General features: G+C 61.2%; 53 protein-coding genes (1 of these 53 running past the window's edge). 21 read left to right on the top strand and 32 right to left on the bottom strand.

The window, feature by feature from the left end:
* Positions 1–221: 221 nt before the first annotated feature.
* From OIS50_RS07605 to OIS50_RS07570, 8 genes are all read right to left on the bottom strand, one after another.
* Positions 222–698 carry an Mpo1 family 2-hydroxy fatty acid dioxygenase gene (locus tag OIS50_RS07605; protein WP_264693712.1) on the bottom strand — a complete coding sequence of 159 codons (477 nt, stop codon included), beginning with the start codon at positions 696–698 and terminating at the stop codon, positions 222–224.
* Positions 699–828: 130 nt separating this feature from the next.
* The gene (locus tag OIS50_RS07600) at positions 829–1,695 is read right to left on the bottom strand and encodes a dienelactone hydrolase family protein (RefSeq protein WP_264693711.1); all 867 of its coding nucleotides are present in this window, start codon (positions 1,693–1,695) and stop codon (positions 829–831) included.
* A gap of 40 nt (positions 1,696–1,735) precedes the next feature.
* Positions 1,736–2,281, bottom strand: coding sequence for a hypothetical protein (locus OIS50_RS07595; RefSeq protein ID WP_264693710.1), 546 nt, complete (start codon positions 2,279–2,281; stop codon positions 1,736–1,738).
* Positions 2,282–2,348: 67 nt separating this feature from the next.
* A complete protein-coding gene (locus tag OIS50_RS07590; RefSeq protein ID WP_264693709.1) occupies positions 2,349–3,698 on the bottom strand; it encodes an ABC1 kinase family protein in 1,350 nt (449 codons plus the stop codon).
* The gene (locus tag OIS50_RS07585; RefSeq protein ID WP_264693708.1) at positions 3,698–4,336 is read right to left on the bottom strand and encodes a TetR/AcrR family transcriptional regulator; all 639 of its coding nucleotides are present in this window, start codon (positions 4,334–4,336) and stop codon (positions 3,698–3,700) included. Before OIS50_RS07585 ends, OIS50_RS07590 begins: the two co-directional genes overlap by 1 nt.
* Before the next feature lie 82 nt (positions 4,337–4,418).
* A complete protein-coding gene (locus OIS50_RS07580) occupies positions 4,419–5,012 on the bottom strand; it encodes a DUF6707 family protein (RefSeq protein ID WP_264693707.1) in 594 nt (197 codons plus the stop codon).
* A gap of 30 nt (positions 5,013–5,042) precedes the next feature.
* Positions 5,043–6,359: a cryptochrome/photolyase family protein gene (locus OIS50_RS07575; RefSeq protein WP_264693706.1), complete on the bottom strand. Its 1,317-nt coding sequence runs from the start codon at positions 6,357–6,359 to the stop codon at positions 5,043–5,045.
* 153 nt (positions 6,360–6,512) lie between these two features.
* Entirely contained in the window at positions 6,513–7,226 is a 714-nt protein-coding gene (locus OIS50_RS07570; protein WP_264693705.1) for an SDR family NAD(P)-dependent oxidoreductase, read from the bottom strand.
* Between the two features lie 323 nt (positions 7,227–7,549).
* On the opposite strand from OIS50_RS07570, the gene OIS50_RS07565 reads away from it, so the two are divergent.
* Positions 7,550–11,077, top strand: a complete 3,528-nt coding sequence (locus OIS50_RS07565; RefSeq protein ID WP_264693704.1) for a pyruvate carboxylase — start codon at positions 7,550–7,552, stop codon at positions 11,075–11,077.
* Positions 11,078–11,101: 24 nt separating this feature from the next.
* A complete protein-coding gene (locus OIS50_RS07560; protein WP_264693703.1) occupies positions 11,102–11,833 on the top strand; it encodes a hypothetical protein in 732 nt (243 codons plus the stop codon).
* Positions 11,834–11,916: 83 nt separating this feature from the next.
* On the opposite strand, the gene OIS50_RS07555 is transcribed toward OIS50_RS07560, so the two are convergent.
* Positions 11,917–12,732: a transporter gene (locus tag OIS50_RS07555; protein WP_264693702.1), complete on the bottom strand. Its 816-nt coding sequence runs from the start codon at positions 12,730–12,732 to the stop codon at positions 11,917–11,919.
* A gap of 306 nt (positions 12,733–13,038) precedes the next feature.
* Between OIS50_RS07555 and OIS50_RS07550 the strand changes: the two genes are divergently transcribed.
* Positions 13,039–13,848 carry a DUF3078 domain-containing protein gene (locus tag OIS50_RS07550; protein WP_319805329.1) on the top strand — a complete coding sequence of 270 codons (810 nt, stop codon included), beginning with the start codon at positions 13,039–13,041 and terminating at the stop codon, positions 13,846–13,848.
* Positions 13,849–13,905: 57 nt separating this feature from the next.
* Here OIS50_RS07550 and OIS50_RS07545 read toward each other — a convergent pair whose 3' ends face one another.
* The 4 genes from OIS50_RS07545 to OIS50_RS07530 all read right to left on the bottom strand — a co-directional run bounded on the left by OIS50_RS07545 (position 13,906) and on the right by OIS50_RS07530 (position 16,278).
* Positions 13,906–14,118 carry a hypothetical protein gene (locus tag OIS50_RS07545; RefSeq protein WP_264693701.1) on the bottom strand — a complete coding sequence of 71 codons (213 nt, stop codon included), beginning with the start codon at positions 14,116–14,118 and terminating at the stop codon, positions 13,906–13,908.
* Between the two features lie 231 nt (positions 14,119–14,349).
* Positions 14,350–15,261, bottom strand: a complete 912-nt coding sequence (locus OIS50_RS07540; RefSeq protein ID WP_264693700.1) for a hypothetical protein — start codon at positions 15,259–15,261, stop codon at positions 14,350–14,352.
* A gap of 84 nt (positions 15,262–15,345) precedes the next feature.
* Positions 15,346–15,618 (bottom strand): hypothetical protein, encoded by a 273-nt coding sequence (locus OIS50_RS07535; protein ID WP_264693699.1) that lies wholly within the window; start codon positions 15,616–15,618, stop codon positions 15,346–15,348.
* 318 nt (positions 15,619–15,936) lie between these two features.
* Positions 15,937–16,278, bottom strand: a complete 342-nt coding sequence (locus OIS50_RS07530) for a tetratricopeptide repeat protein (RefSeq protein ID WP_264693698.1) — start codon at positions 16,276–16,278, stop codon at positions 15,937–15,939.
* Positions 16,279–16,351: 73 nt separating this feature from the next.
* On the opposite strand from OIS50_RS07530, the gene OIS50_RS07525 reads away from it, so the two are divergent.
* The 4 genes from OIS50_RS07525 to OIS50_RS07510 all read left to right on the top strand — a co-directional run bounded on the left by OIS50_RS07525 (position 16,352) and on the right by OIS50_RS07510 (position 19,744).
* On the top strand, positions 16,352–17,089 hold the full coding sequence (locus OIS50_RS07525; RefSeq protein ID WP_264693697.1) for an electron transfer flavoprotein subunit beta/FixA family protein: 738 nt from the start codon (positions 16,352–16,354) through the stop codon (positions 17,087–17,089).
* A 130-nt stretch (positions 17,090–17,219) separates the two neighbouring features.
* Complete coding sequence (locus OIS50_RS07520; RefSeq protein ID WP_264693696.1) at positions 17,220–18,200, top strand: electron transfer flavoprotein subunit alpha/FixB family protein; 981 nt, start codon at positions 17,220–17,222, stop codon at positions 18,198–18,200.
* A 130-nt stretch (positions 18,201–18,330) separates the two neighbouring features.
* Positions 18,331–18,957 (top strand): bifunctional nuclease family protein, encoded by a 627-nt coding sequence (locus tag OIS50_RS07515; RefSeq protein ID WP_264693695.1) that lies wholly within the window; start codon positions 18,331–18,333, stop codon positions 18,955–18,957.
* 229 nt (positions 18,958–19,186) lie between these two features.
* Complete coding sequence (locus OIS50_RS07510; RefSeq protein ID WP_264693694.1) at positions 19,187–19,744, top strand: YfiT family bacillithiol transferase; 558 nt, start codon at positions 19,187–19,189, stop codon at positions 19,742–19,744.
* Positions 19,745–19,842: 98 nt separating this feature from the next.
* Here the strand turns inward: OIS50_RS07510 and OIS50_RS07505 are convergent, their stop codons facing one another.
* Together OIS50_RS07505 and OIS50_RS07500 are read right to left on the bottom strand one after the other, a co-directional pair.
* Positions 19,843–20,649 carry an ABC transporter ATP-binding protein gene (locus tag OIS50_RS07505; RefSeq protein ID WP_264693693.1) on the bottom strand — a complete coding sequence of 269 codons (807 nt, stop codon included), beginning with the start codon at positions 20,647–20,649 and terminating at the stop codon, positions 19,843–19,845.
* Between the two features lie 88 nt (positions 20,650–20,737).
* Positions 20,738–21,469 carry an MlaE family ABC transporter permease gene (locus OIS50_RS07500; protein WP_264693692.1) on the bottom strand — a complete coding sequence of 244 codons (732 nt, stop codon included), beginning with the start codon at positions 21,467–21,469 and terminating at the stop codon, positions 20,738–20,740.
* Positions 21,470–21,565: 96 nt separating this feature from the next.
* Between OIS50_RS07500 and OIS50_RS07495 the strand changes: the two genes are divergently transcribed.
* Positions 21,566–22,279 (top strand): SDR family oxidoreductase, encoded by a 714-nt coding sequence (locus OIS50_RS07495; RefSeq protein ID WP_264693691.1) that lies wholly within the window; start codon positions 21,566–21,568, stop codon positions 22,277–22,279.
* Between the two features lie 87 nt (positions 22,280–22,366).
* On the opposite strand, the gene OIS50_RS07490 is transcribed toward OIS50_RS07495, so the two are convergent.
* Complete coding sequence (locus OIS50_RS07490) at positions 22,367–23,068, bottom strand: GIN domain-containing protein (RefSeq protein WP_264693690.1); 702 nt, start codon at positions 23,066–23,068, stop codon at positions 22,367–22,369.
* Positions 23,069–23,176: 108 nt separating this feature from the next.
* On the opposite strand from OIS50_RS07490, the gene OIS50_RS07485 reads away from it, so the two are divergent.
* The 4 genes from OIS50_RS07485 to gldG all read left to right on the top strand — a co-directional run bounded on the left by OIS50_RS07485 (position 23,177) and on the right by gldG (position 27,725).
* The gene (locus tag OIS50_RS07485) at positions 23,177–23,875 is read left to right on the top strand and encodes an SDR family oxidoreductase (RefSeq protein WP_264693689.1); all 699 of its coding nucleotides are present in this window, start codon (positions 23,177–23,179) and stop codon (positions 23,873–23,875) included.
* A 260-nt stretch (positions 23,876–24,135) separates the two neighbouring features.
* Complete coding sequence (gene gldA / locus OIS50_RS07480; protein ID WP_264693688.1) at positions 24,136–25,062, top strand: gliding motility-associated ABC transporter ATP-binding subunit GldA; 927 nt, start codon at positions 24,136–24,138, stop codon at positions 25,060–25,062.
* A gap of 174 nt (positions 25,063–25,236) precedes the next feature.
* Positions 25,237–25,962 carry a gliding motility-associated ABC transporter permease subunit GldF gene (gene gldF, locus OIS50_RS07475; protein WP_059070980.1) on the top strand — a complete coding sequence of 242 codons (726 nt, stop codon included), beginning with the start codon at positions 25,237–25,239 and terminating at the stop codon, positions 25,960–25,962.
* A gap of 20 nt (positions 25,963–25,982) precedes the next feature.
* Positions 25,983–27,725, top strand: a complete 1,743-nt coding sequence (gldG, locus tag OIS50_RS07470) for a gliding motility-associated ABC transporter substrate-binding protein GldG (protein WP_264693687.1) — start codon at positions 25,983–25,985, stop codon at positions 27,723–27,725.
* Between the two features lie 25 nt (positions 27,726–27,750).
* On the opposite strand, the gene OIS50_RS07465 is transcribed toward gldG, so the two are convergent.
* On the bottom strand, positions 27,751–27,993 hold the full coding sequence (locus OIS50_RS07465; RefSeq protein ID WP_264693686.1) for a hypothetical protein: 243 nt from the start codon (positions 27,991–27,993) through the stop codon (positions 27,751–27,753).
* Between the two features lie 350 nt (positions 27,994–28,343).
* Here OIS50_RS07465 and OIS50_RS07460 point away from each other — a divergent pair, with 350 nt between their 5' ends.
* Together OIS50_RS07460 and OIS50_RS07455 are read left to right on the top strand one after the other, a co-directional pair.
* Entirely contained in the window at positions 28,344–28,727 is a 384-nt protein-coding gene (locus OIS50_RS07460) for a hypothetical protein (RefSeq protein WP_264693685.1), read from the top strand.
* Between the two features lie 29 nt (positions 28,728–28,756).
* Positions 28,757–29,713 carry a PAS domain-containing protein gene (locus OIS50_RS07455; protein WP_264693684.1) on the top strand — a complete coding sequence of 319 codons (957 nt, stop codon included), beginning with the start codon at positions 28,757–28,759 and terminating at the stop codon, positions 29,711–29,713.
* 81 nt (positions 29,714–29,794) lie between these two features.
* Here the strand turns inward: OIS50_RS07455 and OIS50_RS07450 are convergent, their stop codons facing one another.
* Positions 29,795–30,238, bottom strand: a complete 444-nt coding sequence (locus OIS50_RS07450) for a BLUF domain-containing protein (RefSeq protein WP_264693683.1) — start codon at positions 30,236–30,238, stop codon at positions 29,795–29,797.
* A gap of 361 nt (positions 30,239–30,599) precedes the next feature.
* Here OIS50_RS07450 and dnaN point away from each other — a divergent pair, with 361 nt between their 5' ends.
* Together dnaN and gldC are read left to right on the top strand one after the other, a co-directional pair.
* Entirely contained in the window at positions 30,600–31,724 is a 1,125-nt protein-coding gene (gene dnaN / locus OIS50_RS07445) for a DNA polymerase III subunit beta (protein WP_264693682.1), read from the top strand.
* Positions 31,725–31,901: 177 nt separating this feature from the next.
* Positions 31,902–32,240, top strand: a complete 339-nt coding sequence (gene gldC / locus OIS50_RS07440) for a gliding motility protein GldC (protein ID WP_119444300.1) — start codon at positions 31,902–31,904, stop codon at positions 32,238–32,240.
* 81 nt (positions 32,241–32,321) lie between these two features.
* On the opposite strand, the gene OIS50_RS07435 is transcribed toward gldC, so the two are convergent.
* The 6 genes from OIS50_RS07435 to dgt all read right to left on the bottom strand — a co-directional run bounded on the left by OIS50_RS07435 (position 32,322) and on the right by dgt (position 38,119).
* A complete protein-coding gene (locus tag OIS50_RS07435; RefSeq protein WP_264693681.1) occupies positions 32,322–32,816 on the bottom strand; it encodes a hypothetical protein in 495 nt (164 codons plus the stop codon).
* Between the two features lie 186 nt (positions 32,817–33,002).
* Positions 33,003–33,539: a dCTP deaminase gene (gene dcd / locus OIS50_RS07430; protein WP_119444298.1), complete on the bottom strand. Its 537-nt coding sequence runs from the start codon at positions 33,537–33,539 to the stop codon at positions 33,003–33,005.
* Positions 33,540–33,651: 112 nt separating this feature from the next.
* Positions 33,652–34,557 (bottom strand): hypothetical protein, encoded by a 906-nt coding sequence (locus tag OIS50_RS07425; RefSeq protein WP_264693680.1) that lies wholly within the window; start codon positions 34,555–34,557, stop codon positions 33,652–33,654.
* A 278-nt stretch (positions 34,558–34,835) separates the two neighbouring features.
* On the bottom strand, positions 34,836–36,149 hold the full coding sequence (gene hemL / locus OIS50_RS07420; protein ID WP_264693679.1) for a glutamate-1-semialdehyde 2,1-aminomutase: 1,314 nt from the start codon (positions 36,147–36,149) through the stop codon (positions 34,836–34,838).
* 217 nt (positions 36,150–36,366) lie between these two features.
* A complete protein-coding gene (locus OIS50_RS07415; protein WP_264693678.1) occupies positions 36,367–36,612 on the bottom strand; it encodes a GIY-YIG nuclease family protein in 246 nt (81 codons plus the stop codon).
* A gap of 103 nt (positions 36,613–36,715) precedes the next feature.
* Positions 36,716–38,119: a dGTP triphosphohydrolase gene (gene dgt / locus OIS50_RS07410; RefSeq protein WP_264693677.1), complete on the bottom strand. Its 1,404-nt coding sequence runs from the start codon at positions 38,117–38,119 to the stop codon at positions 36,716–36,718.
* A 138-nt stretch (positions 38,120–38,257) separates the two neighbouring features.
* Here dgt and OIS50_RS07405 point away from each other — a divergent pair, with 138 nt between their 5' ends.
* On the top strand, positions 38,258–38,698 hold the full coding sequence (locus OIS50_RS07405; RefSeq protein ID WP_264693676.1) for a hypothetical protein: 441 nt from the start codon (positions 38,258–38,260) through the stop codon (positions 38,696–38,698).
* Between the two features lie 90 nt (positions 38,699–38,788).
* On the opposite strand, the gene OIS50_RS07400 is transcribed toward OIS50_RS07405, so the two are convergent.
* The 6 genes from OIS50_RS07400 to OIS50_RS07375 form a co-directional block, all read right to left on the bottom strand.
* Positions 38,789–40,156 carry a TlpA disulfide reductase family protein gene (locus OIS50_RS07400; protein WP_264693675.1) on the bottom strand — a complete coding sequence of 456 codons (1,368 nt, stop codon included), beginning with the start codon at positions 40,154–40,156 and terminating at the stop codon, positions 38,789–38,791.
* Positions 40,157–40,583: 427 nt separating this feature from the next.
* Positions 40,584–42,083: a TolC family protein gene (locus OIS50_RS07395; protein WP_264693674.1), complete on the bottom strand. Its 1,500-nt coding sequence runs from the start codon at positions 42,081–42,083 to the stop codon at positions 40,584–40,586.
* On the bottom strand, positions 42,080–43,483 hold the full coding sequence (locus OIS50_RS07390; protein ID WP_264693673.1) for an HlyD family secretion protein: 1,404 nt from the start codon (positions 43,481–43,483) through the stop codon (positions 42,080–42,082). Before OIS50_RS07390 ends, OIS50_RS07395 begins: the two co-directional genes overlap by 4 nt.
* Before the next feature lie 108 nt (positions 43,484–43,591).
* A complete protein-coding gene (locus tag OIS50_RS07385) occupies positions 43,592–45,328 on the bottom strand; it encodes a peptidase domain-containing ABC transporter (RefSeq protein WP_264693672.1) in 1,737 nt (578 codons plus the stop codon).
* Positions 45,329–45,458: 130 nt separating this feature from the next.
* Positions 45,459–46,139 carry a TetR/AcrR family transcriptional regulator gene (locus tag OIS50_RS07380; protein ID WP_264693671.1) on the bottom strand — a complete coding sequence of 227 codons (681 nt, stop codon included), beginning with the start codon at positions 46,137–46,139 and terminating at the stop codon, positions 45,459–45,461.
* 206 nt (positions 46,140–46,345) lie between these two features.
* Positions 46,346–47,770: an NADP-dependent isocitrate dehydrogenase gene (locus OIS50_RS07375; RefSeq protein WP_413617043.1), complete on the bottom strand. Its 1,425-nt coding sequence runs from the start codon at positions 47,768–47,770 to the stop codon at positions 46,346–46,348.
* Positions 47,771–48,053: 283 nt separating this feature from the next.
* Here OIS50_RS07375 and OIS50_RS07370 point away from each other — a divergent pair, with 283 nt between their 5' ends.
* From OIS50_RS07370 to OIS50_RS07355, 4 genes are all read left to right on the top strand, one after another.
* The gene (locus OIS50_RS07370; protein ID WP_264693669.1) at positions 48,054–50,012 is read left to right on the top strand and encodes an ABC transporter substrate-binding protein; all 1,959 of its coding nucleotides are present in this window, start codon (positions 48,054–48,056) and stop codon (positions 50,010–50,012) included.
* A gap of 182 nt (positions 50,013–50,194) precedes the next feature.
* Positions 50,195–52,576 (top strand): TonB-dependent receptor, encoded by a 2,382-nt coding sequence (locus tag OIS50_RS07365; RefSeq protein ID WP_264693668.1) that lies wholly within the window; start codon positions 50,195–50,197, stop codon positions 52,574–52,576.
* 178 nt (positions 52,577–52,754) lie between these two features.
* Positions 52,755–53,864, top strand: coding sequence for a PepSY-associated TM helix domain-containing protein (locus OIS50_RS07360; RefSeq protein WP_264693667.1), 1,110 nt, complete (start codon positions 52,755–52,757; stop codon positions 53,862–53,864).
* Between the two features lie 40 nt (positions 53,865–53,904).
* Positions 53,905–54,237, top strand: a complete 333-nt coding sequence (locus OIS50_RS07355; RefSeq protein WP_264693666.1) for a DUF6686 family protein — start codon at positions 53,905–53,907, stop codon at positions 54,235–54,237.
* Here the strand turns inward: OIS50_RS07355 and OIS50_RS07350 are convergent.
* Both OIS50_RS07350 and OIS50_RS07345 read right to left on the bottom strand, forming a co-directional pair.
* Positions 54,234–54,938, bottom strand: a complete 705-nt coding sequence (locus OIS50_RS07350) for a type 1 glutamine amidotransferase (RefSeq protein WP_264693665.1) — start codon at positions 54,936–54,938, stop codon at positions 54,234–54,236. The genes OIS50_RS07355 and OIS50_RS07350 overlap by 4 nt on opposite strands.
* Before the next feature lie 3 nt (positions 54,939–54,941).
* Positions 54,942–55,475, bottom strand: the 3' portion of a protein-coding gene (locus tag OIS50_RS07345; protein ID WP_264693664.1) for a hypothetical protein. It continues 225 nt past the right edge of the window; only the last 534 of its 759 coding nucleotides appear in the window; the start codon falls outside the window, past its right edge; the stop codon is at positions 54,942–54,944.

The following is a 55,475-nucleotide window of genomic DNA, read 5'->3' as shown; positions in this document are numbered from 1 at the left end:
AGAGAACCTTGTGGTATCGGGGACTAAAAGGTACGGATACGGTTTTTTTAGTTTGGCCATTAAACAATAATTATTTGCATTTAGATGGGGCGAGCTTAGCTATGTGAAAACGTTCTGGCAATAGTATAAGCCCAACGCGCCCCGGCGCAGCTTCGGCCCCGAAGCTGCGCCGGGGCGCGTTGGGCGGCATGAGCCCGGTAATGGATTGCTGTATCAGCTCATCAGTAGGCCCAACCCAGGCGGCGGTACACAAAGTGCAGCAGCCACAGCGGGCCGATCAGCAGAAATTGCACATCCTTCAGGAAGCTCGGCTTTTTGCCTTCTACCTTGTGGCCCCAAAACTGCCCCACCCAGGCCAGCACGAAAATGATGAGGCACACGGCCCACAGCGGCAGCCCCGCTTGCGCTTCAACCAACCAAAGCAGCAGTGCTAAGCCTGTGCTTACCAGCACCATGCCCAAAGCCAAGGGCACCGAAAGGCGCACGTAGTACACCACGGTCAGCACCATCACCACGGTAGCCCAGTTCAGCCACGGGCTTATGCGCTGCACTGCCTCCGGCACCGGAATCGACCACAGCAGACCCAGGAGCGAAAACATAATCAGGGGCACGCAAACCCAGTGCACCAGCTTGTTGGTGGGGTTCTGGTGGCTTTCGCCGTATTCGTTCAGCAAGGAGGCAAGGGCAGCGGTGGGCATGGCGCGGGCGGGTTGGGGTGGCAACAATTGGCTTGCCGGAAGATAGCAGAACCGCCGGCCCATGCGCAACAAAAAGCCGCCGCAACCTAGGGCTGCGGCGGCGTGGCTCGGCGGGGGCGGCCCGGCTGGGCTAGCCCTTCAGCTTAAACTTCTTTTTGAGGTAGCCGAGCGCCAGCGCGTTGGCCTTGGTGGCGGCGGTAGCGTCGTACTTGGGGTTGCTGGGGTTGGCAAAGGCGTGCGCGGCCTCAAAGTTGTGCACCGTCAGCTGCTTGCCGGCCTTTTTCATATCACCCTGAAACTGCTTTACCACGGCTGGGCTGATGCTCTGATCCTGGGTAGCAAAAATGCCCAGCACATCGGTGTTCAGGGTTTTCAGCCGGGCCACGTCCTTTTCGGGCATGCCGTAGTAAACCACGCAGCCCGCGGCCTGCTTGCCGGCCAGCATAGCCGCCTGCAACGACCACCCGCCCCCGAAGCACCAACCCAGGGTGGCAACCTGGGCCTTGGGCCCGGCATGTTGCAGGGCTCCGCGGATAATGTTCTGGGCGCGGGTTTTATCCACGGTTTGCACCAGGCGGCTCGCCTCCGGCGCGGTGGTGGCCAGCTTGCCGTCGTACAAATCGATGGCCAGTACCGTAACGCCGGGCAGCGCGGCGGCCAGGCGGTCGGTTTCGCGCTTGATGTAGTCGTTCAGGCCCCACCACTCGTGTATCACGAACAGGTATTTGCCGTTGGGCTGCGCGGGTTTCACCTCGTAGCCGTAGGCGGTGCTGCTGTCGGGGGTGGTAAACGTGATGGTATGGCCGGTGGCCTGCGGGGTGTAGTCGAAGGGCAGGGGCGACTCGTGCCCGGTCATAAATGCCGGATCGGCGGCTAGTTGGGCAAAGGCTAGCATGGCATCGGGGGTGGGCTTAGCGCAGCACGGCGCCGGCTCTTGGGCCAGTACCGCAGTTGCGCCGCACAGCCAGGCTGCCACAAATGCGAACAGGTATTTCATGGGTTGTGGGTGAGTTTGGAAAGTGGGTTGGGGCGCTTAATCAGACCTCATACGGCGCTGTGGCCAAGCGTAGCCGCCGAAGTTTAGGCAGCTCTTTCTGGGCCCGGCTGCGGAGGGCTGCGCGGGCTTGGGGCAGCAGCGGTTCAAGAGCGTGCAGCAGCTCCTGAGCCAGGGCTGGGTGCTGCTCGCAGAGGCGGGTAGCGGCCGTAAGGGCAAAGGTTTGGGTGGCTACGGGCGTGGCTTGGTGGCTGAGGGCACGGAGGCATACGTCGAATGCCTGCGCCTGCAGCCCGGGCGGCACTGGGGCAAACTGCAGCGCGCGCATGGTGTTGCGCAGCACGGCATCGGGCAGGTTGGGCTGCTGGCAAAACTGCAGCAGCGCCCCTAGGTGCGGCATCAGCAACGCGGCCTCGGCTTCGGCGCAGTGGCCCAGCAGCCCGGCCGCCATTTGGGTAAGGCGCCTGGGGCCGGCAAACAGCAACCGCATCAGCTCGGCAAAACGGGTTTCGTCGGCTCCGATGTAGGCGGTAAGGAGTTGGTATTGCTGGCGCGAATGCTCGCGCAGAAGCTCGTCTTGCAGGTTCATGGGCCGCAAAGAAACGCCAAACAGGTCGCTAACCTCAGCTGCCTAGGTACGCTGGCGCCACCAGCACCTAGGCAGCCGGCATGGTGCGCACCAAAGCGCCCAGCTCGGTAAGCAGCGCGTAAAGGCCCACGTAAGTGCGGTTCAGGTAAATAAAGTGCTCGGAGCCGCGCGGCTCGCGCTCCTGCCGCAGCTCGGGGTTTTGCATCAGGTTGTCGCCGAGGGCGTAGAGCGACTCCAAGAAAGCCGGGTTGCCGAAGTCGAAGGTAGGTTGGCGGAACGGCTGGCCTACCAGCGCAAGCGAGTCGTGCAGGGTGCGCAGGTACAGCTCGCGCCGGGCAGCGGCGTCGGAGGGGCGCAGCACGCCGGCTTCTTCCAGCAAACCTAGGAGGCGGGCTTCGTCGTCGAGGGTTTCGGGGGCGAGCAGGGCCGTGAAGATGGCGTGCACCTCGGGGGGTATTTCCTTCACGCAGCCAAAATCGAGCACGCCCACGGTGCCGCCCGCATCGGCGCGAAGCAGGAAGTTGCCGGGGTGCGGATCGGCGTGCACCTGGCGCAGCTCGTTCAGCTGAAACATATAGAAATCCCACAAAGCCTGACCCAACTGGTTGCGCACCGCCTGACTGGGCTCGGTTTGCAGAAACTCGCGCAGATGCCGGCCCGGCAGCCAATCCATGGTCAGGATGCGGGCCGACGAAAGCTCGGGGTAGTACCTCGGAAACTCCAGGTGCGGCAGGTGGGCGCACTGCGCGGCAATTTGCTGGCCGCGGCGCAGCTCCAGGGCGTAGTCGGTTTCTTCGAGCAGGCGGGTTTCCACCTCCTCCAGGTAAGGGCGCACCTGGGCTTCGTCGAGGCCGAGGATGCGCAGGGCCACGGGCTTCACCAGCCCTAGGTCGGATTTGATGCTGGAAGCCACGCCGGGGTACTGCACCTTCACGGCCAGCTCCTTGGCACCCAGGCGCGCAAAGTGCACCTGCCCGATGCTGGCGGCCTGCCGGGCGGCGGGCTCAAACGCATCGAACAACTCGTAGGGCGACTTGCCGAACGCATCGCGAAAAGCCTTCACGACCAGCGGCCCCGAGAGCGGCGGCGTTTGGTACTGCGCCTGCGCAAACTGCTCGGCGTAGGCCGTGGGCAGAATGTTCTTCTCCATGGCCAGCATCTGCGCCACCTTCAGCACCGAGCCCTTCATTTGACTGAGCGCGCCGTAGAGCTCGGCCGCGTTGGCGGCGTGCAGGTCGTCCTGGCTTACCTCGGCGCCGGCGGCGCGCTTGGCGTAGTGCTTCACGTAGTTGGCGCCTACCTTCAGGCCGGTTTTGGCGAAGCGTGCGGCCCGCGCCACCTTGGTGGTGGGCAGCGACACCAAAGGCTGGCCACTGCCGGGCTCGGGCGCGGCGCCCTCGTTGGGGAGGTTGCTCATTAGCGGCGGCGCGATTGAAACAGGAAGCGGGCCAGGTCGAAAGCCGAATCCAGGGTGTTGGGGCCTACCAGGTCGAAGCTCAGGCGCACGGCTTTTTCCACGGCCGCATCGGTGCGCTCGAAGTTCAGCGAGTCATCCTTGGCGAAGAACCCGAGCACGAACAAGGCCTGCTGCCAAAACAAGCGCGGGTACCGCTGTTGCAACACGGGGCGGCGGGCTACCTCGTCGGTGCTTTGGCCGGCGTGCAAAATACCGCCCACAAAGGCCTGAAAGTCCTGCCGGAAATCGTCGAGTACGCGCGGCGTGAGGCCGGGCAGCTCGGGCATGTAGCGCCGGAGCGACTGCAGCGCGTAGCTGCGGTTTTGCTTCAGGATTTCGAGCAGCGTGAAGTAAAAGCCCAGCAGCTTCTCGCGGGCCGAGTACTCGGGCCACACGGCGTCTTTGCTGGCTTGCTCGCGGGCCTGCCGGCCAAAATCAGCCCAAATTTCGCGGTCGATGGCCTCGAAAGTGGGGTAGTAGCGGTAGAACTCGGCCTCCGGTATGCCGAGTTTTTTGGTAAGCTTGAAAACCGAGGCGGGCGGCGTGTTCTTGCGCAGTACGTAGTCGAAATACGCCTGCTTGATGCGGTCTTTCTCCATGCTGTTACAACCATTGAGCACGAAGGAAAGTTGAGCATTGATTTGGTGTAGCCCACGCCCCGAATTGCAGCTTAAATTTGCCTCAGGCTCTTAGCTTGTTCAAGGTCGAGCGTAGCTGCTGATCAACCTCCGCAACTGGCACGGCTTCCAATCCGCCAAGGGCACGAATTAACAGTAGCTCGCCCAACTGGCTCAAACGGAAGTTAGTTGCAGCCGTGGCATCTGCATAGAGTTCTGCCGTGCTAATCTCTTTTTCGCGCAACAATGAGCCATGTAGTCGACCTGCTAAGGTGCGACGACTAGCTGGAAAAGCTGCTTCATAAGGAGCTAAGATGGCTGTTGCGCAGTTTTGTGCTTGAGCCATATTTCCGACCTCAGAATGGAGTTGGCATTCCAGGGCTAGGGTCAGTTCAATCCAGGTCCAGCGGTTGAAGTCGTTTTCGAAAGGAATATCGTTCAGCAATTGACACACTTGTAGTGCCAGCACAGGCTGTTCGCTCACATATAGCCAATACGCCAAAAGCTGCGTTCGTCGGAGCGCGTCGGCAACAGTTGGTTTAAAGTTCTTAGCCAAACTGCTAGCTAAGCGGGCTAGTTGAGGGTGGTTGGACAGTTGACTAGCTACTTCGGCCAGTACCTTGCGCTTGGCTTCAATTTGCTCGGTTGCAGCTGCCATGTTCCAGCAAATGTATGGATGGCAACCATCTTACACTACAGCGTGATAAGCTGCACGGAACACCGCCACCGCCCGCTCGCGGGCAAACTTGTGGTCGACCATAGGGGCCGGATATGCCTTGGTGCCGTACTCGGGCACCCAGCGGCGTACGTACTCCAGCGTGGGGTCGAACTTTTGGAGCTGCGACTCGGGGCTGAACACCCGGAACCACGGCGCGGCCACCACGCCGGTGCCGGCCACCCACTGCCAGTTGCCCACGTTCAGGGCCAGGTCGTAATCGAGCAGCTTATCGGCAAAATACCGCTCGCCCAGGCGCCAATCAATGAGCAGGTGCTTGTTGAGGAAACCAGCCACGGCAATGCGGGCGCGGTTGTGCAGAAAGCCGGTTTGGTTTAGCTCGCGCATGCCGGCATCTACCAGCGGGTAGCCCGTTTGCCCATCGCACCAGCGCTGGTATTCTTCCTCGTTGTTGCGGTACTCCACGTGGCGCAACCTAGGGTTGTAGCTTTCGTGAGCCGTGTCGGGGAAGTGCCACATCAGCATCATGTAGTAGTCGCGCCACACCAGCTCGGCCAGCAGCTTGGGGTTGAACTCGTGGGCCTGGCGCATCAGCTCGCGCACGCTCAGGGTGCCAAAGCGTAGGTGCACCGAGCGGCGCGTGCTGCTGTTGGCCAGCCCCAGCCGGTCGCGGGTAAGGTGGTAGTCGCGCACGAAGTTTTCGGCCGGTATTTCGGCCGTGGGCACGTATTGCTCGAAGCGCTCAAACCCCATTTGCTCGAGGGTAGGGCGGGGTGGCGCGGGCAGGCACCCTAGGTGCTCGGCCCGGTACAGCTCGGCCGAGGGGTAGGGGCGCAGGTCTTCCTCGCGCAGCTTGGCCTCCCAGGCGTCGCGGTACATGCCAAAGGCCTTGTGCGGCGTGCCCGATTTGGTGAGCACCTCGTTTTTGGCGAAGATGACCTGATCCTTATACGCTTTGAAAGGCACGCCGCGGCTTTGCAGCAGCTCGGCTACTTCGGTGTCGCGCTGGGTGGCGTAGGGCTCGTAGTCTTCGTTGGTGAAAACCGCCCCTAGGTCGTGGCGCTCGAGCAGCTGCCGGAACACCTCCACGGGCTTGCCATAGTAGGCCAGAAAAGTGCCGCCCGCGGCTTCGGTTCGCCGGGCCAGGCGCTCCACCTCATCATAAATAAAGGTAAGGCGCGCATCGCGGGGGCGCGGCACGTAGTCGAGGATGTCGGTGTCGTAGATGAACAGCGGCACCACGGGCAGGCCGCTTTGCAGGGCGGCAGTCAGGCCGGCGTTATCGTGCTGCCGGAAGTCGCGGCGGTGCCAGAACAGCGCAATTTTCATGGGTAGGGCTTAGTTGTTAGGGCTTGGGGCTTAGTGACTGGCGCTCAGGTGATTGTTAAAGCCAAGCTTGCGGTGTCGGATAGTCGTCGGGATGTTGTGCAACCAGCAGCTGCCCGAACTAAGTCCTAACCACCAAGCCCTAAGTCCTGACGGCTACTTCAGCGTGGAGTAACCGCCGTCGACGCGGATGATCTGACCCGTAATGAAGCTAGCCGCATCGGAGAGCAAGAAAGCGGCCGACTCCGCCAAATCGGTAGGCTGGCCCACGCGCTGCAAGGGGTGGCGCTTGGCGCCGGCTTCCTGCTTTTCGGGCGTGTTCAATAAAGCCGCGGCCAGCGGAGTGTTGGTGAGCGAAGGCGCCAAGGCATTTACCCGAATGCCGCTGCCGGCGTACTCCGAGGCCAACGAGCGGGTTAGGCCCTCCAGCGCTGCCTTGGCCGTGGCAATGCTCGCGTGGAAGGGCATGCCGTTGTAAGCCGCCACCGTGCTAAACAGCACAACCGCGGCGTTGCCGGCTTTCTTCAGGCGCTTCATGCAGGCCTGCAGCACCTGCACGGCCCCCACCACATTCAGCTCAAAGTCTGCCCGGAACTGCTCGGCTCCCAGGCGCTCGAAGGGCCGCAGCAAAATAGAGCCGGGACAGTACACCACGCCGTGCAGCACCTCGGGCAAGCCGTCGAGGGCGGCGGCCTCAAACTGGGTTACGTCGAGGGGGAGGTGCTGGGCGCCCAGGGCTTGCAGCTCGGCGGATTGGTGGCGCGAGGCCGTAATAAGCGTGGCGCCTTGTTGCTGAAGCAGTTGGGCCGTAGCCAGGCCGATGCCCGAGGAGGCACCAACGACCAAAATGGTTTTGCCGGAGAAATCCATGCCGTGGGGTTGGGGTTGCGGAACCCCGAAACAACCCCTAGGTGGCGGTAAGGTTTGCCGGCACCCAGGGCGCGTCCTTAGCCAATGCCGCGCCCAGTGTTATCAAATTGTTGTGTAATAGCTATTTCGCTGGGCTATGTAGCTGCAGCGCCGAAATTTTTGCGACGCAGATAAATTGCTTTAAGTCAAGCTGATCTTGCTTAGTTATTATAAATTAACTGCGCAATATTGTTCGGCTTGCCTACCAACAAGCTCGACGGAAGCATGCTGTTTTACGTAGCTTCGACCCAATCCCTGCATTCCTCCACTACCACAACCGAGTTATGAACATCCGCAAACTACTCGTCGCGAACCGCGGTGAAATTGCGATTCGCGTGCTGCGCGCCGCCACCGAGCTAGGCATCCAGACCGTCGCGATTTACACCTACGAGGACCGCTACTCGTTGCACCGCTACAAGGCCGACGAGGCCTACCAGGTGGGCCGCGACGAGGACCCGCTGAAGCCCTACCTCGACATTGAGGAGATACTGCGGGTGGCCAAAGCCAACGGCGTCGATGCCATTCACCCCGGCTACGGTTTCCTGTCGGAAAACGCCACTTTTGCCCGGCGCTGCGGCGAAGAAGGTATTACGTTTGTGGGGCCGCGCCCCGAGGTAATGGAAGCCCTAGGTGATAAAGTGCGCGCCAAGGAAGTGGCCGTGCGCTGCCAGGTGCCCATCATTGAAAGCAGCCAGCAGCCCCTCACCAGCTACGAGGTAGCCCGCGACGAAGCCCACCAAATTGGCTACCCCGTGATGCTGAAAGCGGCGGCCGGTGGCGGTGGCCGCGGCATGCGCGTAATTCGCGACGACGAGCAGCTGGAGAAAGGCTTTTTTGAGGCCCGCAACGAAGCCAAAAAGGCGTTCGGCGACGACACCGTGTTCCTCGAGAAGTTTGTGGAGCGCCCCAAGCACATTGAGGTGCAGCTGGTGGCCGATACCCACGGCAACATCATTCACTTGTACGAGCGCGACTGCTCGGTGCAGCGCCGTTACCAGAAGGTGGTCGAAGTGGCCCCCTCGCTGAACCTGCCCGACCACATGCGCCACCTGCTCTACGAGTACTCGCTGCGCCTAGGTAAAGCGGTAGGCTACAACAACGTGGGCACCGTGGAGTTCTTGGTGAACCCCGAGCACGACCGCATCTACTTCATCGAGGTAAACCCCCGCATTCAGGTAGAGCACACCGTAACCGAAATGATTACGGGCATCGACCTGATCAAAACGCAGCTGCACATTGCCGACGGGCGCCGCCTTTCGGACCCCGAAATTGGCCTGGGCCCCGATGTGAAGCCGCTGAAAATCGGCTACGCCATTCAGTGCCGCATCACCACCGAAGACCCCGAAAACGACTTCAAGCCCGACTACGGCACCATCGTGGCGTACCGCTCGGCCGGTGGTTTCGGCATCCGCCTCGACCAAGGCTCGGTGTACCAGGGCGTAAAGATTTCGCCCTTCTTCGACTCGCTCCTGGTGAAGGTGTCGGCCCACGCGCCCACGCTCGAAGGTGCCGCCCAAAAGATGCAGCGCACCCTCGACGAGTTCCGGGTACGCGGCGTGCGCACCAACATTCAGTTTCTGCAGAACATCATTGCCCACCCCGAGTTTGTGGCCGGGCAAGCCAACGTCGACTTCATCAAAGACCACCAGGAGCTGTTCAAGTTTAAGCCGCGCCTCGACCGCGGCACGCGCCTGCTCGAGTTCCTGGGTGATTTGATTGTGAACGGCAACGCCGACGTAAAAGGCCACGTCGACCCGAAGAAGGAGCTGCCCAAACCCAAGCTGCCGCAAGTAAATCACGTTGCGGGCTGGCAGGCAGCGTCGGGCTCGTTTCAGCCCAACAACGAACCCGGCTGGGCCATTACCCCGCCGCTTTCGGCCGTGCCCCCCGGCACTAAGCAGCGCCTCACCGACCTAGGGCCCGAAGGCTTTGCGCAATGGCTGCGCCAGGATCCGCTCATTCACTACACCGACACCACCTTCCGCGACGCGCACCAGAGCCTGCTGGCTACGCGCATGCGCAGCTTCGATATGCTGAAGGTGGCCGACCGCTACGCCCGCCAGCACCCGCAAACCTTCTCGCTCGAGTGCTGGGGCGGCGCCACCTTCGATGTGGCCATGCGTTTTCTGAAAGAAGACCCCTGGGACCGACTGGCCAAGATTCGCGAAGCCGTGCCCAATATTCTGCTGCAGATGCTCATCCGCGGGGCCAACGGCGTGGGCTATAAAGCCTACCCCGATAACCTGACGGAGCGCTTTGTGCAGCAAGCCTGGGAAACCGGCGTCGATGTGTTCCGCATCTTCGATTCGCTGAACTGGATGAAGGGCATGGAGGCCTGCATCGGCTTCGTGCGCAACAAAACCCAAGGCCTAGCCGAAGCCGCCATTTGCTACACCGGCGACATCCTCGACCCCAAGCGCAACCACAAGTACAACCTTGAGTACTACCTGCGCCTGGCCAAGCAAATCGAAGACGCCGGTGCGCACATCCTGTGCATCAAGGACATGGCGGGCCTGCTGAAGCCCTACGCCGCCACCGAGCTCATCACGGCGCTGCGCGAAACCGTGAGCATGCCCATTCACCTGCACACCCACGATACCTCGTCGTTGCAGCCGGCCACTTACCTGAAGGCCGTAGAAGCCGGCGTGGATGTAATCGACGTTGCCATCGGTTCCCTTTCGGGCCTTACCTCGCAGCCCAACTTCAACTCGGTGGTGGAGATGCTGCGCGGCACCGAGCGCCACCGCGAGTTCGACCAGCACAGCCTCAACGAGTTCTCGAACTACTTCGAAACCGTACGCGACTACTACTACCCGTTTGAGTCGGGCCTGAAGGCGGGTACTTCGGAAGTATTCCAGCACGAAATTCCCGGCGGGCAGTACTCCAACCTGCGCCCGCAGGCGGCGGGCCTGGGCTTGCTCGATAAGTTTGAGCTCATCAAGCAAACCTTCGCCGAAGTAAACGAGCTGTTCGGCGACATCGTGAAGGTGACGCCCTCGTCGAAGGTAGTGGGCGACATGGCTTTGTTCCTGGTGTCGAACAACCTCACCACCGAAGATGTGCTCACGAAAGGCCACACCATCAGCTTCCCCGAGTCGGTGCGCGAGCTGTTCCGCGGCGACATCGGGCAGCCCGAAGGCGGCTGGCCCCACGAGCTTCAAAAGATTATTCTGAAGGACGAAAAGCCCTTCACCGACCGCCCCAACGAGCACCTCAAGCCCATCGACTTCGACAAGGAGTGGGCGCGGTTTCAGGAGAAGTTTGGCCCCGGTGCCCGCTTCACCGATCTGCTCTCGTGGCTGCTCTACCCGAAAGTGTTCGAGCAGTACTGGAAGCACCTGCAGCAGTACGGCGACGTTTCGGTGGTGCCCACGCGGGTGTTCTTCTACGGCCTTAAACCGGGCGAAGAAACCATCATCGACATCGCCCGCGGCAAGAGCATTATCGTGCGCCTGCAGTCGGTGGGTACCGTTAACGACGACGGCTGCCGCACCATCTTCTTCACCCTGAATGGCCAGACGCGCAACCTCGAAATCCGCGACCGGTCGGTGGAGGTAAAAACCGTATCGAACCCCAAAGCCGACAAAGCCAACCCGCGCCAGATTGGCGCGCCGCTGCAAGGCCTGCTCTCGAAGGTGCTGGTTGAAAGCGGCCAGAAAGTAAAGCGCAACACGCCGCTGTTCATCATCGAGGCCATGAAGATGGAAACCACCATTACGGCCCCCGCCGATGCCAGCGTGCAGCTGGTAAACCTGAACGAAGGCACCCTGGTGAATGCTGATGATTTGGTGCTTACATTGGGCGAGAACTAAGCTACCATTACCCGCACCACTACCATGAAACGATTGTTGATTGGTTTGTTAGCCACGGCAGCCTTGCCCGCTATGGCGCAAACGAACCCCACCGTACTCTCGGGCCAAGCCGCCAACGACAATCTTGCGGCCGCCGGGCGCTTGGGCGCCTACGGAATGGCCGTGGCCTACGATAATCGCTACGTGGGCATGAAGGGTACTCCCTACACGGTACCGCGCTGGCTGCCAGGCGTGGTGTACATGCGCCGGGGCGTGCAGGCCTCCGATTTGCCCATGAAGTACGATGCCTTCGGCCAGCGGCTTTTGGCATTGCGGCCGAGCAAGGATTCAATCATGATTGATCTGAGCCAGGTAGACCGGTTTATGCTGCGCGAAACAGGCCCCAACGGACCGGTAGAGCACTGGTACCAGCGCTTGGCCAACCCACCGGTGGTGATTAAAGATGCGTTTGTGGAGGTGCTCTACGCCCGGCCCGAAGGGCAATACGCGCTCTACAAGCTGCCGCGTAAAGTGTTCATCAAGAATGACATGAACCAAGCTTACGGTTCGGGTCGCGACTACAACGAACTGCAGGATGCAACCGAGCTTTATCTGAAACTGCCTGATGGAAAATTGGCCCGTATCAGCAAGCCCGGCAGCAAACAGCTCGAAACCGTATTATCCAAAAGCGAGGCCGAACGTTTTCGAAGCCTGAAGCTGACTGTTAGGAATGAAGACGAACTGCGCAAAGCCGTTGCGCAGCTCGACGCCAAGTAGGCTGCGTTTTCGCCTACCAACAACGAGGGCGCCCCAATCGGGGCGCCCTCGTTGTTGGTAGGCCGTGCATAGGTGCCTGCTGGTTACTGCGGCAACCGCACGCTTACGCCGCCGCCAAAGCTGGTGCTGCTGGGCCCCGTAAGGGTTCGGCCGGCGGTTACATCGAGGCGCAGGCCGGGCAGGGGGCGCCAGTTAAGGCCCGCGGTGGTGCCGTACTGGTAGCTGCCGCGCCCGGTGCCGTAGCCCTCGGCAAAAAAGCCGAACCGCTTACCTAGGGGGCCGTTTAGGGCCAGCGTGTACAGAAACTGCCCTTGCTTGGTATCGGCAGCCCGGAAACCGCTTTGGCTGAACCCCAGGTTGGCTTCTAGCCCGTAGCGCCGCCCGATTTGTTGCGATACCAGCGCCCGGGCTGCGGCCAGGGGCTTGGCTAAATGCAGGCTTTGGTCGCCGGTTTTGGGCAGGGTAAGCTCCGTCAGAAACACCACCTGCGAGCGGGCATCCTGTCGCGTCGAGGCCAGCCATTTGGCACCTAGGGTAAGCGGGGCCAGGCCGTACGCCGCTACCGGCGCGCCCTCCCGGGTGGGCCGGGGCTGTTGGTGCACGTAGGCTTGCGCAAGCCGCAACTCCATGTGGTTGAAAAACCCGACGCGCAGCAGCCCCAACGAACGGGTGGTGCCCAGGCCCGCGCCAGGCACGAGGCGCTGGGTACCGGCCTCCACCTGAAACTGGCCGGGCCGCAGCATGCTGGTGGTTACGGTTTGGCCGGGGCGGTCGGGCCGGAGGTTGCGCACGAAGGGCGCATCGAGGTTGTCGTGCGTTTCGGGGCTTTGGGCGTGCAGGTGGCCCGAGGCGCCCAACAGCAACGCGCCGGCGAGCAGTGGCAAGGTGGTCTTACGCATTCACCCCCGACAGCCAAAGCCGGAGCAGAGTTCAAGAATGCGACTCCAGAACACTTATTCAGGATAATCAATAAACCCAAGTAAGATTCTTTTGACTTATTTCAGGCTCAACTGGCTTTGAGGTTTGCCAGGGCGTGCCATTGGCCTGCGCCTGGCCTTGGCCGGGCTCAACAAAATTGCCGCGCTATGAAATGGAAAACTACGCATTGGTTGCTGGCCCTGTGCCTGCTCGCGAATGCCGGAAACGCTTAAGCACAACTATCCCTTACTGCCCCGGCCGATACCGTTTCGCCGTGGCGCACCAAGCTGAAGGGTTCGCTCAACTTCAGCCAGGCGCTGCTTTCCGACAACTGGAAGGGCGGCGGGGTTAGCTTTTTGGGGCTGAACGCCTTGCTCAACACGCAGGCCAACTACCGCGTGGGCCGCAACAGCTGGGATAACCAGGCCGATTTGCTTTTTGCGTTTGCCCAGAACAAAGGGCAGGGTTACCGCAAAAACCTCGACCGCTTGTTCCTCGATACCAAATACGGCTACAGCATCAGCTCCGACTGGGACCTGTTTGCCTCGCTGAACTTGCTCACGCAATTCGCCCCCGGCTACGAGTACAGCAAAGATGCCTCCGGCAACGAGCGGGCCCGGTTCGTGTCGTCGTGGTTTGCGCCGGCTTTCATCACGGCGTCGTACGGCTTCGAGTACCACCCAACCACCTACTTTAAGCTGCGCCTCTCGCCGTTTTCGCCGCGCATCACCATCGTCGACGACCCCGGGCGCTTTGTGGCAGGCGTGGGCGAAACCCCCTACGGAGTGCGCCCGCCCCGCCAGGTGCGCTACGAAATACTGGCGCTGCAGGTACTCTCGGAGTTCGATAAGCAAATCATGGAAAACGTGACCCTGAAAGGCCGCTACCTGCTGTTTGCCAACTACGAAAAGCTGAATTGGCGCCAAATCGACCACCGGCTCGATTTGGCTGTAACCGCAAAAGTGAACCGCTACATCAACGTGGCCATAACCGGGATTGGCCTCTACGATTACGATCAGGACAAAAAGATTCAGGCCAGCCAAACGCTGTCGTTGGGCTTTTTGTACACTTTCCAGAACTACACCGAGCAAAAGTAGTAGCCGCTGACCTAGGTACTAACAGGCGGAGATACCTAGGCCAGCAGCTACGCCGTGCTAATGCATGGAATGCGTTTCCGATTTGGTGGCGAAGCGGTTTAGGATAAACTCCGCGTCTTCGGCAATGCCCTCGCGTAGGCGCAGCACGGCGGCATCTTGCCACTGCCGCAGGGCAAAGGGGTCGGCGCGGCGGCTTTCAATCCGATCGGGGTGGCTGCTGAGCCACTGTTGCACGTAGGCGCGGGCTTGTTTCTCATCCAGGTTTTCCATGGGTAAGCCAAAGCAGGGAAGGGGTTGCTCGGGCAGGTATTAAGTTACCTTCTGGCGGGTTTAAAGTCCAGTGGGGTGTGGCTGATAATCGTCAGGTATTCAGCTGTATTTGCGCATGTTGCTGCCTTGCCGCTGCCTTGCCGCTGCCTAGGTGCCCTAGGTGGCCCAAAAGCAAAACAACCCGGCACAAGGCTGTGCCGGGTTGTTGATTATTGCAGATTAAAGGGGGCGTTAGCGCTGGCGCCCGCGGCGGTCGTCCGTATCGTGGTGGCCGCGGCCTTGCTCGCGGTTGCGGTCGTCGTTGCGGCGGTACTCATCGTCGTGGCCACGGTTGGTACGGTTGCGGCTGTTGTCGTCGTAGAGCGAACTGGAGTAGTCGTTGCCGTAGCCGAACTCCTGGCGGCTGCTGCGGTCGTCTTGGTCGCCGCGGCGATTGTCGCGGTCCTCGTAGCCGCTGTAGCCGCGCCGGTCTTCGTAGCCGCTGCGTTCGTTGTTGCCACCGCGGTTGTCTTGGTCGTAGCCCCCGGCGTAGGGGCTGTGGCCGCGGCCGGCAAACCCACGCGAGTACTGGTCGCGGCCCCGCGAGGCCTCGTTGCCCCGCACGCGGGCATCGTCCTGGTTGTAGTCGCGCGGGGTTATGCCACCGGGGCGCTGGTGCTGGTAGTGCACATACCCAGGCGCATCGTCCTGCCGGGTGGCATACTGCCGCTGGTCGTTATCGTCGGGGTAGCCGCGAAATTGGGCGTTGTCGCGGGTGTAGTACTGAAACTCGCCGCGCTGCTGCGCGGCCCGGCCGTAGCTGCGGCCCGGGCCTAGGTCGAAGTTGCCCGACGTGCGGCGCCGGTCATCTTCGTCCTCGTAGCGGCCGCGGGTGTTGCGGTAATCCTGCTCCCGGTGCTGGTCGTGGCCGGGGCGTGTCTGGTCGCCTTGGTTGCGGCCCTGGTTGTTTTGGCCGTAAGCACCTATGCTGCCCGACGAGGCGTACGAGCTGCGCCCCGACTCGCCTTCGCGGCTGTGGCCGTAGTTGCGCTGTTCGTAGGTGTCGTCGGGTTGGCGGCTACCGCGGCGGTTATCGTTGTGTTCGTATTGGTTGCGGCCGCGCTCGTCGAAGTCGTCGGTCCGAAGCTTTTGGTGATGAGCCATGGGTGCGAATGGGTTTTGGTTGGTCCATTCTTTTACCCCGTCGTAACGCAGTGGGTTACGGATAATTGCAAGCCCAACAGTTAGTTAGGGGTTGCTTACCTGGGCCGAATCGGGCTCCAGCGCAAGCTGCAGATCAGCCGAAAACCGGGCCCGGAAAAGCGCATCGTCGGCCAGCTCAGGATGCTCCAGAAAAAAGGCATCGGCCAGCAAATCGGCCGTTTCGTCGGGCGGCAACATTTCCCATAGCACCGTCGGAAAGCGGCGCTTCCAACGCTCTTCGCCCGTAGCCTGGCAGCCGAGTACTACCACCAGGTAGCCCGGGCCGTAGTCGATGCGGACAGAGATGGGGGAGGCCATAGCGCGCGAGCGTTTGCAGGAGTGTAAATAACGCACAAACAGCAGTTCATTGCCCCTCAACTGTAAAAACTTAACATGCACCTAGGGCTACAAGCTACCCCAGCCAGGCGTGGTGCCTTGGGGCGTACCGCTGCGTTGTGTTAGCTGGGCAAGTTGCTTGTCATCAGTGTTTAAGCTGGTTTTATTTGCCTGAAATGAGCGCGCGAAATGGCTGCCCGGCCCGTGGCCCAACGAATGCCCGTTGGTAAGCGCGGCCTTGGGGCACGTGTGCGAAAAAGCCGGCGCTGGGCCGGCTTTTTGATGAGAAGCGCAATGGGGTTAATCGTCTTCGTAATCCAGCCCCAGCAGCTGGTTCAGGGCTTGTTGCAGCTCGGAGGCGGCGTGCATCTGGCCGGCCCGGCGGGCTACCACCAGGCCCGTTCGAAAAATTTGTTCGGCTTCCGAAGCCTCGGCCAACTGCTGCTTTAGCTTACCTGCGTGGTAGTAAGTGCCCACGTAGTCAGGGTGTTCGGCGAGGAGCTTCTGGTAAAACTGCCAGGCGGCATCGGTATTGCCAGCCGAACGGTATTCGGTAGCAATAGCGTATACAGTGAACGGGTCGTTCGGATCTTCTTCGTAGAAAGCCAGCAATTGCTGGAGGCGGCTCGGCGAGGTTTCCATCGGCAGGATTTTCCAGTATCTTCGGCCCGAAATTAGGGGCTTCCCCGCATCTTTTGACTTATAAGCAGACCTGATGAAGTTCCTCGTTTGCATCAGCAACGTTCCCGACACCACCACCAAAATCACGTTCACGCCCGATAACAAGGAGCTGAATAAGGCTGGCGTTCAGTTTGTGATTAACCCTTGGGATGAATACGCCCTGACCCGCGCCATCGAGCTCAAGGAACAACTCGGCGGCACCGTTACGGTACTCAACGTAGGGGAGGCTGATACGGAGCCCAATATCCGCAAGGCCCTCGCCATTGGCGCCGACGACGCCATTCGCGTAAACGCCAAGCCCACCGATGCTTTCTTCGTGGCGCAGCAAATTGCTGCCGTAGCCAAAGACGGTGGCTACGACGTCATCCTGATGGGCAAAGAAAGCATCGATTACAACGGCTTTCAGGTGCACGGCATGGTAGGCGAGCTGCTCGGTGTTCCGACGGTGGCCCCGGCCATGAAGCTGGACATGAACGGCACTTCCGCCACGCTGGAGCGCGAAATCGAAGGCGGCAAAGAAATCGTGGAGGTGCAGGCACCGTTCGTGGTTTCGTGCCAGGAGCCGATGTGCGAACCCCGCATTCCGAACATGCGCGGCATCATGACGGCCCGTACCAAGCCGCTGAAAGTGGTGGAAGCTACCGGCCAGGGTGCTGCTACCGAAGTGGTAGAGTACGCGCTGCCGCCCAAAAAGCAAGGCGTAAAGCTCATCGATGCCGACAACGCCGGCGAGCTGATTCGGTTGCTGCGCAACGAAGCCAAGGTAATCTAACAAGTTTAAGAGTTTGTGGGTTAGCCAGTTAGTGAGTTGCTTTTGCCCCGCCGAAGCAACCTGCCAACAACCGCCGCTGCCTGCACCACTCAGCACTCTTAAACTCTTCCACTCTTAAACTCGAAAGACTGTGTCTGTACTCGTAGTAGTAGAATGCGATAAGGGCGAAGTAAAAAAGTCTTCGCTCGAAGTAGCCTCGTACGGGGCGCAAGTAGCCCAGGCCCTAGGTACCACCGCTACGGCCATTGCCGTGGGCGAGGCCTCGGAAGCCAGCCTGGCCAAGCTCGGTGAGCAAGGCATCGGCAAGGTGCTGTACGACAACGATGCCCGCCTGAAAGAATTTGTAAACGGTGCCTACACCAAGCTGATTGCTACTGCCGCCGAGCAGGAGCAGGCGCAGGTAATCGTGCTGGCCAACAGCAACATTGGCACCTCGGTAGGCTCGCGCCTGGCCGTACGCCTGCAAGCCAGCCTGGCCACCAACGTGGTGGAGCTGCCGCGCGTAGAGGGCGGTAAGTTCACGGTGAAGCGCGGTGCCTACTCGGGCAAGGCTTTCTCCGACGTGGTGCTGGTAAACGACCGCAAAATCATTGCGGTGAAGAAGAACAGCATCGAAGCGCAGCAGAGCGCCGGCCAAACCGCTCAGGTGCAGTCGTTCTCGGCCCAGCTGGCCGATGCCGATTTTGCCGATGCGCCCAAACAGGTGATCATGCAGGAGCAAACCGGCGGTGTGCCGCTGCCCGAAGCCGACAAGGTAGTATCGGGTGGCCGGGGCATGAAGGGCCCGGAAAACTGGCACCTCATCGAAGAGCTGGCCAAGGCCCTGGGAGCTGCCACGGCGTGCTCCAAGCCGGTGTCGGACGTAGACTGGCGCCCTCACCACGAGCACGTAGGGCAGACCGGCATCACAGTATCGCCGAACCTCTATATTGCTTGCGGCATTTCGGGTGCTATTCAGCACCTTGCGGGTGTCAATTCCTCCAAAGTCATTGTCGTTATCAACAAAGACCCCGAGGCTCCGTTCTTTAAAGCTGCCGATTATGGCATCGTGGGCGACGTTTTCGACGTATTGCCCAAGCTGACCCAGGCGGTTAAGGAACTGAATGGGTAATGTGCCAGCGTGCCAATGTGGGTGATGGGCTAATGCTTTAAGATTGATTTTCAGTCGTTAGCGCACCAGCACATTCCCACATTGGCACGAGCAGCACATTTTCACATTAGCACCTTCCTTCTCCCACTCCGTGAAGAAAATCCAGCTCGAAATACTGGGCTTGTCGTCTAGCCAGTCGCAGTCGGGGTCGTTTGCTCTGATTCTGGGCGAGCGGCACGGCAACCGGCGCCTGCCCATCATCATCGGCATGTTCGAAGCGCAGAGCATTGCCATCCAGATCGAGAAAATAAACCCGAACCGCCCGCTCACGCACGATCTGTTCAAGTCGTTTGCCGAGCAGGTACACGTGAGCATCCTCGAGGTGCTTATTTCCGACCTGAAAGAGGGCGTGTTCTACTCCAAAATCGTGTGCACCGACGGTGCCACTACGTTTGAGCTGGACTCGCGGCCTTCCGACGCCATTGCCATTGGCTTGCGCTTCGGGGTGCCGATTTACACCGTCGAAAGCGTGATGAGCGAAGCCGGTATCATCCTGTCGGACCTTGATGAAAGCGCCGAATCGGATGACGACGACGATGACGACGACGAAGAAACCAGCAGCACCCGCACCGAGGTAGCCGAAACCCGGGAACCCAGCGGGCAGGTGTCGCTCGACGAATTGACCAAGATGCTGGCCCAGGCCCTGGAGCGCGAAGACTACGAGAAAGCGGCGAAAATCCGCGACGAGTTGAACAAGCGCAACGGGGGCAAAGAATAGCCTCTGAACGTTTTATTGCCACAGCGGCCCGCTTCCTGCCCCGGAAGCGGGCCGCTGTGTTTTGGGGTGCCCTAGCCTTAGGGCGCGCCCTAGGTGAAGCATAGTTACTCGGCCGCGCCAGGGCCCGGCCAGCGGTTTTGTTGCCTGGGTGAGTTGCCGCCCGTGGCACACCTGAGGGTAATTGCCTAGAATTGCGACTTCGTTTACCAGCTACTTTCCAAGAATCAAGATGTCTGCCCCCGAAACCGCTGCCGCCGACCAGGACCTGCGCTATCCGATTGGCCACTATACCTTGCCCGAGCAGCCCCTAACGGCCGATGAGCGCGCCGTGTACATTCAGCAGCTGATGGCACTGCCAACGGAGCTGCGCCAGGCGCTGGATGGCCTCAACGGCCTGCAGTTTGATACGCCTTACCGCCCGGGTGGCTGGTCGGTGCGGCAGGTGCTGCACCACGTGCCCGACTCGCACCTCAACAGCTACATGCGCTTCCGGCTGGCGCTTACCGAAGACAACCCCACCATCAAGCCCTACGACGAAGCCGGCTGGGCCGAGCTGCCCGACATAGCCATTGTGCCGCCCGATGTGTCGCTGATTCTGCTGGATGCGCTGCACGCCCGCTGGGTAGTGCTGCTGAGCCAGCTCACCGACGAGCAATGGCTACGCACGTGGTACCACCCCGGCATGCAGCAAACCATTCGCCTCGATCAGGCCTTGGTGATGTATGCCTGGCACGGCCGCCACCATGTAGCGCACATTACCAGCCTGCGCAAGCGCATGGGCTGGTAGCAGGTCCGTAGCTCCTTGTAAGCAAGCGGGGCCGGCGAACCTAGAAAGGTTTGCCGGCCCCGCTTGTTGTTTAATGCTGCGCTTTAACGGGGCAACACCTATTCGCCCTGAATCGGCTCGCCGACGGAAGTTTCGATGGTGCCGCCTTCCTGCTCTACTTTTTTGGCGGCCCGCACGAGGCTGCTGCTGAAGATAAAGTCCTTGAGCTCGGGTACTTGCGCGTTCAGGATTTCGTCCTTGGTGCCGTCCCACAGCTTCAGGCCCTTGTGCAGGAACACGATATGGTCGCCGATTTCCACCACCGAGTTCATGTCGTGGGTGATGATAACGGTGGTGATGCCGTACTCGTGGGTGATTTCGTAGATCAGCTCGTCGATTTTGATGCTCGTGAGCGGGTCGAGGCCGGAATTGGGCTCGTCGCAGAACAGGTAGGTGCAGTTGGGCGCGATGGCGCGGGCAATGCCCACGCGTTTTTTCATGCCGCCCGATAGCTCGGACGGCATTTTGGGGCCGGCGTTTTCGAGCCCTACGCGCTTGAGGCAAAACTCCACCCGGTCGCGGCGCTCTTCCTTGCTCATGTCGGGCGTGAGCATCTGCAGCGGAAATTCCACGTTCTCGAACACGTTCATCGAGTCGAACAGGGCCGAGGCCTGAAACAGCATTCCGATCTGTTTCCGGATTTCCTGCCGGATTTCGATTTTGTTGTTCGTGAAGATGGTGCCGTCGAAGGTAATGGAGCCGAGGTCGGGCTTAAGCAAGCCCACGATGCACTTGAGCAGCACCGATTTGCCCGTGCCCGAGCCCCCCAGCACCAAGTTGCACTTGCCCGTTTCGAAGGTGCAGGTGATGCCCCGGAGGATGGGCGTATCGCCGAAGTTTTTATGTACGTTATGAATTTCGATCATGGCAGGCAGGGCCTAGGTATTGGTTGGTCGGGGCGTAGTGGCAGCGGGTAAATGGCCTGATGCCTAAGTCTCCAAGACCTAAAACCTATTACAGGAGCGTTTGGGCCAGCACGTAATCGGCCAGCAAAATGGCGATGATGGAGTGCGTAACGGCCGTGGTGCTGCTGGCGCCCACCTCCAGCGCGCCGCCTTCGGTGAAGAAGCCGCGGTAGGCCGAGATGGACGAAACCAGAAACGCAAAAACCACCGACTTGATGAGGGCGAAGGTGATGTTGTATGGTATGAAATCGGCCCGGATACCCTCGATATACTCCTGCGCCGACAAAGCCCCCGACAGCGTGCCGGCCAGATAACCACCTAGGATAGACAGCACCATAGCCAGAATCACCAGCATGGGGAAGGTGATGATGGCGCCCAGAATGCGCGGAAATACCAGGTAAGAGGTTGAGTTAATGCCCATTACCTCCAGGGCGTCGATCTGCTCGGTGATACGCATCGTACCGAGGCCGCCGGCAATGCTGGAGCCTACTTTGCCCGCCAGCACAATGCTGGTGATGGTGGGGGCAAGCTCCAGAATCGTCATTTCGCGCACCATAAAGCCGATTGTCGACTTTGGGATAAGCGGATTGGTGAGGTTGTAGGCAATTTGCACGCACGTAACCGCCCCGATAAACGCGGCCACGATGCTGACGATAAATACCGAATCGATGCCGATGTTCACGGCTTCGTCGAGGGTGCGGTTCCAGAGCACGCGCAGGCGCTCCTTGCGAACGAGCATGCTCTGCAGGAAAAGCAGATATTGGCCGAAAACTTTGACCATAAACTTAGGCTGTCAAAAAAATGAAGAGCAACGTGCCCCTGACGCGGCACGCTTCCCGCTCACATACGTACGAACGGCGAAACAATCTTACGGCTTATGCAGAAAACAATTGTAGTGACGGGTGGCACGAAAGGCATCGGAAGGGCAATTTTGGTCCGATTTGCCGAAGCAGGCTTTCAGTTGGTGACGTGCTCGCGCTCGGCCGACAGCCTCGACGAGCTGCGCGAGGATTTTCAGCAGCGCTTTCCGCACGTAAAACTCCACGCTCTGGCCGTTGATTTGAGCCGTACCAACGAGGCCCGCCGCTTCGTGGATTTTGTACTGGGCCTGGGTACTTCGGTGGATGTGCTGGTAAACAACGCGGGGTACTTTATTCCGGGGCGTTTGCAAGACGATGCCGCCGACGGCTCCACGATGCGCGAGATGCTGGCCGTAAACCTGCTCAGCGCCTACGACGTAACGCGTGGCCTGCTGCCGCACATGCTGGAGCAGGAGGGTGGGCATATTTTCACGATGTGCTCCACGGCCAGCATCACGGCCTACCCCAACGGCGGGGCCTACGGCGTGGCCAAATTTGCCCTCTACGGCATGACGAAAAACCTCCGCGAAGAGCTAAAGCACAGCAACCTGCGGGTAACGGCCATTTTGCCCGGCGCTACGCTCACGGCCAGTTGGGAAGGCGTTGATTTACCCGCCGAACGCTTTATGAAAGCCGAGGACGTTGCCGGAGCGGTATTTGGCGCCTACAGCCTCTCACCGCAAGCCGTAATCGAGGAAATCCTGATGCGCCCGCAACTGGGTGATATTTGATGCAATGATCAATGAGCAATGATCAATGAACAATTGGCGCAACCGGCGCAGTAGTCGGGCGTAGCCTCATTGCTCATTGCTCATTGCTCATTGCACTGCTACCGCTTTGCCTTTGCCGGTCACCTTCACATCCTTTTGCGCGGGCGGGCCGCTGTAGTACAGCGTGCCCGTGCCGGCCACTTCGGCACCCAGGAAATCGAGGGTGCGTACGTGGGCGTCGCCGTCGCTGAGTTTGTGGAGGTTCACGGAGGCGCGCTTGGTGGTCAGGTCGTTGGCAAACAAACGCCCCAGGTCGCCGACGGTAGCAATGAGCTCCTCCGACTGACCGCTGAGCTTCATGTCGCCCAACTCGTACAAATCAACCCACAAGTACTTGCTCTGGACGTTGAACTCCAGGTTGCCGGCGCGGGAGAGGTGCAGAAATAAAGTGTCCTGCCGAAAGGTGCCCTCGGTGCGCAGGGTCTTCTCGCCCACATGAAACACATCGGTGAGGCGCGGCACGTGCAGCCAAACCTGGCGCGGTACATCGTAGCGGCGTACCCAGTTGCAGCGGCTGGTGTTGCTGATGGTAAGCGTGCCGTCCTGCACTTTCAGTTTTAGGTCTTCTTGCAAATTGCGGCCCGTGCGCACCTCGGCGTAAGTTTCGGTGTCCTGCACCACGGTTACTTCTACGTTGTCGTAGAGGCGCAGCACATGAAAAGCGGGCAGCTCGCGCCGCTCGGTGGTTACGGAGCCGCTGCTCTTGAAACAGTCGCCTTCCTGGTCTTTGCGGCAACCTGGGAGCAGCAAAGGTGCCCCCAACAGCAGGGCCTTGGCTGCGTATGCCCTTACCCACGGCCGTGCTCTATCTTGCGCGGCTTTTACCAACGAGCTCAACACTTTTTCAACCAGAATACTATGGATCTGAACGGCAAGGTAGCCATTGTCACGGGCGTCAGCAAAGGTATTGGCCTGGCCACGGCGCAGTTGCTGCTGGCGCGCGGCGCCGTGGTGGCCGGCTGGGGCCGCCGCGCACCGGAAAATTTCACGCACGAGCGGTTTCAGTTTTTCGAGTGCGATGTGCGCAACGAGTTGTCGGTGCAGGAGGCCTTTACCAACACCCAGCGCGAGCTAGGGCAGGAGGTGACAGCGCTCGTGAACAACGCCGGCCTGGGCATTGCGGGCGAGGTAGATGGTTTTCGGTCGGAGGACTGGCACACCATGTTCGATACCAACGTGCACGGCACGTTTTACTGCACCAAAGCCGTGTTGCCGCAAATGCGCAAACAGCAGCTGGGCCATATTATTAATATTTCGTCGATTGCCGGCCTCAACGGCATCGAGATGATGGCGGGTTACTGCGCCACCAAGTACGCGGTGCGCGGCTTTTCGCACTCGTTATTTAAAGAAGTGCGCAAGGATGGCATCAAGGTAACTTGCCTTTACCCCGGCTCCACCCAAACCAACTTCTTCGACGACATCCCCGGCACCACGGCCAATCCCTCGATGATGCAACCCGAGGACATTGCCGGTGCCATTGTGTACGCCATCGAAACGCCGTTCAACTTCCATATTGTGGACATGGAAATGCGGCCCTTGCAGCCTAAGCGGGGCTAATGTACGATGCTCTGGATCTGGGCCTTATCGTGGGTGCTGCTGTGGTACAACCTGCGCCAATGGCGCCGGGCGCTGCCGGAACGCAGGCGGGTGCAGGCACTGTTTGTGCTTCTTGCCGCCGCATGGCTTGTGCTGTTGGGCTTGTGGGTTATCGTGCCTTTGGTTGCGTCGTGGATAGGGGAGGCCTCCTTGCATCGGCGCTAACTCCCTAGGTGCCTAATGCAGCAACGAGCAACTAATGCAGTACTTTCGCCCTTCCTATGGTTGAAATCCAACATTTGACCAAGCTTTTTGGTACCCAGGCCGCCGTCAACGACATCAGCTTTTCGGCGGGCCGCGGCGAAATCCTGGGTTTTCTGGGGCCCAACGGCGCCGGTAAAAGCACTACTATGAAGATTGCCACCGGCTACCTGCCGCCCAGCGCAGGTACGGTGCGCATCGCCGATTTCGACGTGGTGGAGCACCCCTTGGAGGTGCGCCGCCGCGTAGGCTACTTGCCCGAGCACAACCCGCTCTACCTCGATATGTACGTGCACGAGTACCTCGATTTTATCGGGCGGGTGCACGGCCTGGCGGGCGGTACGCTGCGCGAACGGGTGAAAGAGCTGGTAGCCCGCGTGGGCCTCACGCGCGAGCAGAACAAGCAAATCGGCGCCCTCTCCAAAGGCTACCGCCAGCGCGTGGGCTTGGCGCAGGCCTTGGTGCACGACCCGCAGGTGCTTATTCTCGACGAGCCCACCACCGGTCTCGACCCAAACCAGATTGGCGAGATTCGCCAACTTATCCGCGAGCTGGGCCAGGATAAAACCGTCATCTTCAGCACGCACATTTTGCCCGAAGTGCAAGCCCTTTGCGACCGGGTGGTTATCATCAGCCGCGGGCAGCTGGTGGCCGATTCGCCGGTGCGCGACCTAGGGGCTCTGGCCAAAGGCGAAACCATCATCCGCGCCGAGTTCGAAGGTGTTATCGACCCCACGCCATTGCGGCAGCTGCCGGGCATCAAAACTGTAGAGCAAGCCGCAGGCGGTGTATGGGTTATCCGCACCGATGGCCGCGGCGACCAGCGCCGCGCCATCTCGCAGCTGGCGGCCCAGCAAGGGTGGTTGCTCCTAGGTCTGCGGCAAGAAGAGCAGTCGTTGGAGCAGGTGTTTCAGCAGCTGACGACCTCGAACAATTCTAAATCATAAATGGAACGTCATTCCGAGCGAAGTCGAGGAATCTCGCGTGCTGATGTCAGATAGCATTCTTAATGAAGAAGATTACTATCCGGCGAGATGTCTCGACTGCGCTCGACATGACGAACTAGCTGAATCGATTGCCGAATCAGCGTAATCAAATAAATCAGCGTCAATCAGCGATTCATGTTCGCCGTCCTTCGCAAAGAATTCAACGCCTTCCTCAACTCGCCGGTAGCCTACGTGGTGCTGGGCGTGTTTCTGGTGGCTACGGGCCTGTTCGTGTGGGTATTTCCCGATAGCTCCGTGCTCGACTACGGCTTTGCCGATCTGCAAACGTTGTTCAATCTGGCCCCTTGGATCTTCCTGTTCCTGATTCCGGCCATTACCATGCGCACGTTTGCCGAGGAGAAAAAGGCTGGCACCATTGAGCTACTGCTGACCCGCCCGCTTACCGATGGGCAATTGGTGGGAGGGAAGTACCTGGCCTGTTTGCTGCTGGCTTTGCTGGCGCTGGTGCCCACGCTGCTGTACTACTACTCGGTGTACCAGCTCGGCTCGCCGGTGGGCAACATCGACTCGGCGGCGTTTGCTGGTTCGCTGATTGGCCTTGCGCTGCTCGCGGCCATCTTCGCGGCTATCGGCGTGTTGGCTTCGGCTCTCACCCGCGACCAAATCATTGCCTTTTTGGTGGCCGTGGTGGGGTGCTTTCTGGTTTACTCCGGCTTCGATTCGCTGGCCTCGTTGTTTGAAGGCTCCACGGCCTACTACATCGGCCAGCTGGGCATTGCCGCGCACTACCGCGACCTGAGCAAAGGCCTCGTCGACTCGCGCGACGTGCTGTATTTCCTTTCGGTGGTAGCGGGCATGTTGCTGGCTACGCGCCTCGTATTGCAAAGCCGTAACTGGTAACCTGCCGGACTCTCTGACGCATGGAAACAACTCCCGCCGCCACGCCCGCACCCGTTACCGCTGTTGCTCCGGCCTCGCGCAAGCAGCGCGATTTGCTGCGCTTCGGCTTGGTTATCCTAGGTCTGGTACTGCTCAACTTTATCGGGCAGCAGTTCTTCTTTCGCCTCGATTTAACCGAGGACAAACGCTACAGCATGTCGCCGGCCACGGAGCAGCTGCTGGAGCAAATGCCTGAGCCGGTAACCATTACGGTGTACCTGGCCGGCGACTTTCCGACCGCGTTCCGGCGCTTGTCGCAAGCCACGCGCGAAACCCTCGACGAAATGCAGGTGCACGCCGGCACCAAGCTGCGCTACGTGTTCGTCGACCCCTCGGCCGCTACTTCCGAAGCCGACCGCCAGAAGGAGTACCAGCGCCTCATTCAGAAAGGCCTGAACCCAACCAACCTAGGGGCCAACGAAAACGGCAAGCGCGTCGAGAAGATCATCTTTCCGTGGGCTACCGTAACGGTGGGCAGCCGCGAAGAAAACGTGCTGCTGCTGCGCGGCAACCAGGCCGCCCCGCCCGATGTGCGCCTCAACCAAAGCATCGAAGGCCTGGAATACGAGCTGGCCAGTGCTATTCGCCGTCTGGAGCCCGGCCAGCGCAAGCTCATCGGCATTGTCGAAGGCCACGGCGAGCCCGACAACGCGCAGCTCTACGACCTGATTGCCACTTTGCAGCGCGACCACAACGTGTACCGCATCGACCTGAACAAGGTAACCGAGCAGAACATGAAGTCGCTCGCGGCGGTGATTGTGGCCAAGCCCGAGCGCCCGTACACCGAGCCCGAGAAGTACAAGCTCGATAAGTTCATCACCGAAGGCGGCCGGGCGCTGTTTTTCGTGGATGCCATGCGCGTGAACCTCGACAGCGCCAACCGCGGCGGCATGCTCTCGTTTCCGCTCGATCTGAACCTCACGGACCTGCTGTTCACGTACGGCGCGCGCGTCAACGGCGACCTGATTCTGGACATCAACTCCGGCCTGATTCCGTTGGTAACGGGCATGACGGGCAACAAGCCCAACGTAGAGCCCATGCCGTGGCAGTTTTACCCCATCGTGAATGGCTACACCCCGCACCCCATCGTGCGCAACCTCGATGCGGTGTACCTGAAGTTCGTGAGCACCATTGATACGGTTAAGGCCAAGGGCATCCGCAAAACGCCGCTGATGTATACCTCGCGCTACACCCGCGTGCTGCCCGCGCCCGTACCCATCAACCTGAACGATGCGCGCCTGCCCGCCGACCCCAAGCTGTACACCAGCGGGCCAAAGCCCGTGGGCTACCTGCTCGAAGGGCAGTTCCGGTCGTTGTTTGCCAACCGCGCCCAGCCCGGTACCACCCAATTTGTGCCCGCGCAAAGCGCGCAAGCCAAGCCGAGCAAAATCGTGCTGGTGTCGGATGGCGACTTTGTGCGCAACGATGTGGACCCCAAAACCGGCCGCCCCGTGCCCCTGGGCTTCGACCGCCTGGCTACCACCCGCTTTGCCAACCGCGAGCTGGTGCAGAACGCCGTGGATTACCTGCTCGACGAAACCGGTCTGATTTCGGTGCGCGGCAAGGAAATCACGCTGCGCCCGCTCGATAAAGTGAAAGTAAACTCCGAAAAGAGCAAATGGCAGCTGCTGAACCTGGGCGTTCCGCTAGCCTTGCTCGCCGCGTTTGGGCTGGTGCGCGCCTGGTTGCGTAAGCGTAAGTACGCCTCGTTTGCCACCGAATAGACCTAGGTAAGTTAAGCCGGTTGCTTTAGCGTGGGCCTTCGGGTGCGTCCTCGGGGGCGGTGCCCAGCAGCGCGGCCAGGTTCTCCACCAATTCGCGCAAGCGCTCAACCTGTTCTTTCAGTACCCGAATCTGCTCGGCCGATGAGGTGTGCTCGACCGCGGCTTGGTTAAGGGCAAACTGCCGGATTTCGTCGTTGAAGTACTGACCCAGGGTTTTGCCCAACTGCCGGGCGGCCAGCTCCAGGGCGTCGCGGGTTTCGCGCTCCACACCCCGCACCGACCAGGTTACCGGCACCGCACCTAGGCGGGGCGGCCGCCCCACCCGGCTGTTGCTCGTACTAAGATTATTGGCAGATGCGGCCGTTGGCGGTTGCACATCTGTAATACTTTCTCCTATTTTTGTATTACCTAAACTCGTTTGTGCTTCCAAATTGCCTTGTTCATCGGGGCGCTCGTTGAAGTCGGGCGGCAATGGGTCAGCGGAAGTCGCACGTGGGCTTGAGCTCATGGTAAGTACGTCTTGGGGTTGACAGCTCATAGGTACGTACGGCCCAGGCGGGCTTCTGGTCGTAATGTCAGGTTCGAAATAGGTTTTACGCGGCCAAAATACGCGCTTCTTTGCTGCCAGTGTTCGATTCAATTAGCCAAGACTTGTTTTTTGACTTCAACCTGCAGACGCTCACGGCTGAATTGCTGTGCGTAGCCTGGCGGGTAGTGGGAATGCGCAGCGGTAACCGGCCCGAGCCGGGCTGGACGGACGCCGAACAGGTGCGCCTGAGCCCCGATGGCGTGCACCTGGCCATGCCAAATAATACCGAGCTGGCGGGCACATGGGCCATGGAGCGCAGTAGCCTAGTTAGCCAGCCCTACCTTGTGCTTGAGCTTGCCCATGGCACTTCCTATGCGTTAATTACCCGTATGCGCCGTAGCCACGACGGCGCCCGACGCTTGCTCACGTTGTATTTTCAGTCGGGGCTCGAAATTGAGCTAACCCATCCTTAACCCTGCCGCCTCCGAAGCCACCTAGCCATATGCGTACTGAACAACCCGATCCGGTTGCCGAACTATCCCGCCTCGAGTCGGTACTAGAGGCGGCTGGGGTAGGAATTTGGCAAATGGAACTGCCGAGCCGCGAGTTGTCGTGGTCGGCCCGGTGCAAACTGCTCTACGGCTTGCCTGTCGATCAGCCCGTAACGCTGCCTGATCTGTACAATGCTATTCACCCCGACGACCGCGCCGGTGTAGAGCAAGCCATTGAGGCCGTGCTGAAACCCGGCAGCTCGGGGCGCTACTTCAAAGAGTACCGCGTAATATGGCCCGACGGTGCCGTGCGCTGGATACGCTCAACCGGCCGCACGCGCCGCCACCCCGATACCGGCCTGCCCGTGCGTTTCGAGGGCATCAGCCGCGATGTAACCGAGCCGCAGCAAGAGGCGCTGCAGTTGCAGCGTCAAGCGCAGGAATACCTGTTTCTGGCCGAAAACGTGTCGGAAATCCTGTGGATGGCCCGGCCCGACGGCGGCGTTACGTACTTCAATCAGCGCTGGATGGCCTACACCGGCCAAACGCTGCAACAGGCGCAGGAGTGGGGCTGGGAGCCCGTTATTCACCCCGATGATCTGCCCCGCTGCCTCGAGCGTTGGACCAACTCCCTGCGCACCCAGCAACTCTACGAGGTGGAGTACCGCTTTCGGCGCCACGATGGCGAGTACCGCTGGTACCTGGGGCGGGCGCTGCCCATGTGCGATGCCAACGGCAACGTGCTTAAGTGGTTTGGTACCTGCACCGACATTCACGAGCAAAAACAGACCGAGCAGCTGCTGCGCGCCCGCGAAGACGAGTTGCAGCGCGCTTACCAGGATCTGGAGAGCAAAGTAACCTTCCGGAACCTGGAGCTGGAGCGCCTGCTGCGTGAGCAAGCCAACCGCATTGCTGCCCTGGAAGCGCAGCTAGGTGCCGGCTCGGCGGCGGCGGTGCCCTCGGCCTAAGTACCTAGGTGCCAAACCACGCGGGGCGCCCTGGCACTTGCTGCCAGGGCGCCCCGCGTGGTTTGGCACCTAGGGAAGAGGTTACAAATACAAAGCCTCGCGGCGCACAAACGTACTCAGCAGGGCATGCAGCGAACCGGGGCCATCGGTAGGTTGCGGGGCCAGGTACGCATCGGCCAGGGGGTTGCGGTAGCCGGCCAGCTGCGCGTACTCGGCCGGGTCGATGGCCTGAAAGCCCATCGACCAATCCGAAAAGTTGCGCTGCTCCACCGGGCCATCGGCCAGCCGAATAATGTTGTGGTGGCGGCAATCCTGGCTGATGCGTTTAAAGATGTAAAGCACCTCGTCGGCCGGGCCTTCCAGCACCTGCAATATCTGGCCGTGGCTGTAAAGCAACATGCCGGTTAGCTCGTGCGCGGCGTTCCACGCGCGCGATTGCCGCAGCAGCAACTGCAGCTCCTGCTCGCTTAGCTCGTGGGTAGCCAGGCTTTGGTATACCAGGTGATAAAGTACGGGTTGGCTCATGCTGAAAACACAATGGGCTTGGGTTGCCGGCAAACAACCAAAAAGGAGAAAAAGGTGGGGTTAGTGGGCTACACAAGATAGGGCCATTTTTACCGCCATCCGCCAGCAAGAGCACATTCGCCAGCGCAGGCTTATAGGCCTTTTCATATGTTCGGTGGCCTTTTACCGCGGTAAACTTCCGAAGGTTGGCATATTGTCGAGGTTATTTTGTTTCCTTGTCATACATTAAGCCTCATCGGTGCCTTTGGGGAGTAACATTACCTGCGAAAAACGATTGCAGGCGGTGTTTTTACTTTCTGAAAACTCCCCGCGGGCTTCCTATCTTTGCTCTCTACTGTCAGAACCCTTCCCAAACCCCTGTATGAAGTTCATCGTCTCGTCTTCGGCGTTGCTTAAGCAGCTCCAGAGCATTAATGGTGTCGTCACGAACAACCCCGTGGTGCCCATCCTAGAGAACTTTCTGTTTGAAATTGAGAACGGGAAGCTGACCATTACCGCCTCCGATCTGGAGACGAGCATGATTACCGAGCTGCCGGTGGAGGCCCGCGAAAGCGGCCGCATTGCCGCGCCGGCCCGCATTCTGCTCGATACCCTGAAGAACCTGCCCGATCAGCCGGTTACCTTCACCATCGATGAGGAAACCTACGGCATCGAAATCGCCTCGGCCAACGGGCGCTACAAGCTGGCGGGCGAAAACGCCACCGATTTTCCGCGCGTGCCGGTCGTAAAGGGCTCGGCCCCCGTCGAGATGCCTTCGCAGGCGCTGCAGCGCGCCATCAACAAAACCATTTTCGCCGTTAGCACCGACGAGCTGCGCCCCGCCATGACGGGCATTCTGGTGCAGCTGGCCGATGGGCAGGTAACCTTTGTGGCCACCGATGGCCACCGCCTGCTGCGCTACCGCCGCCAGGATGTAAACCCCGGTCAAACGGCCAACATCATCATTCCGCGCAAGGCCTTTAATCTGCTGAAAGGTGCTCTGCCCTCCGAGGCAACCACCGTGCGCGTGGAGTTCAACCAGTCGAACGCTTTCTTCTCGTTCAACCAGATGCGCCTCGTGTGCCGCCTGATTGACGAGCGGTACCCCGATTACGAGAACGTTATTCCGGTTTCGAACCCCAACAAGCTCATCATCGACCGCGGCCAGTTCCTGAACTCGGTGAAGCGAATCGCCATCTACTCGAACAAAACCACGCACCAGGTGCGCCTGCGCCTGGCCGGTTCGGAAATGACGATTTCGGCCGAAGACCTAGACTTCTCGAACGAAGCCAACGAAAAACTGCCTTGCCAGTACGACGGCGAGGACATGGAAATTGGCTTTAACGCCCGCTTCCTGATCGAAATGCTCTCGAACATCGATTCCGAGGAAATTACCCTGGAGCTGAGCACCCCCAACCGCGCCGGTTTGCTGATGCCTACCCTCGCCGACGACAACGAGAACATCCTGATGCTCGTGATGCCGGTGATGCTCAACAACTACGTGTAACCGCACGCAAGCACTGCATCTGTCATCCTGAGGCATTAGCCAAAGGACCCTCTCACGTCGGATAGTAACTATCCAACCCCGGGTTGTTCGGGCGTGATAAGGTCCTTCGCTTGGGCTCAGGATGACAGCCGTTTTTTACCCGCCACTTACCAGACGACTTTCAACCGTCTTTTTACCATGAAGAAATCCGAAATCCGGTTCAGCATCGCCCTCGACGACCAGAAAATCCCGGAAGCCATCAGCTGGAGCGCTACCGATGCCGGCGCCGATATTCATTTCGCCAAGGCCATGAACGTCAGCATCTGGGACCGGGAGCAGCAGGGCACCATGAAGATTGACCTCTGGACCAAGGAAATGCCCGTGAACGAGATGAAGCGCTTTTACGTGGATATGATCGGTTCGCTGGCCGAAAGCATCGTGGCCGCCACCAACGACGAGTACATGGGTGCCAAACTACGCGCCCTAGGTCGGGAGCTGGCCCAGCACGTGGAGCAAGAGGAGCGCAACCAAAAGTAAGCGCCTGCCGCCCTAGGTGGTTTAAGAAAAAAGCCCGCCCGGCAGTTGCCGGGCGGGCTTTTTGTAAGCTAGCACTAACAGTTAACGGCCGCGCGGGGCAGGCTTGCTGTCGTCTTTGGTTTGCGAAATGGTAGCGCCTTTGGCGCTGGCCGGCAGCGGGTTTTGCACGGCTTTCACCAGCATGATATCGGTGGCCTGGGCGGCGTAGTCCTTGTCGTACTTGTAGTACACGGGGCGGCGGCCGTAGTAGTCGCTGTATTGCTCGGTGGTGAGCACGGCGCGCAACTCCTGGTCACGCTCGCGACACACGCCCTGGCACTGCTCGTCAATCAGCTTACTGTTGCCGGCGTAGCGCGTTTCGATGGCAGCCATTTTGGCCACCTTGTCGTCGTTGATGGCGCGGAGCTTGGTGGTCTGGTAGTTATTCAGGCGCAACTCGCGGGCCATTTGGTTGGATAACCGCTCGGCGCGTTGCTGCACGGCAGCGTTCTTTTTGGGCGAAGGTTGCTGCGCCTGCGCACCGAGTGCCATACCCGATGCCAGCACAGCCGTTGCAATCATCTTGATGGTAGTCATGGCAAGTATTATTGAGGGCCGAAGCCGCTGAAACAAAGTTTGGGCCGCCGAAGCAACCAACGCTACTTTCTAACGAAAAAGTGTGCCAGGCAGTTCGGCATTCGTCGGCAAACTAGCAAAAACAGAACCGGCTGACCCTTGCTACATACGCGCAAAAGGCCAGCCGGTTAAGAATCAGCTAGTTGCTTAGAATTTGTTCATCCACATCATCGACTCCACGGGCTTGTCGGTGCGCTGGTTGTACTTGGCGTTGGGCTTGCGGTTGTAGTAGTTCTGGATGGCGCCTTCCACCGCAAAGTAAATGAGCTGGCCGATGGGCATACCGCGGTAGATGCGCACGGGCTGCGTAACGCTGATTTCCAGCGTCCAGGTGTTCGAAAAACCTACGTCGCCTTTGCCGGCTGTGGCGTGGATGTCGATACCCAAGCGGCCCACTGAGCTTTTGCCTTCCAGGAACGGCACGTGGGCGTGGGTTTCGGTGTACTCTTCCGTTACGCCCAGGTATAGGGTTTCGGGGGTGAGCACAAAGCCTTCTTCCGGAATCTCAAACACATCAATCTGGTTGTGTTTGCGCGCGTCGAGCACGTGGTCGCGGTAAGTGGCCAGGTAGCGGCCCAGGTGCACATCGTAGGAGTTGGTGCCCAGGCAAGCGCGGTCGTAGGGTTCGATTACGATGGTGCCGCGCTCCATTTCGGCCAATATTTGCTCGTCGGTAAGAATCATGGGGAGAATTATGAATTAATAATTATGAATTAAAAATTAAGCGGATGACGCTTCTCGGGTCCACGATTAGGGCCGGGTGAAGCCGCCATCTTTAATTTTTAATTCCTAATTATTAATTGATTTCGTCGTCTTCGTATCTGTCGGTGGGCAGCACCATGGCGGTGCGGCGTTTGGGAGCGGGTTCGGTGGGCTCTTCCGGCGCCTCCTCTTCGTAGTCGGGCTGAGGCGTAAGGGCCTCTATTTGGGCGCGCATGCCCGGTATTACCGACATGGTGAGGTACAGCATAAGCGCTAGCGAAAACACCGAGCAAAGCAGGGTCGTGTAATCGACCCAGTCGTGGGCCGACTTCGGGGCGTTTTCGCCAAAGGAGCGGCCGGGCCGGCTCGTGAGCGGGCTGCTCAGGCTCTCATCCGCCACGGCATCGGGGCTGGGCTGCGGGTCTTCGAGGGGTTTGGCGATGGGCTCCTCGGCCTGCGCGTCCACATCGGCAGGGGGCACGTTGGCTGCATCGGCCATCAGCTCCTCCGGGGCGGGGTCCTGGGAGGCGTTGAACTGGGCGCTGGCTTGTTTGATATAGCGCTGCAGCGAGTGGATAAGCGCCACCCGCTCGTCGCGGGGCAGCACCCGGATGAAAAACTCAAAGTTGCGGTCGACCAGCACGCTGTTAAGCTGCTTCTCGAACTCGGCCAGATCGGTGCGGCCTTTGCCAAAACGCTGCTTGTAGCGCTCGGCTACGCTGTTGTAGTTGCGAAACAGGGTTTTGAGGTCTTCGCGGCCGGCGTAGTCGTCGAACTCCTTGCGGGCCTTGGCCGTGCGCAGATTAACGGGGTACTTGCGGCGCGTGAAGGACTTGTCGTAGACGGTTTCCATCGTGCGGAAGTTGATTTCGTCTACGGCGCGGTCGAAGAGTTGCTTGTTTTGCGCAGCGGTGTTCTCGGATTGGGCACGCAACCCCATCGGCACAATCAGCAGCACAAGCAGCAAGCTCCAAAACCCAAAACGGTAACGGTAAGGCATGGGCAACAGGCAAACAGTTTTCCGGGCAAAGGTAAACTGCTGAGCCTATTGATGCAGTGCTTTATTTGAATCCTTGCCGTGGCGGGCGGAATTTGGTGCTGATGTGGGTGTTATCCGTCAGCTTGCTCTCGTCTGTCATCCTTCATCTCACGTTCGCACAAAGCGTTGTTTACCTGGTCATCCTGAGCAAAGCGAAGGGCCTTACCACGCCGGATAGAATTTACTGCCTAGGCGTGATAAGGTCCTTCGCTTTGCTCAGGATGACAGGCGGAGCGGGCTTACAGGCCGTGGGCTTCGCGCATCGATTCGCGGCAGGCGCTCAGGTAGAAGTCAACGAGGTCGTCGGTGACGGCGGTGCTCACGAACAGGGCCTCGAACTGCGAAGGCGCCAGGTACACGCCGCGGTTGAGCATGGCGCGGAAGTAGCGGCCAAATGCCTCCAGGTCGGAGGTTTTGGCGGATGCCAGATCGGTTACCGGTTGCTGCGTGAAGAACACGCTCCACATAGAGCCCACGCGGTTTACGGTGTAGTTGAGGCCCAGCTCGGCAGCAATTTCATAGGTGCCTTCGGCGAGGCGGGCGCTGGTGCGCTCGAGCTGCTCATACACCTCCGGGTGCTCGTTGAGATAGCGCAGCTGGGCCATGCCGGCGGCGGTAGCAATGGGGTTACCCGAGAGCGTGCCAGCCTGGTACACCTTACCGGCTGGCGCTACCTGGTCCATGATTTCGGCGCGGCCACCGTAGGCGCCTACCGGCATACCGCCGCCGATGATTTTACCTAGGGTCGTCATGTCGGGCTGAATGCCGAACAGCTCCTGCGCACCGCCGCGGGCCAGGCGGAAGCCCGTCATTACCTCGTCGAAAATAAACACGATGCCGTGCTTGGTGCACAGATCGCGCAGGCCTTGCAGGTAGCCTTCGGCAGGCGGTACCAAGCCGATGTTGCCAACTACCGGCTCCAGAATGATGGCGGCAATTTGGTTGGGGTTGGCGGCAATGGCTTGCTCCACGGCGCCTAGGTCGTTGTAAGGCACCGTAAGCGTATCTTTGGCTACGCCTTCGGTAACGCCCGGCGAGTCGGGGGTACCTAGGGTAAGGGCGCCTGAGCCAGCTGAAATCAGGAACGAGTCGCCGTGGCCGTGGTAGCAGCCCTCAAACTTCAGGATTTTGTCGCGGCCGGTGTAGCCCCGGGCTACCCGAATGGCCGACATGGTAGCCTCGGTGCCGGAGTTCACTAGGCGTACTTTCTCCACGCTGGGCACCATCTGGCAAATCAGCTCAGCCATTTCAACCTCGCGGCGCGTGGGCGCACCAAAGGACAGCGAATCGGGCAGGGCACGCTGTACGGCCTCCAGCACTACCTGCGGCGCGTGGCCCAAAATCATCGGGCCCCACGAGTTGATGAAATCGAGGTAGCGGTTGCCGTCTACGTCGGTCAGCCAGGCGCCCTCGGCCGATTTCATAAACACGGGGTGGCCGCCTACGGCGCGAAAAGCGCGCACGGGCGAGTTTACGCCGCCCGGAATCAGGTCTTTGGCTCGGGTGAAAAGCTGGTCGCTGGTAGCGAGGTTAAGGTCGGTTGCTTGCTGCATAGGATAGTAACAACGGGCGGGCGCGGTTTGTCCCGCCGAAGTTCGGGCAAAGGTATAGTGTGGGTGGTTGTGGTGGGGAATTTTAGACCGTTCCGCTGGTTGTCATTGCGAGGAGGCACGACGAAGCAATCGGTCCTGGGCAGGGCACCACCGTCCACCCAGCATAGACCTAAATCTACCTAGGCCAGCAATTCCACCCAGTTCGGGTTAGTCTTAGCTACGGCGTCAAGCTTCTCCTGCCGGAGCCTGCTTTTAGCTGCTTTTCGCGCGCAATAGCTGCGTCAATGTCGGAGAATTCCTCGAAGTGGATAAGCTTCGTTACGTTGTAGCGCTTGGTAAACCCCTTGTGCGTTCCGGAGCGGTGTTCGGCTAGTCGGCGCCCTAAGTCGTTGGTAACGCCGACATAGAGTACCGTGTGATTTTGATTGGTAAGAATGTAGACAAAGTAGAGGTGGACGTGCATGCCCGGTTTACGGTTGGTGCTGAGTGGGCAGTTGTACCCTGCCCAGGACCGATTGCTTCGTCGTGCCTCCTCGCAATGACAGCGGCGGGTAGGGTTGCTTCAATCAAAACCCTTTCGGCAGGTCAATGCCTTTGATGGTGCGGTAGAGGCTGAGGGCGTTTTGGTCGGTGAGGGAGCCGACGTAATCGGTGAGCAGGATGATCTGCTCGTAGGCCGAGAGGCCCAGCTGCGGGCCCACGGCCCGGAACTGCGCTGGCACCAGCTCCTGCAGCTTGCGCGACCTAGGGCTGGCGGCCGGGTCGAAGATGCTGTGCAGAAAGGCATCGAGCAGGCCGCCGAGCACCTCGAAACCGGCGGCCTCAATTTGCAGCACGGGGCGGCTGCGGTACAGGCGCTCCACTGATAGCAAGGCTACTTGCTGCAACTCGTGCCAGCAGCTTAGCTCTTTGATGAGGCTCGAATCGTACTCGCCGCGTAGCATGGCGGGGGCGTGTTGGGCAAACAGCTGGGCTGCTTCGGCTACCAGCTTGCCGATGAGACGGGCACGCACATAGCCTAGTTCTTCGCGCCAGTCGCGCCATTCCACGCTGCGCGGGCGTGCGGGGTCGTCGGCGAGCATGTCGCGGAGCAGCTCCAAGCCTTCCTGGTGCGGAATCAGGCCCAGCTTCAGGCCGTCTTCAAAATCGATGATGCGGTAGCAGAGGTCGTCGGCGGCTTCTACCAGAAACGCGAGGGGGTGGCGGTGGTAAAAGCCGGCTTCGTCCGACTTGGGCAGCAGTCCTAGGTCTTGGGCCACGTGCCGGAAGCGGGCAGCCTCGGTTTGGAAATGGCCGTACTTTTTCTCGCTGGCGCCGCCGGTTTTGTCGTGGTCCTCCACCACCGAGGGGCGCGGGTACTTGGTGAAAGCGCCCAGCACCGCGTAGGTAAGGCCCAGCCCGGCCGAACCGGTGCTGTGCGCGGCGTAGGTATGGGTAAGTACCCGGAAGCCCGCCGCGTTGCCCTCGAAGTTTTGCAGATCGGCGCGTTGGGCAGGGCTGAGCACGCGCACAAACGGCTCGGCCGCAGGCGAGCGGAAGTAGGTGGAAATGGCGTCTTCGCCGGAGTGGCCGAAGGGCGGGTTGCCGATGTCGTGGGCCAGGCAGGCGGCCGCCACAATGTCGCCGCAATCGGCATCGAAGTAGGGGAGCTGCCGGGCCAGCTCCTCGTCTTGCTCCATCAGCAGGCGGCCGCTCATCCGACCTAGGGAGCGGCCCACGCAGGCAGTTTCGAGCGAGTGCGTGAGGCGCGTGTGCACGAAGTCGGTTTCGGGCAGGGGCATTACCTGCGTTTTGCGCTGCAACCGGCGGAACGCCGAGCTGAACACCACGCGGTCGTAATCGGCCACGAAGGCGCCGCGCACGGGAGCGGCATCGGACACAACGTGCAGTTGCGGCTGCTCGGGGTAACGGCGGCGCGAGAGCAGCCGTTCCCAAGTCATGGAGGCGGTAGTAGAGGAGGCGAGCTTCATGCAGCCCCCAAGATAGAAGGCTGCAAGCAAGCACAAAGCACCTAGGCGGGCAGTTGTGCGTACACGGAGCGCAGTACTTGGCTGAGCCTGGCTCGGCCCGGCTGTTTCCTGTGCTTCACCGCTAAACTCCGCCCGGTTATGCTGCTGCTCACCGAACTCAACGCTGTGGTGCAAGATCTGTACGACTGCATCAGTTTTGGCCCCGGCAAGCGGCCCAATTTCCGCCTGATGCGCCGCATTTTTCTGCCCCAGGCTCATCTGATAAATGCCAACGGCACGCAGCCTCAGCTGCTCACGCTCGATGCTTTTATCAACAGCATCGAGGCTAACCTAAACGCAGGAAAATTCACGGCCTTCGAAGAAACCGAAGTAAAGCACACCACCGAGGTGTTCGGCAAGGTGGCCCACCGCTTTAGCACCTACGAGGCACGTGTCACGCCCGGCTCCGTGGAGCCTGATATTGTGGGCATCAACAGCATTCAGTTTGTGCACGCCGACGGCCGCTGGCAGGTAAGCTCCATTGCCTGGAATGACCAAACGCCCGAACGCACGTTGCCGGAGCAGTATCAGCCGGATTGAGGTTCTGGCAATAATAAGGGCATTTATGTTTACCAACTGAATATAAAGTTTACTTATAGACTGGATACCATGGGCTTTCGTGTTAGATTTTTATGGGTTGACTTTCCGTTTGTGCTCCGCTCGCGCAGTAGCCAACCTAGCTAACTCTGCCATCAGGCGTGGGTCGCTGGGGCGGGCGGCATCGAGCGTGACGAACTCGCCCTGCGCGTCGAGGATCAGGTAACGCGGAATGGGCGGCGCATTGAGATACTTAGCCAAGGCCGAGGCCGCGTCAAGTAAATAGTGATGCGCCCCGGCGCGCGCCAACGCGTGGGTGGCAATTGCCTTCTGCCACTTGGCCGGATTGGTGTCTACCGACAGGTACACGAATTGCACCGGCCGGCCCGTTAGCTGCTGCTGCACAAGCTGGGAAGCCGGCATCTCGGCTAGGCACGGCCCGCACCAGCTGGCCCACAGGTCCACGTAGAGCACCTGCCCGCGGTGGCGCTCCAGCATCTGCTGCCACGTCAGCGCCTCGCCTGTGGGGGTGCGCAGTGGAGTGGCGAGTAACGCCGGCGGCAGCTGCCGTGTGGCTGCCCGCTCAGCCAAGGAGTCCAGGTAGCGCACGTAAGGCGCTGTGGTGCAATCGCGGCGAAACTGCGCATGCAAGTCCCCGAACGCGGGCAAACGCTGGCCTAACGCCTCCCGGAGCAAGGCAAACCAGACGTAGTCCCGGGTGGCGCCCTGCAAGAGAGCAGCGGCCGTGCGGTACTGCACGGGCAACTCGTCCGCCGTGCCGCGCGCCGCCCGGCTGTGGTAGCGCACGTAACCGAGGGCAGCGGCCCGGTACGTCTGCGAACTCAGGGCCAGCGCGTCGCGGCTGAAAAACGGGGTGGCCGCCACCAACTCGTGGTAAGCGGGCGGGTACTGTTCCGCCAGCGGCTGGGGTGCCAAATACCCGCCGACCAGCGCCGCTACGTACTGGGCGCGGATCTGGTGGCTGGCCCAGGCGACAAACGCCGGGGACAACCCCAGTGAGTCGCGTTGGCGGTGCAGTGCGGCCAAGCGCTGGTCGAACACCCCACAGAAACGTCCCGCTTGGCGGGCGCGCTGCGCGCCAGCCTGCACGCCCATGGCATCCGGCCAGTTCATGCCCAGGCCACGTTGGTGCAGGCCGGTGAAGAAGTTCAGCTCGGCCTCGCGCCCGCGGCGGCGGCGCGGATCGCGAAAAGTGTAGTAGGGGACTTGGCCGGGGTGGGTTTGGATCAGAATGGTGTCGCCGGGTTGGGCGAGCAGGCCGTACTGCTGCCCGCGTGCGTCCGAGAGCTGCAACCACAGAGCGTGCGGCGCGGGCAGCTGCATGGGCCGCCAACGGATGGTTGCCGAATCGAGGCCGAAGCGCGGCTGCACCAAGTCGTTGAAGCGGTCGGAATAGTAGAGGTGCACCGGCTGCGCGCGCCCATCACCGTCACACAGCACGGTGACAATTGGGGCGGCAGACTGCGCTAGCCCAACAGAACATGGCAAAAGGAGTGTCAGCCAAACACCAAGTAAGTTGAGTAGTGACCACATGAAACCTGCTGAATTAAGCCCATACTTACGAAATATATAACTCGGATTGTACAACGCTTAAGCGAACAGAAACTTGTGGTGGCGGTTATCTTTTGAGATTTTCCATGAATTGGTTAAAGGGGGTAAGTATTGGGTGTTGTAGGCTTTCACTCGCCCCGGAAAAGTCGCATAACGAAATGGTAGTTATTTCTTCCCTCTTTAAAATATCTACTTAGAATTCGATTGTGCTAAGTGATTAAAGACTTGTATTTTTCAAATTAGCTTTCGAACAGTGTACAACAGAAAAGCCCGGCATTTAATGGCTGCCGGGCTTTTCTGTTGTAATAGATGCTCGTTACTCCGCAATTGGTGCAGAGCCTGCTGCGAAGCGCAGGCCTGCCAGCGTTTGGGCGTACTTGGCTTGCAACTCAGCCAGCTTAATGCGCGCCGACAGGAGGGAAGCCTCGCGCGAGTTGAGCAAGAACACCGAACTCTCGCCGTTTTCGAAGCGGATTTGCTCGCCGTTGCGCAGGCGCTCGGCGTTGGCTACCACCTGCTCCTGCACCTGCAGCTGCTGGCTTAGGGCGCGTTGGTCGTTGGCAACGGTGCGCACGCCGGTGGCAATTTCGCGGGTGGTTTGCTCGATGCCCAAGTTGGTGTCGCGGATCTTTAGCTGGGTGATTTGCAGCTTGCTGCGCTCCTGGCGCAGCAGCAGCGGGTAGGCAAAGCTTACGCCCAGCTTGTAGTTGTTGTTGAATACGGGTGCCGGACCGTAGCCCATTTCGGGGTTGTAGGGCCGGCCGGTCATCAGCAGGTTGTAATCCACGGAGAGCTTGGGCAGCAGCTTGTTTTGGGCCAGGCGGCGCTCCACCTCCAGCTGGCCCAGCTTGGCGCGGGCTTTCAGCAGCTCGGGGTGTTGCTGGCGGGCCTGTTCCACCAGGGTTTCGAGGGGCACGGCGGGCGGCGCGGCCCAGGCCTGGGCGGGCGGCAGCGGCTGGGGGCGCACGGTAGGCGGCAGCTCGCGCGGGCGCTGCTGGGCATCCCACAAAAAGTTGCTGAGCACCAGCGTGGCGTTTTGCCACTCTACTTCGACTTGCACCAATTGGGCCCGGCGGTTTTGCAGCTCGGTAAGCGCCTCCACCGAGTCGATGGCGGCCAAATCACCTAGGCGCACCCGCTCGCGCACGGCGTTGTAACGCACCTCGGCCAGCTGCAGGTTGGTTTGCAGCAGGCGGCGGCGCTCGTAGGCCAAGGTCCAGTCCCAGTACTCCTTCACGGCCGAGAGCAGCAGCTTGTTGAGGGCGCCGATGCGCTCGGCCTCGGCCAGGTTTACCATGGCCTGGGCCTGGCGCACGGCAGCGCGGCGCTCGTCAATCAGCAGGCCCTGCCCAATGGGCAACGACAAGCCCACGTAGCTGAGGCCTTCGAGGGGGGTGGCCTCTTGCTGGCTGATGCGCGGGCCCACGTTGCGCTCGTAACCGAGGCGTACATCGGGGCCAAACCAAGTGGGCAGGCGCAGGGTGTTGTCCCAGAGGTTCCAGTAATCCTTGCCGCCGAACTCCTTGCGGTAAAACTTGCTGCTGGCGGCGGGGTCGAACATGCCCCGGGCCTGGCGCACCTCCTGGCGGGCGCGCTCGGGCAGCAGGCCGGCCTGGCGGGCTACGGGGTGCTGCTCGCCCACCAGCGTAAGCAAATCACCTAGGGTAAACACGGTGCTGGTATCGGCGGGCTGCGCGGCGGCCCTAGGTGCGGTAGGGGCCTGGGCCGCTGCCGGGGTGGGCAGGGCCAGGGCGGTGGTTCCGAGCAGCGCAGCGCCTAGCAGGGTGGTCAGCCAAAAACGGCGCTTGGGTATCATAGCTCGGTTTCGTCGGAGGCGCTGCTGGCCGTTTTGTCTTTGGAAGCTTTGGCTTTGTCGGCTTTGGCATCGGTAGCGCCGCCGTAGCCCACAAAGTTGGGCGGGAAGCCGTTGAGCTGCCGCCACAGCTCGTACCAAATGGGTACATCATCGAGCAGGGCCCAGCCGTACACGCCCGAGCCCACGCGCAAGGGCTTGGGCCAGGGCTCGTCGTCGGGGTCGGGGGTTACCAGAATGCGGTAGCGGCCCTCCGAGTCGAGGTTGTCGATTACGGCTACCACGCCGCCGAAGGTACCAAAGCTGGTGCCCGGCCACCCCGAAAACACCAGCGCGGGCCAGCCATCGAACTGCAGGCGCACCTTGCGGCCCACCGAGAGCAGCGGAATATCCATGGGCTGCACGTACAGCTCGGCGGCCAGCAAGGGCTTGTCGGGCATCACCGTTACAATCGGCTCGCCTTCCTTAATCACCTCGCCCAAACCGGCCTTCAGGGCACGTACCACATAGCCATCCTGCGGGGCCGTAATGCGGTAAAAGCCCGAGCGGATGCTGAGGTTGGCGTACTCGTTGCGCATTTTGGAAATCTGCCCCTCGGTGTCGAACTGGTAGGCCAGCGTGCTGCGGCGGTCCGATTCGGACTTGGCCAGCTTGTCCTGGTACTCGGCCTGCAGCGAGTTCAGCTCCAGCTCGGCGTTGGTAAGCTCCTGGCGGGTGGCAGCCACCTTGTTTTCCACGGCCTGGCGCTTGGCCGTCGATTCCTGGAACTTCAGGCGGCGCTGCTCCAGCTCGGTCAGCGACTTCAGACCCTGGCGGTACAAAGCCTCCTGGCGCTGCAGCTGCTGCTGGGCAATGGCAAAGTCGTTGTTGGCGGCTTGTAGCTCGGCCTGGTCGCTGTTCAGCTTCAGGCGGGTTTGCTCAACTTTGTTGCGGGCCTTGTTCAGGCTTACCTGCAGGCCGGCGCGCAGGGCGGCCTGTTGGTCTTCGAGGGCTTCGCCTTTGGCTACGTTTTCGCGCAGCGAGGCCTCTTTGGCCGCCAGCTGCTCGCGGGTGCGGGCCAGCAGTTGCGGGTCGAAGTACTTGTCCTTGATTTCGGCGATTTCCACGAGCGTGTCGCCGCGCTTCACTAGCTGGCCCTCGCGTACGCGCCACCGCTCAATACGGCCGGCAATGGTGCTGGGTACGGTTTGGGGGCGGTCTTGGGGGCGCAGGGTGGTAAGCGTGCCGCCCGAGCGGATGTTCTGCGTCCAGGGCAGAAAACCGGCCAGCAGGATTCCCAGGCTCAGCCCGGTGCACCAGCGAGCCAGGGTGCGGCCGGCCGTGGGCGTTTGCACCAACTCGAACGAGCGGAATACGCCGGCCGAGGGGTGGGTTTCAGGACTTGGATGCTCAGCGAATGGCATGGATTTGAAGGCAGTATGAACGGGAGCGGGGGCAAGGCAATACTTGCTTTGGCGAAAACAGCAATTGCGGCGAAGTTGGTTGACGCGGGTGCTCCGGAAGGTTAAAATTTATTGGGCCAGCAAGGCGCGCAGCTCGGGCTCCTGGGCGGCTTGGGCGTAGGGCCCGTCCACCACCAGGCGGCCGTCGCGCATCAGGGCCGTGCGCGGGCACAGCGACAGCAGGTGCGGATCGTTGGAGGCCACCACGAGCGTCCAGGGGTGCTCTTTGGACACAAGGCGCTGCATTACGCGCAGGCGCTCGGCGGGCTCCACGTTGGGCAAAAACTGATCGAGCAGCAGCAGGCGCGGGCGCCGCACCAGGGCGCGGGCCAGCAGCAGCTTTTGGCGCACATAGTCGGCTACGGGCACGCCGGCACCCAGGGTGGTGGCCAGGCCGTCGGGGCGGGCAAAAAAGTAGTCGCGCAGGCCCACCAGCTCCAGGGCCCACGTTACGTCGGCGGGGCTGATGTTGGGCTGATCGAGGGTGATGTTTTCGAGCACCGTGCCCGAGAACAGGTGCTGGTGCGAAATATTCTCGCCCATGGCCGTGGCCAGTGCCGCCGGCGACAAATCGCGCAGCGCAATGCTGTCGTAGGCCACCACCCCGGTGTAGTCGTGCAGCAGGCCGGCCAGCACGCGCAGCAGCGTGGTTTTGCCCGAGCCATCGAAACCAGCCAGGCCTAGGTGCTCGCCGGGCATCAGCTGCAACGAGATACCCTCGAGCACGGGGCTGCGGCTTTCGGGGTACTGGTAGTGCACATCGCGCAGCTCTACGCTCAGGCCCTGGCCGGTGGCGTTGAGCTCTAGGCCGGCGCCGGTTTGGTCGGGCACCAGCGGCAGATCGAGCACGTGGCCGATCTTGTCGAGCGAGGTAAGCGCGTCGTAGAGCACATCGAGCTTGATGAGCACCTTTTCGACGGCGTTGATGGTAAGAATGATTACGATTTCGGCCGCTACGAACTGCCCGATGTTGATCTGCTTGTTGATGAGCAGCCACGAACCGATGATGAGCAGGGCGGCCGTAATCAGGCCCTTGAACGCCACAAAGCCGAAATACTGCGTGAGCAGCACTTTAAAGTGGCCGCGGCGGGCCGAGAGGTAGCCGCTCACGAGGTCGTCGGTGCGGCCGATAACGAGCGGGCGGCGCGGCGCCAGCCGAAAGGTGTGCACCGTGCGGGCCACGTCTTCGAGCCAGGCCACCACGCGGTACTTGTACTTCGATTCGGTAAGGCTGGTGCTCAGGCCTTTGGGGCCGGTGGCCCGCAGCAAAATGGCCAGCAAGCCAATCAGCAGCAAGCCAAAGGCAATGAAAATGGGGTGGTAAAACGAGAGCAGCACCAGCCCAAACAAAATCTGGAGGCCGGCCGCCGTAAACTCGAGCAGCAGCGTAGCCAGCCCCTTTTGCAGGGTAGGCGCGTCGAGCAGGCGGTTCATAAGCTCGGGCAGGTACTGGCCACCAAGGGCCTCGGTGCGCACGCGGGGCAGGCGCACGGCAAAGTCGAAGGCCACGCGGGCAAACAGCCGCTGCTGCACAAACTCCACGAGGTAGGTTTGCATCACCTGCAAGCCGCCCACCACGAGCGTGCCCAGCACGATAAACAGAATGAGCACGATAAGGGAGGTGCTCACGGCGCCGCTCGATACGAAGTTGACGACGCTTTGCACGCCCAACGGCAGCGAGAGGTTGATGACACCGGCCAAGCCGGCGTACACATACAAATACGTGATGTCGCGGCGCTCGGCGCCCAACAGGCGCCACAAGCGTTGGCCCGGCGTGAGCGAGGCGTGAGGCTGCGAATCGGCCATGTGGTAAGAGGCGAATTGCCAGCAAGGGCCGGCAAGTGGTTGATGAGGCTAGGTGGAGAGCACTGCGCGGCAACGCAGTCCGGAGGGGGCGGCATCAGAAACAGCCCATACCCAAAGCGTGGTAAGGGGCTTATTGTTGGCGAAGTGCCGAAAAGGCGAGGTTTTCGAGGAAGAACAGAATCTGCGTTTCGGCCTTGTTGGCGTCGGAAGCATCGCTGAGCGAAGGCAGGTGCTGGGCAAAGAACAGCTGCTTGCGCGCCGACTCGATCAGGGTGCTGACGAGGGAGTTGGGGAAGGGGTACGCCGGGTTGATTTCCTGCACCACCGCCACTATATCGGCCGCCAGGCGCTTGTATTCGCGGTAAAAGCCGTCGCGGTTCACCTCGTCAACCTCCTTGGTGAGGTAGGTTTTGGAGGCCTCCGTCACCACGATGCGGTAGAGGGCCGCCTCGTCGAGGTCGGTGGTGGCGGCGTGGTCGCGGTGGGCCCGCGTGATGATGCTAAGGATCAGGCGCAGGCGCCCTTCGGCATCGGCCACGTTGTGGGTATGAAACCGAATCTGGAAGCGCAGCCACGCCCAATGCCACGAAACCAGGTACACCAGCAGGCGGTGCTTGTTTTCGAAGTAGCGGTACAACGACGCCTCGGTGGAGCCGATTTGCTGCGCCAGCTTTTTGAAGGTGAACTGCTCGAAGCCCAGCTCATCAATCAGCTGAACGCTTACCTGGATAATCTTGCGCCCTAGGTCGGTTTCCTGCGGGTCGCGCAGAAACAGCTTCTCGTTTAATTCGGGTCGGAGGGTGGTGAACATAAGCGGGGTGAGGCAATGAAGGGGAGCCGGCGCCCAAACCGGCGCCGGCCCAACCGGTAGCAAAATGACGTGTGCAAGACCTTGTAGCTTGGGCAAACCAAGGTGCAAGCCTACCAGCCGCTCTTCTCCATTGTCGCCTGCAAAGGGCGCCACGCGAGCTTAAGCTGGAATTAAGTTGAGCTTAAATTTTAGTTAAACCCGGCTTGCTACTCGCCCTGCCCCAGCGAGAAGCCCCGTACGCCGTCGAACAGGTAGAGGTTTTCGGTTTTTACGATTTCCAGGCCCGCATCGGTCAGGCGGTGCTGCAAGGCCAGCACATCGATGAAAGGCACGGGGCTGTAGCCGATTTCGGGCGCCGAGCCGTGCGCCACAAAGCGGCAGCGCCAGTGGTCGGTGCAGTAGGTTTCGGGCTGGCCCTCGGGGTACACCTTCACGCCGCGGTTGGTTATCAGCTTCAGCTTCAGCCGCTCGCCGCCCAGCGCCGTTAGCTGCTCGCCCAGGTTGGTGGGCGTGCCGTTCTGCCAGCGCAAGAAGACATCGACGCCCACCAGCTGCTGCTCGGGTTGGGCCTGGGGCTGGGGCGGCGCCACCGGTGTGGTGGCAACACGCACCGCGCTCGGGGCATTGCCTTTGGGCTGGGCCTGGAAGTTGGAGGGCTCCTGACCTAGGCGGGCCACCACCGCATCGGCAAACCCCTTGGTGCTCACCTGCTCGCGGCTATGGCCCGGGCGGTAAATGTCGGCCGTGTGCAGGCCGTCTTCGAGGGTGCACAGCCAGGCGTTTTGCACGCGGGCGGCGGCTTGGGTTTGCCCTAGGTGCTGCAGCATCAGCACGGCGGCCTGCAGCAGGCCCGAGGGGTTGGCCAGGCCCTGGCCGGCAATGTCGGGCGCCGAGCCGTGAATGGCCTCGAACATGGCGCAGTCGCGGCCGATGTTGGCCGAGCCGGCCAGGCCCACCGAGCCCGTCAGCTCCGCCACCACGTCCGAAATAATGTCGCCGTACAGGTTCAGCGTCACCACCACATCGTAGCGCTCGGGCTGCGTGGCCAGGCGGGCCGTGCCGATGTCGATGATCTGGTGCTCCTGCTGAATGTCGGGGTACTCGCGGCCGATTTCGTCGAACACCCGGTGAAACAGCCCGTCGGTCAGCTTCATGATGTTGTCCTTCGTCATGCAGGTAACCTTGCGGCGGCCGTGGCTGCGGGCGTATTCAAAGGCGTAGCGCACAATCCGCTCGCAGCCCGAGCGGGTAATCAGCTTCAGGCACTGCACCACGTCGGGCGTGTGCTGGTGCTCGATGCCGGCGTACAGATCCTCTTCGTTTTCGCGGATAATTACCACATCCAGCTGCGGGTGCAGCGAGCTAACGGCCGGGGCCAGCGAGCGGCACGGGCGCACGTTGGCGTACAGGCCCAGGGTTTTGCGCAGCGTTACGTTCAGCGACTTGTAGCCGCCGCCCTGCGGCGTGGTGATGGGGCCTTTCAGCAGTACGCGCGTGTGGTGCAGCGAGTCCCAGGCGTCGGGGGCGATGCCCGAGGTGTGGCCGGCCCGGTACAGCTGCTCCCCAACCTCGATAAACTGCGGTGCCAGCGAGGCGCCCGCTGCCTTCAGGATGCGAAGCACCTGCGTCATGATTTCGGGCCCGATGCCGTCGCCGGGGGCTACGGTAATGGGCGTAGGCTGCGGACGATCGAGACCGGCGGGGGAAAGTTCGGGGGCGGGGTTGAGGGTAATGTGCGACATGATGCGGTAGTGAAATGACGGCGCAATATATACATGCTTTTCGTAATGATAGTTTTACTATCAATTAAAATAGTTGCTGCTGAGGTGTTGTATCGTTGGCTAGGGCAAGTACGTACCTTTGCCCGTCGGGCTAGCTTGCCCGGTCCCTTCCTTCCCCTTGCCGACGTTTGTTATGCGGTTTTCTTTTGCCTGCCTTTTCGTAGCCTCCTGGCTGGCGTTGCCGAGCGCGGCGCAGCAACCTGCCCGTACGCAGCCTGCCCCCGCCAAGCCGGCTGCTACCAAGCCCGCCAGCCCGGCCCCGAAATCCGCGGCCCCAGCCAGCAAACCCGCCGCTACCAAGCCCACCGATAAAGCGGCCCCCGCAGGCAAAGCTGCCGCGCCGGCCGCCGGTGGTGCTGCCGCAAAGCCTGCTGCCAAGCCCGCAGCCGCTACCCCCACCGCCAAGCCAGCCGCCAGCACTACACCGGCACCCAAGCCCGCCCCGCCGCTGCCGGCCAACCTAGGCTCGCAAGACCCCGACACCCGCTACCGCAACGGCAAAACCCTCATCGACCAAGCGCGCTTCGAGCTGGCCATGGATGAGCTGCTGCCCCTGACGCCCCCCGCCGCCAAATACGGCCGCGGCCCCGAGGCCGCTTATTTATATGCCGTGGCGGCCACGCGCGCCCGCAAATGGGCCGAAGCCGAGCAAATGCTGAACCTGCTGCGCACCGAGTACTCGCAGTGGCCCGGCCTGAGCGAGGCGTATTTTCTGCAAGCGCAGGTATCGTTTGAGCAGGGCGAGGCCGATAATGCCCTGCGTGTGCTGGGCGAAATACCCGCCGGGCAGCTGCGCGCGCAGCAGCAAGCCATGAAATTGACCTACCTGAGCCGCCTGCGCGATAAAGCCCTCTGGCAGAACCTGGTGCGACGCTACCCGCAGGATACCACCGTGGCCCGCGCCTACGCCGAGCAGCTGGTGTTCGGCGGGCTCTACACCGAGGCCGACCGCAACCAGCTGGAGCAGGTGGTCAATCAGTTCAATTTCGACCGCGCCCGCTACACACCGCGGCCCCGGCAGCAGCGCAAAAGCAGCTACAACGTGGCGGTGCTGCTGCCCTTCGAGTTCGACGATACCAGCTGGGAAACGCGCCGCCGCCTGCAGTTTGCCACCGACTTATATGCCGGCATGAAGCTGGCCGCCGACTCGCTGCAGCGCGAGGGCCGCAGCCTTAACCTTTACGCCTACGACACCGGCGCCGATACCCTAGGTCTGAAACAGGTGCTGGCCCTGCCGGAGCTGGCTTCGATGGACATGATCATCGGGCCGGTGTACAAATCGGGGGCGAAAATCCTGGCGCGCTACGCCCAGCAAAACCAGATTGTGGCCGTAAACCCGTTGTCGCAGGACGGGGCGCTGGTGCAGGACAACGCCTGGTACTACCTCTTCGAGCCCAGCCTGGCCACGCAAGGGCGGCAGGCGGCCGAGTACGCCTACCGCAGCCTGGGCGGCCGCCCGGCGGTTATCTTTCATGAGGATAATAAAGACGAAGCCGCCTTTGCCGAGGCCTACAAGCGCACCTACGAAAGCCTGGGCGGCCGCGTAATCGGCGTGCGCCGTATCGATTCGAACAACCCCGAATCGCTGAACGCCGGCTTCGGGGGCGTCGATCTGAAAAGCGCCGGACACTTGGTGGTGGCCTCCGACCACCGCAAGGCCGGCCCTTATGCCCTAGGTGTTATGCAAAGCCAGGGCCTCGCGGCACCCGTGCTGGCCTATGCCTCCTGGCTCGATAACCCGAGCATCAGCCTGGGCCAGCTCGACCGCCGCGACATTTACTTTGTGCAGCCGAAGTACCTCGATGGCACCGCGCCGGGCGTGCGGCGCTTCCGGCAGCTCTACACCCAACAGCAGAACATACCGCCCTCGGTGTTTGCCGCTACGGGCTTCGAGCTGCTGTACTACTTCGCTTCGCATCTGCACCAACATGGGCCCGGCTTTCAGCAGCAGCTGGCCAACTCGGGGCCGATTTCGGGTGTGCTGTTTCAGGGCATCGGCTACTCCAACCAGGCCCACGACAACCAGTACGTGCCCATCACCAAGCTGGAGCGGCTGGAGGTTGAGGTGCAAAACCCGGTAGGGATGCGCTAGCAAGCGGCTTTGCCGGCTAACTAGTTCGGTAAGAGCCGCTACATTTTGTGGCGGCTCTTTTGCTGCGCGGGAGCATAGGGCTGAAGGACTCTCTAATTAGAACTAATCTAAATAATGCTTGGCTGAATTAGGGCTGGACTATACCTTTGCAGCGTATTTGGATTCGTTCTAAACCGCCGCAAATGTCCTTTCGCTTTTTTGCCCGCCTGCTCTTTACCCTTGGCGGACTTCTTGTTTCTCTTTCTGTACTGGCCCAAACCCTGGGTACGCTGCGCGGCAACGTGCGCGACGCCAAAGGGGCAGGGCTGCCGGGTGCCACGGTGCGCCTGCTCAATACCAACCTAGGCGCCGCAACCGATGGCGGCGGCACTTTTGAAATCGGGAACGTGCCCGCCGGCGACTACACCCTGGCCGTAACGGCCGTGGGCTACACCGCCACCCAGCAGCGCGTGCAAGTGCAGGAGGGCCAAACGCAAACACTGGCTGATGTGGTGCTGGCCGAAAACCGCGCCGAGCTGGGCGAGGTAATCGTATCGGCGAGCCGCCGGGCCGAGCCCATCCGCGAAACACCCGTTTCGGCTACCATCCTGAACGCCCGCGAAATTCAGCTGCAGGCCGCCGCCACGCCCAACAACCTAGCGGCCGTGGTGGGCAACGCCGTGCCGGGCCTGGGCCTGACCACCAACCAAACCGGCAACGTGGGCCAAACCCTGCGCGGCCGCAACGTGCTGGTGCTCATCGATGGCATTCCGCAAAGCACGCCGCTGCGCGCCGGTGGCCGCGACATTCGCACCATCGACCCAACGGTGATTGAGCGCGTGGAGGTGATTAAAGGTGCTACGGCCATTTTCGGCAACGGCGCCGATGGCGGCCTCATCAACTACATTACCAAGCGCCCCGTGGCCGGCCAGAAGTTTGGCGGCCTCACCACCCTGGGCGTAAACGGCAACGTGGCGCACCCCGGCAACTCGCTGGGCTACCGCGCTACGCAGCAGGTATTTGGCAAGCCCGGCAACTTCGATTACGTGCTGAGCGGCACCTTCGACCAGAGCGGCGTGTACAAGGACGCCCGCGGCGAGGTGATTTCGCCGCGCTACGGCCTCGGCGAAACCAAAACCTACAACGGCTTCGGCAAGCTGGGCTACGACATCAACGAGAAAAACCGCCTGGAGCTGATGTACAACTACTTCAGCTCGCGCCAAAACTCCGACTACGTGCTGCGCACCGGCAAGTACGGGCAGTACCCCACCATCGGGGTGAAAGGCGAGCGGGGCGGCGTTGATGAAGGCACGCGCCACAACCACAACGCCTACCTGACTTACCGCGGCCAGGAGGTGCTGCCCCTGCGCACCAGCGCCGAGGTAACGGGCTACTGGCAGGATTTCCGGACGATTTACGACGCCGAGCCCACGTTCTTTGAGGGCGGCGGGCAGTCCGAAATCAACTCCGATAAGCTGGGTTTGCGCCTGAACCTGAACACGCCCATTGTGGCGGGCGAAGAGTTCAACGCCGATGTAACCTACGGCCTCGACCTGCTCGGCGACGAAACCGTGCAGAACCTGGTAGACGGCCGCCTCTGGACGCCGCGCATGCAAATGCGCAACCTGGCGCCCTACGCGCAGCTGCGCGCCACCTTGTTCGAGCACTTTGTGCTGAAGGGCGGCGCCCGCGTCGAGAACATTCGGGTAGAAGTGCCCAACTACACCACCCTGCGCACCCAAAGCGGCAACACCTACACGGGCGGCGTGGCGGTGCAGGGCGGCACGCTTAAGTACAACACCGCGGTGTACAACGCCGGCCTGCGCTACTCCCGCTACAAGTGGCTGAACCCCTTTGTAAGCTACTCCGAGGGTTTCTCGCTGTTCGAACTAGGCCGTACGCTGCGCACCGCGCGCGCCAACACGTTGTCGTTGCTCGAAACCGAAGCCATTGTGGTGCGCAACTACGAGGCCGGCGCCAGCAGCGAGCTGGGCCCGCTGACGCTCAGCGGCGTGTACTTCGTGAGCAAATCCGACCTAGGCGCCAACCTCGTCGACCAGGGCAACGGCATTCTGGTGCCGCAGCGCGCCCCCGAGCGCGTGTGGGGCTACGAGCTGACGGCCGACTACGCCCCGCTGAAAACCCTGAGCCTGGGCGGGTCGTGGTCGTGGGTGGAGGGCCGCGCTACCCTGACCACGAAAGTAAACGGGCAGGATGTGCAGCAAGGTGTGTGGCTGAACGGCAACCGCATTGCGCCGCCCAAAGCCACGGCCTACGTGCGCTACCAACCCATTGAGGCCCTGAGCCTGGCCCTGAACTACGTGTACTCGGGCACCCGTTCGCGCTTCAACCGCAACCCGCGCACCAACGCCTACGCCTCGGGCGAAGGTTCGGTGAACTCCTTTGGCCTCGTCAACTTCACCTCCACGTACAGCTTCAGCGAAAAGCTGCGCCTGACGCTGGGCGTAGAAAACCTGCTCAACAACGTTTACTACGCCCCCATTGCGCAGTTCAACGGCACCGACGCCAACTACACCCGCGGCAACGGTGCCCGCTTCAACCTCACGGCCGGCTACGCTTTCTAACCCTTCGCGCTGCTTTCGGGCATCCTTCTTTTTGCTCCGGTGTTCGCCCAACCAAAGCCGGTTTGCCGGGCTTCGGTTTGGTACCTAGGTGAGTGAATGGCATCAGCAACCCCGGCAGTCGGGCCGCGGTTGGGCGCACACCTGGCAGGAAAAAGTCCTTTACCGAACGCTATTACCCATGAATCTTAAGCGCCGTCTCTTTTCGCTGCACTCCTGGCTGGGGCTCGTTTGCGGGGCCTTCATGCTGGTGTTCTTCTGCACGGGCGCCCTCATGGTGTTTCGCGAAGAGCTGAACAAGCAGCTGCACCCCGAGCTGTTTCGGGTGGCGGTAGGGGAGCGGCGCCTCAGCTACGACGAGCTGTACCGGCGGGCCAAAGCCGCCGAGCCGGCGGCGCAGTTCTACTCGTTCCGGCACGTGCCGCAAGCCCCCAACGAGGCCCTCGAAATCCGCATCTACGAAAAGCAGGAGCCCGGCCGTTTGTTTGTCAACCCGTACACCGGGCAGGTGCTGGGCAAGTCGTTCGGGTCGTTTACCGATCAGCTGATTATTCTGCACTACAGCTTTTTCCTGGGGAAGCTGGGCGAGGCGTTGGCGGGCACGTTTGCCATTGCGCTGCTGGGCTCGGTGCTTACCGGCTTTGTGGTGTACCGCAAGCACCTGCTCGATGCCCTGCTGCTGCGCACCCCCATTCGCTGGAAAAACTGGCGCACGGCCTCTTCGGGGCTGCACCGCGTGCTGGGTTCGTGGGCCTTGCTGTTTAATGTGGTGCTGGCGGGCAGCGGCCTATGGATGAGCTGGGACGCTTTCGATCTGAAGAAGATCTTCGCCGACGACAAAGAGAAGAAAGAAAAAGCCCTGCCTGCCGTAGCCGCCAACCTCGACGCGCTGATTGCCGAAGCGCAGCGGCAGGAGCCCGGTCTGGAGCTGGTGCGGGTAAACTTCCCGCGCAAGCCCGATGCCCCCGTTACGGTGCTCGGCCGCGCGCCCGGCAGCGCCTGGCTGTGGGGCCGCACCGCTAGCAAGGTGGAGTTCAGTAACCAAGCCGGCGCGGCGCAGCTGAAGAAGGTGTTTCGGGAGCGAGACCTAAGGCCAGCCGAACGCTTCGACTTTGCCTTGCGCACCCTGCACTACGGGCAATACGGCGGCCTCGCCATCAAGATTATCTACAGCCTGCTGGCTCTGAGCAGCGCCGTTATCACCCTCACGGGTTTCCTGCTTTGGTGGCGCCGACGCCGGCCGGCCCGGCGCCCCGCGCCCGTGCGGCGCCAGGCGGCCGTTTCGGCCTGACCCCTGTTTTTGCTACGCGTTTACCCAAGCCCACAAGGTTATGGCGCAGCTACTTCACCACAACGCTTTCGGCTACACAGCCCGCTGCCCCCGGGCAGCTGGCTTCGTGCACCTGTGCTTCGGCAACCTAGGGCTGGCGCTTACCCCCGCCGAGCTGGCCGATTTCCGCACCCGCATTGCCACCACCTACCGGCAGTGCACCTCCGCCTCCTGCCCTCCGTGCGACCCCGACGCTCGCTGCATTGCCGTGCCCACGCCTGCCACGCGCATGGCTATGGTGTTCACGCTTGGTGAGCTGACGCAACTCGCGGAGCTGCTCGATTGCACGGCGCTGTTTCTGGAAGCCGAAGCCTTGCTGCAGCCCGACGCTTAAGTGCCGGGCCGCGCAGCCAGCGCATCGAGCAGGCCAAACAAAAACCGCTGGCTGGGCCCTAGGTGCGTCATGCCGCGGCGCAGCTCGGCAGCTGTTTGCACATGAGGCGCGGGCACCAGCTCGTGCCCGTCGTGCAGCAGCATCTGCTCCAGTATTTCGGGCGTCATCTCGGGGTGAAACTGCAGCCCCGTCACCCGCGTGCCGTAGGCAAAGCCCTGCTGCGCACACGCCGCCGAGGCACCTAGGGGCACAGCACCCGTGGGCAGCGAAAAGGTGTCGCCGTGCCAGTGCAGGAAAGTGGCCTGCGCGCCGGCATGGGCAAACAGCGGATGCCGTTGCGCTTCGGCCGTAAACTGCACCGGGTAAAAGCCGATTTCGGGCTCGGGGTTGGGCGCTACTCCGGCCCCGAGCGCATGGGCCACCAGCTGCGCGCCCAGGCAAATGCCCAGCACGGTTTTGCCCGCGGCGATAGCCTGGCCGATAAGTGCTTTTTCGGCGGGCAGCCACCCGAAACGGTCGTCGTCGTGCACGCTCATGGCGCCGCCCAGCACCACCAGCCAATCCAGCTCTTCCAAGGCCGGCACGCGCGGGTCGGGCTGGTCGAACCGGGTAACGCTTAGCTGATGGTTGTGCTGCCGCGCCCAATCGGAAATCAGGCCCGGTGTTTCGAACGGAATGTGTTGCAGGCAATGGATGCGCATGGCCTACTTCAGGTCGTCGTGCTCGAGGTAGAGGCTGCGCGTGACCTTGAGCGACAATTTGCGGCCGCCTGCTTCGCCGCTGATGGTGGCCGGAGTGGTAATCGGCTCGACGCTGGCCGCGAGGCGGGGCTGGGTGAGTACGAGGCTGCCTTGCTGGGCCAGCTGCTTGCGCAGGCGGGCATCGGGCAGGCTCACGCGCAGCACCTGATCGAAGTTGGGCCGGGCCCCGATGCGGTGCACCAGAAACTGCTCCTGCTCGTTGCCCAGCAGCACGTACTCCGCTTTGGCATCGGGGTCGGGGTGGGGCTGCAGCTGCTTGGCGTACAAAACTTTGGCAATGCGCACCGTTACGCCGCCGGCAATGGCGGTGCCGCCCCGCTCGAAGTGCCCGCGGTACAGCGTAGCCTTAAACGGGCGCGGTTGCTGCAGCATGGCGGGCAGCACAAACCGCTCGGGCTCCAGGGTATACACCTGCTCATCCGGGAACTGGCGTTGGCTGCGGGCGTAGGCCGCCCGGGCCGAGTCGCTGAGGGTAAC

It is taken from the genome of Hymenobacter sp. YIM 151858-1 (assembly GCF_025979705.1).
Lineage (GTDB): Bacteria > Bacteroidota > Bacteroidia > Cytophagales > Hymenobacteraceae > Solirubrum.
Note: the sequence above shows the minus strand (reverse complement) of the source record. Positions and strands in the feature narration are given on the sequence as shown.

What these genes read in the sequence shown, in the direction of transcription:
- OIS50_RS07530 (WP_264693698.1), bottom strand. Translation starts at nt 16,278, where the DNA reads ATGGAAACCTCGCCGAGCCGCCTCCAGCAATTGCTGGCTTTCTACGAA.
- OIS50_RS07540 (WP_264693700.1), bottom strand. Translation starts at nt 15,261, where the DNA reads ATGGCTCATCACCAAAAGCTTCGGACCGACGACTTCGACGAGCGCGGC.
- OIS50_RS07390 (WP_264693673.1), bottom strand. Translation starts at nt 43,483, where the DNA reads ATGCCATTCGCTGAGCATCCAAGTCCTGAAACCCACCCCTCGGCCGGC.
- OIS50_RS07435 (WP_264693681.1), bottom strand. Translation starts at nt 32,816, where the DNA reads ATGACTACCATCAAGATGATTGCAACGGCTGTGCTGGCATCGGGTATG.
- OIS50_RS07605 (WP_264693712.1), bottom strand. Translation starts at nt 698, where the DNA reads ATGCCCACCGCTGCCCTTGCCTCCTTGCTGAACGAATACGGCGAAAGC.
- dcd (WP_119444298.1), bottom strand. Translation starts at nt 33,539, where the DNA reads ATGATTCTTACCGACGAGCAAATATTGGCCGAAATGGAGCGCGGCACC.
- OIS50_RS07425 (WP_264693680.1), bottom strand. Translation starts at nt 34,557, where the DNA reads ATGCCTTACCGTTACCGTTTTGGGTTTTGGAGCTTGCTGCTTGTGCTG.
- OIS50_RS07395 (WP_264693674.1), bottom strand. Translation starts at nt 42,083, where the DNA reads ATGATACCCAAGCGCCGTTTTTGGCTGACCACCCTGCTAGGCGCTGCG.
- gldC (WP_119444300.1), top strand. Translation starts at nt 31,902, where the DNA reads ATGAAGAAATCCGAAATCCGGTTCAGCATCGCCCTCGACGACCAGAAA.
- OIS50_RS07365 (WP_264693668.1), top strand. Translation starts at nt 50,195, where the DNA reads ATGTCCTTTCGCTTTTTTGCCCGCCTGCTCTTTACCCTTGGCGGACTT.
- OIS50_RS07380 (WP_264693671.1), bottom strand. Translation starts at nt 46,139, where the DNA reads ATGTTCACCACCCTCCGACCCGAATTAAACGAGAAGCTGTTTCTGCGC.
- OIS50_RS07570 (WP_264693705.1), bottom strand. Translation starts at nt 7,226, where the DNA reads ATGGATTTCTCCGGCAAAACCATTTTGGTCGTTGGTGCCTCCTCGGGC.
- OIS50_RS07565 (WP_264693704.1), top strand. Translation starts at nt 7,550, where the DNA reads ATGAACATCCGCAAACTACTCGTCGCGAACCGCGGTGAAATTGCGATT.
- OIS50_RS07535 (WP_264693699.1), bottom strand. Translation starts at nt 15,618, where the DNA reads ATGGCCTCCCCCATCTCTGTCCGCATCGACTACGGCCCGGGCTACCTG.
- OIS50_RS07590 (WP_264693709.1), bottom strand. Translation starts at nt 3,698, where the DNA reads ATGAGCAACCTCCCCAACGAGGGCGCCGCGCCCGAGCCCGGCAGTGGC.
- OIS50_RS07495 (WP_264693691.1), top strand. Translation starts at nt 21,566, where the DNA reads ATGCAGAAAACAATTGTAGTGACGGGTGGCACGAAAGGCATCGGAAGG.
- gldF (WP_059070980.1), top strand. Translation starts at nt 25,237, where the DNA reads ATGTTCGCCGTCCTTCGCAAAGAATTCAACGCCTTCCTCAACTCGCCG.
- OIS50_RS07455 (WP_264693684.1), top strand. Translation starts at nt 28,757, where the DNA reads ATGCGTACTGAACAACCCGATCCGGTTGCCGAACTATCCCGCCTCGAG.
- OIS50_RS07575 (WP_264693706.1), bottom strand. Translation starts at nt 6,359, where the DNA reads ATGAAAATTGCGCTGTTCTGGCACCGCCGCGACTTCCGGCAGCACGAT.
- OIS50_RS07500 (WP_264693692.1), bottom strand. Translation starts at nt 21,469, where the DNA reads ATGGTCAAAGTTTTCGGCCAATATCTGCTTTTCCTGCAGAGCATGCTC.
- OIS50_RS07405 (WP_264693676.1), top strand. Translation starts at nt 38,258, where the DNA reads ATGCTGCTGCTCACCGAACTCAACGCTGTGGTGCAAGATCTGTACGAC.
- gldG (WP_264693687.1), top strand. Translation starts at nt 25,983, where the DNA reads ATGGAAACAACTCCCGCCGCCACGCCCGCACCCGTTACCGCTGTTGCT.
- OIS50_RS07505 (WP_264693693.1), bottom strand. Translation starts at nt 20,649, where the DNA reads ATGATCGAAATTCATAACGTACATAAAAACTTCGGCGATACGCCCATC.
- OIS50_RS07580 (WP_264693707.1), bottom strand. Translation starts at nt 5,012, where the DNA reads ATGGCAGCTGCAACCGAGCAAATTGAAGCCAAGCGCAAGGTACTGGCC.
- hemL (WP_264693679.1), bottom strand. Translation starts at nt 36,149, where the DNA reads ATGCAGCAAGCAACCGACCTTAACCTCGCTACCAGCGACCAGCTTTTC.
- dnaN (WP_264693682.1), top strand. Translation starts at nt 30,600, where the DNA reads ATGAAGTTCATCGTCTCGTCTTCGGCGTTGCTTAAGCAGCTCCAGAGC.
- OIS50_RS07355 (WP_264693666.1), top strand. Translation starts at nt 53,905, where the DNA reads ATGGCGCAGCTACTTCACCACAACGCTTTCGGCTACACAGCCCGCTGC.
- OIS50_RS07415 (WP_264693678.1), bottom strand. Translation starts at nt 36,612, where the DNA reads ATGCACGTCCACCTCTACTTTGTCTACATTCTTACCAATCAAAATCAC.
- OIS50_RS07370 (WP_264693669.1), top strand. Translation starts at nt 48,054, where the DNA reads ATGCGGTTTTCTTTTGCCTGCCTTTTCGTAGCCTCCTGGCTGGCGTTG.
- OIS50_RS07485 (WP_264693689.1), top strand. Translation starts at nt 23,177, where the DNA reads ATGGATCTGAACGGCAAGGTAGCCATTGTCACGGGCGTCAGCAAAGGT.
- OIS50_RS07510 (WP_264693694.1), top strand. Translation starts at nt 19,187, where the DNA reads ATGTCTGCCCCCGAAACCGCTGCCGCCGACCAGGACCTGCGCTATCCG.
- OIS50_RS07450 (WP_264693683.1), bottom strand. Translation starts at nt 30,238, where the DNA reads ATGAGCCAACCCGTACTTTATCACCTGGTATACCAAAGCCTGGCTACC.
- OIS50_RS07375 (WP_413617043.1), bottom strand. Translation starts at nt 47,770, where the DNA reads ATGACGCAGGTGCTTCGCATCCTGAAGGCAGCGGGCGCCTCGCTGGCA.
- OIS50_RS07585 (WP_264693708.1), bottom strand. Translation starts at nt 4,336, where the DNA reads ATGGAGAAAGACCGCATCAAGCAGGCGTATTTCGACTACGTACTGCGC.
- OIS50_RS07595 (WP_264693710.1), bottom strand. Translation starts at nt 2,281, where the DNA reads ATGAACCTGCAAGACGAGCTTCTGCGCGAGCATTCGCGCCAGCAATAC.
- gldA (WP_264693688.1), top strand. Translation starts at nt 24,136, where the DNA reads ATGGTTGAAATCCAACATTTGACCAAGCTTTTTGGTACCCAGGCCGCC.
- OIS50_RS07350 (WP_264693665.1), bottom strand. Translation starts at nt 54,938, where the DNA reads ATGCGCATCCATTGCCTGCAACACATTCCGTTCGAAACACCGGGCCTG.
- OIS50_RS07525 (WP_264693697.1), top strand. Translation starts at nt 16,352, where the DNA reads ATGAAGTTCCTCGTTTGCATCAGCAACGTTCCCGACACCACCACCAAA.
- OIS50_RS07545 (WP_264693701.1), bottom strand. Translation starts at nt 14,118, where the DNA reads ATGGAAAACCTGGATGAGAAACAAGCCCGCGCCTACGTGCAACAGTGG.
- OIS50_RS07560 (WP_264693703.1), top strand. Translation starts at nt 11,102, where the DNA reads ATGAAACGATTGTTGATTGGTTTGTTAGCCACGGCAGCCTTGCCCGCT.
- OIS50_RS07555 (WP_264693702.1), bottom strand. Translation starts at nt 12,732, where the DNA reads ATGCGTAAGACCACCTTGCCACTGCTCGCCGGCGCGTTGCTGTTGGGC.
- OIS50_RS07600 (WP_264693711.1), bottom strand. Translation starts at nt 1,695, where the DNA reads ATGAAATACCTGTTCGCATTTGTGGCAGCCTGGCTGTGCGGCGCAACT.
- dgt (WP_264693677.1), bottom strand. Translation starts at nt 38,119, where the DNA reads ATGAAGCTCGCCTCCTCTACTACCGCCTCCATGACTTGGGAACGGCTG.
- OIS50_RS07360 (WP_264693667.1), top strand. Translation starts at nt 52,755, where the DNA reads ATGAATCTTAAGCGCCGTCTCTTTTCGCTGCACTCCTGGCTGGGGCTC.
- OIS50_RS07385 (WP_264693672.1), bottom strand. Translation starts at nt 45,328, where the DNA reads ATGGCCGATTCGCAGCCTCACGCCTCGCTCACGCCGGGCCAACGCTTG.